This is a genomic window from Mycobacterium sp. Root265, assembly GCF_001428895.1.
Classification (GTDB): domain Bacteria; phylum Actinomycetota; class Actinomycetes; order Mycobacteriales; family Mycobacteriaceae; genus Mycobacterium.
The window spans coordinates 1-42,247 of record NZ_LMJA01000017.1 but is presented as its reverse complement, the minus strand read 5'-3'; the positions used below and the strand labels follow the sequence as shown (position 1 = coordinate 42,247).

39 protein-coding genes and 3 pseudogenes are annotated in these 42,247 nt (G+C 64.6%); 29 read left to right on the top strand and 13 right to left on the bottom strand.

The window, feature by feature from the left end; all coding sequences use genetic code 11:
- The 3 pseudogenes from ASE48_RS16010 to ASE48_RS33815 form a co-directional block, all read right to left on the bottom strand.
- Positions 1–642: pseudogene (locus ASE48_RS16010) on the bottom strand (2-keto-4-pentenoate hydratase); the annotation flags it as partial.
- Position 643: 1 nt separating this feature from the next.
- Positions 644–1,140: pseudogene (locus ASE48_RS33820) on the bottom strand (2-keto-4-pentenoate hydratase); the annotation flags it as partial.
- A gap of 99 nt (positions 1,141–1,239) precedes the next feature.
- Positions 1,240–1,344, bottom strand: a pseudogene (locus ASE48_RS33815) (2-keto-4-pentenoate hydratase); the annotation flags it as partial.
- A 187-nt stretch (positions 1,345–1,531) separates the two neighbouring features.
- Between ASE48_RS33815 and ASE48_RS16000 the strand changes: the two are divergent.
- Complete coding sequence (locus ASE48_RS16000; protein ID WP_057168100.1) at positions 1,532–2,392, top strand: alpha/beta fold hydrolase; 861 nt, start codon at positions 1,532–1,534, stop codon at positions 2,390–2,392.
- Here ASE48_RS16000 and ASE48_RS15995 read toward each other — a convergent pair.
- Positions 2,373–3,233: an SDR family oxidoreductase gene (locus ASE48_RS15995; protein ID WP_057168106.1), complete on the bottom strand. Its 861-nt coding sequence runs from the start codon at positions 3,231–3,233 to the stop codon at positions 2,373–2,375. The two genes, ASE48_RS16000 and ASE48_RS15995, sit on opposite strands and share 20 nt — an antisense overlap.
- A gap of 10 nt (positions 3,234–3,243) precedes the next feature.
- Positions 3,244–4,896 (bottom strand): flavin-containing monooxygenase, encoded by a 1,653-nt coding sequence (locus ASE48_RS15990; RefSeq protein ID WP_156409228.1) that lies wholly within the window; start codon positions 4,894–4,896, stop codon positions 3,244–3,246.
- A gap of 86 nt (positions 4,897–4,982) precedes the next feature.
- On the opposite strand from ASE48_RS15990, the gene ASE48_RS15985 reads away from it, so the two are divergent.
- The 6 genes from ASE48_RS15985 (at position 4,983) to ASE48_RS15960 (ending at position 11,686) form a co-directional block, all read left to right on the top strand.
- Positions 4,983–6,044, top strand: coding sequence for a ferredoxin--NADP reductase (locus ASE48_RS15985; protein ID WP_057168105.1), 1,062 nt, complete (start codon positions 4,983–4,985; stop codon positions 6,042–6,044).
- Positions 6,045–6,128: 84 nt separating this feature from the next.
- Positions 6,129–7,310 (top strand): acyl-CoA dehydrogenase family protein, encoded by a 1,182-nt coding sequence (locus tag ASE48_RS15980; protein ID WP_057168098.1) that lies wholly within the window; start codon positions 6,129–6,131, stop codon positions 7,308–7,310.
- Positions 7,311–7,322: 12 nt separating this feature from the next.
- Entirely contained in the window at positions 7,323–8,231 is a 909-nt protein-coding gene (gene bphC, locus ASE48_RS15975) for a biphenyl-2,3-diol 1,2-dioxygenase (RefSeq protein WP_057168097.1), read from the top strand.
- Positions 8,228–9,685: an FAD-dependent oxidoreductase gene (locus ASE48_RS15970; RefSeq protein WP_057168096.1), complete on the top strand. Its 1,458-nt coding sequence runs from the start codon at positions 8,228–8,230 to the stop codon at positions 9,683–9,685. The genes bphC and ASE48_RS15970 overlap by 4 nt, the downstream gene beginning before the upstream one ends.
- A 178-nt stretch (positions 9,686–9,863) precedes the next feature.
- Positions 9,864–10,742, top strand: coding sequence for an IclR family transcriptional regulator (locus ASE48_RS15965; RefSeq protein WP_057168095.1), 879 nt, complete (start codon positions 9,864–9,866; stop codon positions 10,740–10,742).
- Positions 10,739–11,686 (top strand): alpha/beta hydrolase, encoded by a 948-nt coding sequence (locus ASE48_RS15960; RefSeq protein WP_057168094.1) that lies wholly within the window; start codon positions 10,739–10,741, stop codon positions 11,684–11,686. Before ASE48_RS15965 ends, ASE48_RS15960 begins: the two co-directional genes overlap by 4 nt.
- On the opposite strand, the gene ASE48_RS15955 is transcribed toward ASE48_RS15960, so the two are convergent.
- Positions 11,676–12,911: an NADH:flavin oxidoreductase gene (locus ASE48_RS15955; protein ID WP_057168104.1), complete on the bottom strand. Its 1,236-nt coding sequence runs from the start codon at positions 12,909–12,911 to the stop codon at positions 11,676–11,678. The two genes, ASE48_RS15960 and ASE48_RS15955, sit on opposite strands and share 11 nt — an antisense overlap.
- Positions 12,912–13,012: 101 nt before the next feature.
- Between ASE48_RS15955 and ASE48_RS15950 the strand changes: the two genes are divergently transcribed.
- Both ASE48_RS15950 and ASE48_RS15945 read left to right on the top strand, forming a co-directional pair.
- Positions 13,013–13,360 carry a hypothetical protein gene (locus ASE48_RS15950; RefSeq protein ID WP_057168093.1) on the top strand — a complete coding sequence of 116 codons (348 nt, stop codon included), beginning with the start codon at positions 13,013–13,015 and terminating at the stop codon, positions 13,358–13,360.
- The gene (locus ASE48_RS15945; RefSeq protein WP_057168092.1) at positions 13,353–13,982 is read left to right on the top strand and encodes a Dabb family protein; all 630 of its coding nucleotides are present in this window, start codon (positions 13,353–13,355) and stop codon (positions 13,980–13,982) included. Before ASE48_RS15950 ends, ASE48_RS15945 begins: the two co-directional genes overlap by 8 nt.
- Positions 13,983–13,993: 11 nt before the next feature.
- On the opposite strand, the gene ASE48_RS15940 is transcribed toward ASE48_RS15945, so the two are convergent.
- Positions 13,994–14,881 (bottom strand): SDR family NAD(P)-dependent oxidoreductase, encoded by an 888-nt coding sequence (locus ASE48_RS15940; protein WP_057168091.1) that lies wholly within the window; start codon positions 14,879–14,881, stop codon positions 13,994–13,996.
- A complete protein-coding gene (locus tag ASE48_RS15935) occupies positions 14,878–16,797 on the bottom strand; it encodes a flavin-containing monooxygenase (RefSeq protein WP_057168090.1) in 1,920 nt (639 codons plus the stop codon). Before ASE48_RS15935 ends, ASE48_RS15940 begins: the two co-directional genes overlap by 4 nt.
- Positions 16,798–16,916: 119 nt before the next feature.
- On the opposite strand from ASE48_RS15935, the gene ASE48_RS15930 reads away from it, so the two are divergent.
- The 10 genes from ASE48_RS15930 (at position 16,917) to ASE48_RS15885 (ending at position 27,763) form a co-directional block, all read left to right on the top strand.
- The gene (locus ASE48_RS15930; RefSeq protein WP_057168089.1) at positions 16,917–18,485 is read left to right on the top strand and encodes an acyl-CoA synthetase; all 1,569 of its coding nucleotides are present in this window, start codon (positions 16,917–16,919) and stop codon (positions 18,483–18,485) included.
- A gap of 166 nt (positions 18,486–18,651) precedes the next feature.
- On the top strand, positions 18,652–19,770 hold the full coding sequence (locus ASE48_RS15925) for a zinc-binding dehydrogenase (RefSeq protein WP_057168088.1): 1,119 nt from the start codon (positions 18,652–18,654) through the stop codon (positions 19,768–19,770).
- A gap of 25 nt (positions 19,771–19,795) precedes the next feature.
- Positions 19,796–21,220: an aldehyde dehydrogenase family protein gene (locus tag ASE48_RS15920; RefSeq protein WP_057168087.1), complete on the top strand. Its 1,425-nt coding sequence runs from the start codon at positions 19,796–19,798 to the stop codon at positions 21,218–21,220.
- Complete coding sequence (locus ASE48_RS15915; RefSeq protein ID WP_057168086.1) at positions 21,217–21,993, top strand: crotonase/enoyl-CoA hydratase family protein; 777 nt, start codon at positions 21,217–21,219, stop codon at positions 21,991–21,993. The genes ASE48_RS15920 and ASE48_RS15915 overlap by 4 nt, the downstream gene beginning before the upstream one ends.
- A complete protein-coding gene (locus tag ASE48_RS15910; protein ID WP_235571236.1) occupies positions 21,978–23,144 on the top strand; it encodes an acyl-CoA dehydrogenase family protein in 1,167 nt (388 codons plus the stop codon). Before ASE48_RS15915 ends, ASE48_RS15910 begins: the two co-directional genes overlap by 16 nt.
- Positions 23,141–24,187, top strand: coding sequence for an acyl-CoA dehydrogenase family protein (locus ASE48_RS15905; RefSeq protein WP_057168085.1), 1,047 nt, complete (start codon positions 23,141–23,143; stop codon positions 24,185–24,187). The genes ASE48_RS15910 and ASE48_RS15905 overlap by 4 nt, the downstream gene beginning before the upstream one ends.
- A 66-nt stretch (positions 24,188–24,253) precedes the next feature.
- The gene (locus tag ASE48_RS15900) at positions 24,254–24,733 is read left to right on the top strand and encodes a nuclear transport factor 2 family protein (protein ID WP_057168084.1); all 480 of its coding nucleotides are present in this window, start codon (positions 24,254–24,256) and stop codon (positions 24,731–24,733) included.
- The gene (locus tag ASE48_RS15895) at positions 24,730–25,605 is read left to right on the top strand and encodes an SDR family NAD(P)-dependent oxidoreductase (RefSeq protein WP_057168083.1); all 876 of its coding nucleotides are present in this window, start codon (positions 24,730–24,732) and stop codon (positions 25,603–25,605) included. The genes ASE48_RS15900 and ASE48_RS15895 overlap by 4 nt, the downstream gene beginning before the upstream one ends.
- 5 nt (positions 25,606–25,610) lie before the next feature.
- Positions 25,611–26,567: an alpha/beta hydrolase fold domain-containing protein gene (locus ASE48_RS15890; RefSeq protein WP_057168082.1), complete on the top strand. Its 957-nt coding sequence runs from the start codon at positions 25,611–25,613 to the stop codon at positions 26,565–26,567.
- A 119-nt stretch (positions 26,568–26,686) separates the two neighbouring features.
- Positions 26,687–27,763: a hypothetical protein gene (locus ASE48_RS15885; RefSeq protein ID WP_057168081.1), complete on the top strand. Its 1,077-nt coding sequence runs from the start codon at positions 26,687–26,689 to the stop codon at positions 27,761–27,763.
- A 147-nt stretch (positions 27,764–27,910) separates the two neighbouring features.
- Here ASE48_RS15885 and ASE48_RS32215 read toward each other — a convergent pair whose 3' ends face one another.
- Complete coding sequence (locus tag ASE48_RS32215) at positions 27,911–28,828, bottom strand: helix-turn-helix domain-containing protein (RefSeq protein ID WP_082614223.1); 918 nt, start codon at positions 28,826–28,828, stop codon at positions 27,911–27,913.
- Positions 28,829–28,880: 52 nt separating this feature from the next.
- On the opposite strand from ASE48_RS32215, the gene ASE48_RS15875 reads away from it, so the two are divergent.
- The 5 genes from ASE48_RS15875 to ASE48_RS15855 are packed head-to-tail and all read left to right on the top strand — an operon-like array spanning position 28,881 to position 33,577.
- On the top strand, positions 28,881–30,134 hold the full coding sequence (locus ASE48_RS15875) for a sulfotransferase family protein (RefSeq protein ID WP_057168080.1): 1,254 nt from the start codon (positions 28,881–28,883) through the stop codon (positions 30,132–30,134).
- A complete protein-coding gene (locus ASE48_RS15870; RefSeq protein ID WP_057168079.1) occupies positions 30,131–31,375 on the top strand; it encodes an MBL fold metallo-hydrolase in 1,245 nt (414 codons plus the stop codon). Before ASE48_RS15875 ends, ASE48_RS15870 begins: the two co-directional genes overlap by 4 nt.
- Positions 31,372–32,121: an SDR family NAD(P)-dependent oxidoreductase gene (locus ASE48_RS15865; RefSeq protein ID WP_057168078.1), complete on the top strand. Its 750-nt coding sequence runs from the start codon at positions 31,372–31,374 to the stop codon at positions 32,119–32,121. Before ASE48_RS15870 ends, ASE48_RS15865 begins: the two co-directional genes overlap by 4 nt.
- A 46-nt stretch (positions 32,122–32,167) precedes the next feature.
- Entirely contained in the window at positions 32,168–33,178 is a 1,011-nt protein-coding gene (locus ASE48_RS15860; RefSeq protein WP_057168077.1) for a zinc-dependent alcohol dehydrogenase, read from the top strand.
- Positions 33,179–33,199: 21 nt separating this feature from the next.
- Positions 33,200–33,577 carry a nuclear transport factor 2 family protein gene (locus ASE48_RS15855; protein WP_057168076.1) on the top strand — a complete coding sequence of 126 codons (378 nt, stop codon included), beginning with the start codon at positions 33,200–33,202 and terminating at the stop codon, positions 33,575–33,577.
- 40 nt (positions 33,578–33,617) lie between these two features.
- Here the strand turns inward: ASE48_RS15855 and ASE48_RS15850 are convergent, their stop codons facing one another.
- Genes ASE48_RS15850 through ASE48_RS15840 form a run of 3 tightly spaced genes read right to left on the bottom strand, consistent with a single transcriptional unit; the run spans position 33,618 to position 36,731 of the window.
- Complete coding sequence (locus ASE48_RS15850) at positions 33,618–35,243, bottom strand: FAD-binding protein (protein WP_057168075.1); 1,626 nt, start codon at positions 35,241–35,243, stop codon at positions 33,618–33,620.
- Between the two features lie 55 nt (positions 35,244–35,298).
- Positions 35,299–35,577, bottom strand: coding sequence for a hypothetical protein (locus ASE48_RS15845; RefSeq protein WP_082614222.1), 279 nt, complete (start codon positions 35,575–35,577; stop codon positions 35,299–35,301).
- Positions 35,574–36,731 carry a Rieske 2Fe-2S domain-containing protein gene (locus ASE48_RS15840; protein WP_057168074.1) on the bottom strand — a complete coding sequence of 386 codons (1,158 nt, stop codon included), beginning with the start codon at positions 36,729–36,731 and terminating at the stop codon, positions 35,574–35,576. Before ASE48_RS15840 ends, ASE48_RS15845 begins: the two co-directional genes overlap by 4 nt.
- 132 nt (positions 36,732–36,863) lie before the next feature.
- Between ASE48_RS15840 and ASE48_RS15835 the strand changes: the two genes are divergently transcribed.
- On the top strand, positions 36,864–38,540 hold the full coding sequence (locus ASE48_RS15835; RefSeq protein WP_057168073.1) for a 3-ketosteroid-delta-1-dehydrogenase: 1,677 nt from the start codon (positions 36,864–36,866) through the stop codon (positions 38,538–38,540).
- 19 nt (positions 38,541–38,559) lie between these two features.
- Here ASE48_RS15835 and ASE48_RS15830 read toward each other — a convergent pair whose 3' ends face one another.
- Positions 38,560–39,255, bottom strand: coding sequence for a PadR family transcriptional regulator (locus ASE48_RS15830; protein ID WP_057168072.1), 696 nt, complete (start codon positions 39,253–39,255; stop codon positions 38,560–38,562).
- A gap of 123 nt (positions 39,256–39,378) precedes the next feature.
- Between ASE48_RS15830 and ASE48_RS15825 the strand changes: the two genes are divergently transcribed.
- The 4 genes from ASE48_RS15825 to ASE48_RS15815 all read left to right on the top strand — a co-directional run.
- Positions 39,379–39,906, top strand: coding sequence for a flavin reductase family protein (locus ASE48_RS15825; protein WP_057168071.1), 528 nt, complete (start codon positions 39,379–39,381; stop codon positions 39,904–39,906).
- Positions 39,899–41,446, top strand: coding sequence for an FAD-binding protein (locus tag ASE48_RS15820; protein ID WP_057168070.1), 1,548 nt, complete (start codon positions 39,899–39,901; stop codon positions 41,444–41,446). Before ASE48_RS15825 ends, ASE48_RS15820 begins: the two co-directional genes overlap by 8 nt.
- Complete coding sequence (locus tag ASE48_RS32210; RefSeq protein WP_082614221.1) at positions 41,443–42,054, top strand: PaaI family thioesterase; 612 nt, start codon at positions 41,443–41,445, stop codon at positions 42,052–42,054. The genes ASE48_RS15820 and ASE48_RS32210 overlap by 4 nt, the downstream gene beginning before the upstream one ends.
- The coding region (locus ASE48_RS15815; RefSeq protein ID WP_235571231.1) for a zinc ribbon domain-containing protein at positions 42,051–42,247 on the top strand (197 nt) is incomplete at its 3' end. The genes ASE48_RS32210 and ASE48_RS15815, both read left to right, overlap by 4 nt.

Below are 42,247 nucleotides of genomic sequence, written 5' to 3'. Positions count from 1 at the left end.
ATCTGCTACGAAATCGTCACCGGGACGAGCATCTATCGCACGCATGCACGCACCCGGCAACACGATGTCACCCGCACGAAGACGCACCCCGAACTGATCRACCTTGCGSGCCAACCACGCCACCGAGGTCACCGGATTGCCCAGCACAGCGTCACTGCGGCCCTCGGCCACCACCTCGCCGTTGCGTTTAAGCACGGCGCTGATGTTTTTGATGTCAATGTCCTTGGGCGACACCCGCTCCGGACCCAACACCCATCCCGCCGAGGACGCGTTATCGGCGATCGTGTCGCACAACTTGATCTTCCAGTCGGTGATCCGGGTGTCGATCAACTCGATCGACGGTGCGAACGCCGCCGTGGCCGCCAGCACGTCATCCTCGGTACACCCCGCCCCAGGCAGATCATCGGCCAAGATGAAACCCACCTCGACCTCCACCCGCGGATACAGAAACCGGCCCGCCGCAACCGGTTTGTCCTCAAAAACCTCCATATCGGCCAGCAGATGACCGTAATCAGGCTCATCGACGCCCATCATCTTCTGCATTGCCTCAGACGACAGCCCCACCTTGTGCCCGATCACCCGCGCACCCTCAGCCACCCGCTGCCGAATATTGATCAACTGAATCTCATAGGCATCGACCACNACAGCGTCACTGCGGCCCTCGGCCACCACCTCGCCGTTGCGTTTAAGCACGGCGCTGATGTTTTTGATGTCAATGTCCTTGGGCGACACCCGCTCCGGGCCCAACACCCAACCCGCCGACGAGGCGTTATCGGCGATCGTGTCGCACAACTTGATCTTCCAGTCCGTGATCCGGGTGTCGATCAGCTCAATCGACGGTGCGAACGCCGCCGTGGCCGCCAGCACGTCATCCTCGGTACACCCCGCCCCGGGCAGATCATCGGCCAGGATGAAACCCACCTCGACCTCCACCCGCGGATACAGAAACCGGCCCGCCGCAACCGGTTTGTCCTCGAAAACCTCCATATCGGCGAGCAGATGACCGTAATCAGGCTCATCGACGCCCATCATCTTCTGCATCGCCTCAGACGACAGCCCCACCTTGTGCCCGATCACCCGCGCACCCTCAGCCACCCGCTGCCGAATATTGATCAACTGAATCTCATAGGCATCGACCACNGCCTCAGACGACAGCCCCACCTTGTGCCCGATCACCCGCGCACCCTCAGCCACCCGCTGCCGAATATTGATCAACTGAATCTCATAGGCATCGACCACATCGATATCGCCATACCGATCCGTCAACGGAGTCGTCGGCACCCGRCTACGCTCGGCCTGAGCCAGGTCGGCAGCGAGCTCGTCACGGACCTGCACGGGTAACACGGCGCCACCTCTCCAAAACCGTTGCGCCAAACCAGTCGGGCCGGCGTTGGCACAATTGTGCCGCCGCCGACGGCAACATCCACTGCGGCGTCCACTCACCGGAAGTCTCGCAGTTCACATTGGCGGAAGCATCCCGCTCTCCGGCACCGGCGGTGGTGCTGTCGCCACGGTCGTGTGAAATGAAACTATGACTGTCGACTACCGAGAGACCCAGCGTGAAGTCAGCACACCATCCGGTGTCCTGCGTTACCACGAGACCGGCGACGGCCCTCCTCTGCTGCTGTTGCACGGCTCCGGTCCGGGCGTGACGGGCTGGCGAAACTATCGCGGCAACCTCGGGTTCTTCGCCGAGCATTTCCGCTGCCTGGTGCTGGAATTCCCCGGCTTCGGCGTCAGCGACGACTTCGGTGGCCACCCGATGCTGGACGCGCAGGGCGCTGCCGTGCAGTTCGTGGATGCGCTCGGCCTACAGAAAGTCGACGTGATCGGCAACTCCATGGGAGGCGGGGTCGGCATCAACTTCGCCACTCACCACCCCGACCGGGTCGGCAAGCTGGTCACCATCGGTGGCATCGGCACCAACATATTCAGCCCCGGGCCAAGTGAGGGAATCCGACTACTTCAGGAATTCACCGAGGAACCGACCCGGCAGAGGCTGATCGATTGGCTACGCTCCATGGTTTACAGCGAAGCGCTGGTGACCGAAGAACTGATCGCCGAACGCTGGGAGCTGGCCACCGACCCCGAAACACTCGCCGCGGCACGGCGCATGTACGGCAAGGCCGCCTTCGCGGCGATGATGGAAATGATGCGCAACGCCGACTTCCCGCTGCCATGGTCGACCATGCACAAAGTCGCTGCTCCGACGTTGTTGACGTGGGGACGCGATGATCGGGTGAGCCCGTTGGATATGGCGCTGATACCGATGCGGACCATCCCCAACGCCGAACTGCATGTGTTCCCGAATTGCGGGCACTGGGTGATGATCGAAGCCAAGGCGGCGTTCGAGCGGACTGTGCTCGCTTTCCTCACTGAGAGCGATGCATGAAACGTCGATAGCCCAGGAACCGCAGCGCGTACCGCGGCAGCATCCTGGCCGGCACCGAAGCGGGCCAGGATTCCGAGCGGAAGTACGCGTCTGAGCCACCATCGACGAACACCACGCTGCCGCAAAGGAAATCCGCGGCATCGGAAAGCATGAACACCATCCAGTCGGCGAGCTGACCGGCGTCTCCGTAGTCGCCGACCGGAACCGGGAAAGCGCCTATTGCCTTGGCCTCCGACGGATTGGCCAGTTGCTCGGCCAGCAGCGGCGTCATGACTGCCCCCGGCGCGAGCGCGTTGAGCCGGATGCCGGCACCCGCCCACTCCGGTGTGACCGCGTGCCGCCGCACCCAGCGGGATACCGCAATTTTCGACGCGGCGTAGATCATCGGCGACGATCGTTTGCCGAACCAGCGGACCGCCCGCAGCGCCCTTTCCGCATCACCGTCCAGCAGTGCCCGCACCGCGCGCCGTGGGACGGCAGGCGTGGTGGTCGTCGAGTTACTGGAAACCACCACAACCTTGGCCCGCCCGGATCGGGCTAAGGCGGGCTGTAGTGCGGTCAGCAGGGTGACAACCCCAAAGTAGTTGACCTGAACTATCAGTCGATCTCGGCCTGCAATCGGCCCCAAACCCGCGGCGAGCACCGCACCGTCCAAGACGCCTCCACACTGCTCGACCACGGCGGCGGCGGCAACGGCGCGTCCGGTGTCGGTGGACAGGTCGGCCACCACATCGGCGTCCTTGACGTCGACGCCGATCACGCGGTGGCCCGAACTGCGCAACCGCTCCGCCGCGGCCTGCCCCATGCCCGAAGCCGAACCCGTCACGAGAAAGGTAGCCACCATCCCTCCCTCACGAATTCTTGAGCAGGCTGAAGCCCTTGTATCCGGCGTCGGCGACCTCGGCGCAAATGTCGAGATAGACCGCGAAACCGCCGATGAACAACATGAAGACGCGCGGTTTACCGGGCACGTTCGCGCCCATGTACCACGAGTTCGCCTTGGGGAACAGCGTCCCGTCGGCCCGTCGGTTACATTCGGCGACCCAGTCGTCCACCGCATCGGTGGTCGCTTCGATAGCGCTCAGGCCGTGCTCATCGAGGTAGTCGATCGCATCGGAGATCCAATTGATGTGTGCCTCGGCGTGCAGCACCATGTTGGCCAACACCGCCGGCGCACCCGGGCCGGAAACCAGGAACAGGTTGGGGAATCCGTCGACTCCGAGCCCCAGGTAGGTCCGCGGGCCATCGGCCCAGTCGTCGATCAGCTTCCGCCCGTCACGGCCCACGATGTCGATCTTGGCCAGCGTCCCGGTCATGGCATCGAAACCGGTGGCCAGCACGATCGCGTCGACTGCGTAATGGTCTTCGGAGCTGTTGATCCCGGTCGCATCGATCGACTCGATCGGTGTTTTGCGTACACTCACCAGTTCTACGTTGTCGCGATTGTACGTCTCGAAGTAGTTGGTGTCGGTGCAGATCCGCTTGGTGCCGATCGGGTGATCGTTGGGGATCAGCAGGTCGGCGACGTCGGGATCGTCGATGACGGCGCGTACTTTTTCCTCGTAGAACTTGCGGGCTTCGTCATTGGCGTCCATGTCGATCATCTGATCGGCGAAGGTCTTCGAGAACAGCACACCGCCCAACTGCCAGCGCTTTTCGAATGCTGCGCGGCGTTCCTCCGGGCTGGCTTCCATCGTCATCTTGGGATGTGCCACGTGCGGTGACCCGCCGCCGCTGCGCCACGACATTCGTCGCCGCTCGGCGTAGGTGTCCTTCGCATGCTTGATTTCGTCGAGATCGAGCGTGCGGTTGCCTGCCGGCACGCTGTAGTTCGGGGTGCGCTGGAACACGTAGAGCCGTGCGGCCTGTTCGGCGATGATCGGGATCGATTGAATGCCTGAGGAACCGGTACCGATCACGGCCACCCGTTTACCGGTGAAGTCGACGCCCTCGTGCGGCCAGTGCGCGGTGTGGTACACCTCGCCACCAAAACTGTCGAGGCCGTTGATGTTCGGGGTCAACGGCGAAGACAGCGGCCCGGTGGCCATCACCACAAAACGCGACCGGACCGTCTCACCGCCCTCGGTGGTCACCGTCCACAACAGCGCGTCTTCATCGAAGACCGCCGACGAGACTCTCGTGTCAAAGGTGATTCCGCTGCGCAGATCCAGGCGGTCCGCGACCCACTTGATGTAGGAAAGTATTTCGGGTTGCGTGGCGTACTTCTCCGTCCACGTCCACTCCTGCTGGAGTTCGTCGGAGAACGAGTAGCAGTAGTCCAGGCTCTCCACATCGCATCGCGCGCCCGGGTACCGGTTGAAATACCAGGTTCCGCCCACCTCGGGTGCGGCTTCGAAGACCCGCACCGACCGTCCCTGATGGCGGAACTTGTGCAGGGCGTACAGGCCGCCGAAGCCGGCACCAACCACAACAACGTCGACAGTGTCCTGAGTCGCACTCACATCAGGAACGGTAGAAGCTGCGTACTCACCGGGCCCGTTCACATCCCGTTGACCGGTCACCGGAATTTCGTCCCGGCCACTGGCAGCGCAACTCCATAACCGTGCGGTGCTCGGCCAAACTGCAGTCCATGAGCGACGTCGACACCGGCAGCCGCCCCCCGGCTTCCCCCCGAGCAGTTCCTTTGACCGTCACTGAAGTGATCGAAGAAAGTCGAGACGCGAGATCACTTGTCTTCGCGGTGCCCGGCGAACACCAAGAGCATTTCGGGTATCGGCCCGGTCAGTTCCTGACCCTGCGCATCCCGAGCGACGAGACCGGATCGGTGGCGCGCTGCTACTCCCTGGCGAGCTCACCGCACACCAGCGATGCCCCAAAGGTCACCGTCAAGCGCACCGATGGCGGGTACGGGTCGAACTGGCTGTGCGACAACGTCTCCGTGGGTGACACGATCGAATCGTTGCCACCCTCGGGAGTGTTCACGCCACACGACCTGCACGGTGACTTCCTGCTGTGGGCCGCCGGGAGCGGCATCACACCCGTCATGTCGATTCTCAAGTCCGTGCTCGCGGTCGGGACCGGCCGGGTCGTGCTCTGTTACGCCAATCGCGACGAGGCATCGGTCATCTTCGCGGCCGAATTGCGTGAACTGGCGGCGCGTTATGCAGGCCGTCTCACCGTGCTGCATTGGCTGGAGTCGATCCAAGGTCTGCCCACCCTCGCGCAACTGAGCAATTTCGCCTTGCTGTACTCGGGCTACCACTCGTTCATCTGCGGGCCCGCACCGTTCATGTCAGTCGTCAAGGAAACACTGACTGCGGCCGGAATCCCGCGCGAACACATCCATCTGGAGGTGTTCCAGTCACTGGACGGCGATCCGTTCGCCGAAGTGGTGATCGAAGACCTGCCGTCCGACGGCCAAGCAGCCGACGCCGAGATCACCATCGACGGCGAAGTGCACCAACTGCGCTGGCCGGTAGGGCGCAACCTCGTCGATACGATGATGGCGGCCGGCATCGAGGTCCCCTACTCCTGCCGGGAAGGCAACTGCGGTTCGTGCGCGGCCACGGTGACGGCAGGCCAAGTCGATCTGGGTAACGCCGGGATCCTTGAAGAACAGGACATCGCCGAGGGGCTGTTCTTGGCCTGTCAGGCCTGCCCGCTGTCCGATACGGTTACCGTGGAGTTCTGATCTGGCCGGCCGCCGGAGCGAATCTCGTCCGCTCACCGGGACGGGACATGCAGGTCCACCGTGGGTGCCGCCACCATCGTAGACATGACACAACGGGTGATCGACAGTCTCGGCGAGGTCGCAGAGCAACTACGCGGACAGGCCGAGGAAGCCGAGAAGATCGGCAAGCTGACCGACAACACGGTCAAGACGATGAAGCAGCTCGGCAACATCCGCCTTCTACAGCCAAAGCTGCACGGTGGCATGGAGGTTCATCCCCGCGAGTTCGCCGAGACCGTGATGGCCACCGCGGCACTCGACCCGTCCGCGGGCTGGATCAACGGCGTGGTCGGAGTGCACCCCTATCAGCTCGCCTACGCCGATCCCCGAGTCGGTGCCGAGATCTGGGCCGACGATGTCGACACCTGGGTCGCCTCCCCCTATGCCCCGCAGGGTGTGGCCAGGCCCGTTGACGGCGGCTACATCTTCAACGGCCGTTGGCAGTTCAGCTCGGGCACCGACCACTGCGACTGGATCTTTCTCGGCGCCATGATCGGCGACGACGCAGGCGAGCCGCTGATGCCGCCGCAGATGTTGCACATGATCCTGCCGCGCTCGGACTACGAGATCGTGGAGGACTCGTGGGATGTCGTCGGCTTGCGCGGCACCGGATCCAAGGACGTCATCGTCAAGGATGCATTCGTGCCGTCCTACCGCACCATGGATGCGATGAAGGTGATGGACGGCACCGCCCAGCGCGAAGCCGGGATGACCGAAACCCTCTACCTGATGCCGTGGTCGACGATGTTTCCGCTCGGCATCTCGTCGGCCACCATCGGTATCGCCGAGGGCGCTCTCGCCGCTGCGCTGGATTACCAGCGCCAGCGCGTGAATTCCAGCGGAGTCGCCATCAAGGACGATCCGTATGTCATGTACGCCATCGGTGAGGCGGCTGCCGATATCAACGCCGCACGGCAGGAACTGCTGGCCAACGTCGACCGGATCTACGACATGGTCGATGCCGGCAAAGAGGTCTCCTTCGAAGACCGTGCCGCGGGGCGCCGTACCCAGGTCCGCGCGGTCTGGCGTGCGGTGTCCGCGGTCGACGAGATCTTCGCGCGCTGCGGTGGCAATGGCACGCGAATGGACAAGCCGCTGCAACGGTACTGGCGTGATGTCCACGTGGGTCAAGCACATGCGATCCACGTCCCGAGCACGGTGTATCACGCATCGGCACTCAGTTCACTCGGAGTGGACCCACAGGGTCCCCTTCGGGCGATGATCTAAGGAGGCCGACACATGGGACTGATCAAGAGCCTCGGCTACGTGACGGTACAGGCCACCGACATGCAGCGTTGGCACGAATTCGCCCTCGGCGCACTGGGTTTTGCCACCGGCACCGGGCCCGATCCCGAATCGCTGTATCTACGGATGGACGAGCGGGCCGCACGGATCATCATCTCCCCCGGCAACACCGACAAGATCGTCACGGTCGGCTGGGAGGTCCGCGACAGTGCCGATCTCGTTCAGGTCAAGCGCAAGTTGGAGGGCGCGGGCACGCCGTACAAAGAGTTGTCACTGGCCGAGGCCGACAGTCGCCGGGTGGAACAGGTCATCGCGTTCGAGGATCCGGCGGGGACATCGCTGGAGGTGTTCCACGGCGCCGTGCTCGACCACAGCCCCGTCGTCACACCGTTTGGTGCCAGGTTCGTGACCGGCGAGCAGGGCCTGGGACACGTGGTACTGCCCGCGCTCGATGTGCCGGGGATGTTCGACTTCTACACCGACGTGCTGGGATTCAAATCCCGCGGTGCGTTCCGTGTCCCGGTTCCGCCGGAGTTCGGCCCCGTCCGGGTGCGCTTCCTGGGCGTCAACCAGCGCCACCACAGCCTGGCGTTGTGCCCGTCCGCCACCCTGCGGGACCCAGGACTCATCCATCTGATGGTGGAGGTCGACACCCTCGATGCGGTCGGCCAAGCCCTCGACCGCATCAACACGGACGGGTTCCAGTTGTCCTCGACGCTGGGACGGCACACCAACGACAAGATGGTCTCGTTCTATGTCCGCGCCCCCGGCGACTGGGACATCGAGTTCGGCACCGAAGGCATGCGGGTCGACGAGAACTACTACACCGCCGAGGAGATCACCGCCGACAGCTACTGGGGACACCAGTGGGTCGACGACCTTCCCGCCGCGATGCGTCCGTGAGCACCGACCTGGTCCCGGTGCCGGAAGCAAAGATCTCGCACTGGGATCATGAAGCCGACGTCGTCATTGCCGGTTATGGCATCGCCGGGGCCGCCGCGGCAGTCGAAGCTGCGCGCGCCGGCGCCGATGTGCTCGTGCTGGAGCGCACCGGCTCCTGGGGCGGTGCCGCCGCCATGGCAGGTGGATTCATCTACCTCGGCGGTGGCACCGCACTCCAAACAGCATGCGGTTTCAGCGATTCGGTCGACAATATGGCCGCTTTCCTCAACGCGGCCATGGGGCCCGGCGCCGACGAAGCGCGGATCGCCGACTACTGCGCGGGTAGTGTCGCGCACTTCGATTGGCTTGTCGATTGCGGAGTGACGTTCAAGTCGGAGTTTTTCGGCGAGCCAGGCTGGGAGCCGATGGGCGATCAGGGATTGATGTACTCCGGCGGCGAGAACTCGTTCCCCTTCAACACGGTTGCCGCGCCGGCGCCGCGCGGCCACGTGCCGCAGATGTCGAACAAGAAGCAGGGCGAAGCCAGCGCCGGCTTCATGTTGATGAAACCGCTCGTCGATACCGCCGAGACGGCAGGCGCCCGGGCGCTGTACGACGTTCGCGTGCAACAACTCGTCGTGAACACCGGTGGCCGGGTCGTAGGTGTCATCGCCCGCCGGTACGGCAGCGAGCTGAACATCCGGGCCAGTCGCGGCGTGGTCCTGGCCACTGGCAGTTTCGCCTACAACGAGGCGATGGTGGCGCAGTACGCGCCGCGCATCGCAGGCCGCCCGGCCGCCTCGATCGAGCAACACGACGGCCGCGCCATCCAGATGGCTCAGGCGCTCGGGGCCGACCTCGCGCATATGGACGCCACCGAGGTCGCCATCTTTGCCGACCCGCAGCAACTGGTACGCGGCATCCTGGTCAACAGCCGCGGGCAACGCTACGTCGCCGAGGACACCTACCCGGGACGTATCGGCCAGCTGACGCTGTATCACCAGGACAACACGGCGTATCTGATCATCGATGGTGAAGCCCAGGACGAGGCGATGAACTCGCTGTCACCACAGTTGATGATGCGACCACCGACATGGGTCGCCGAGACCGTCGCCGAGTTGGAGAACGAGATCGGGTTGGCGCCGGGGTCCCTGCAAGCCACCGTCGCCGCCTACAACGAGGGTGCGGGGCGCGGCGAGGATCCGCTGCTGCACAAGAAGCCGCAGTGGCTCCGGCCGATCGGCTCCCCCGTCGGCGCGATCGACCTCAGGGAATCCACCGGCGGATTCACCCTCGGCGGCCTGGCCACCACCCTCGATGCCGAAGTTCTACATGTCAGTGGTGACCCGATTCCCGGGTTGTTCGCGGCCGGTCGGTCGGCCGCCGGGCTCGCCGCGTGGGGATATGCCAGCGGTGTCTCACTTGGTGACGGGAGCTTCTACGGTCGCCGCGCCGGCCGCGCAGCGTCGGTCTGACGCGCGTGCGCCCCACCGGGCCTCGGCGCAATGCGGGTAGCGGTGTCGCTACCCGCCATCGGCGCTCCCTACCAGCGAGCAGATCGGCGCGATTATGTGACAGCAGCCACACGGTTGTGGTACTCCTATATGAGCATTAGTCATATGCCTATTAGACATATAGCACCGGAGGATCACGATGACCGTGATGATCGATCGCCCGCCCGCGTCCGCCGGAAAGGCCGCTGCCGAAACCCCGAGCGCCGTCATCGACCGGGTATCCCTCGTACTCGACGCCTTCGACGGACCGGGGCGCCTCACGCTCGCGCAGATCGTTCGCCGCACCGGTCTGCCACGCTCATCGGCTCACCGGATGCTGGAGCGGCTGGTCCAGCTGCGCTGGCTCCGGCGCAGCGGCCGGGACTATGAGCTCGGAATGCGGCTCGTCGAGCTGGGCTCGCTGGCGGTGCACCAGGATCGGTTGCACAAGGCAGCCATCCCGATGCTGCACGAACTGCACGCCGCGACAGGATTGGTCGTGCATCTCGCGGTCCTCGAAGGATCCGACGTCGTGTACATGGAGAAGGTCGGCAACCGAATGACGGCAGCCATCCCAACGCGGGTCGGCGGTCGCCAGCCCGCACACTGCGCCGCGGTCGGCAAGGCGATGCTCGCCTTCAACGATGGCGACGACACCGGGATGCCCGACGCCGACGGCCTCGCCCGGCGCACCAAATACTCGATCTCGACGCCGGCTCAGTTGCGCAGCGAGCTGCTCAAGGTGCGATCGCACGGCATCGCCTTCGACCGCGAGGAGTCGGTGCCCGGCTTCGGATGTGTGGCGGCACCGATCGGCGACCCCGGTGAGGCGGTTGCTGCGGTGTCGGTGTGCGGGCCGATGAATCAGATGATGTTCGACCAGCGCATGGTCGCCCCTGTCCGGATGGCGGCACTGGGCATCTGGCGTGCCGTCGAGGGTGGCCCTCGGGTCGCGCCGACACTTCAGCAGATGCGTCCGCTGCGGGGCGGTCCGGTCGCACGCCCTGCCGTGCACGCCAACAGCTTGCGTCCCGCATGAACCTCGATCCACAGATCGCCGCGATCATCGAGACGCTGGACGCGGGTTTTCCGCCGGTGCACACGATGACCGGCGTGCAGGCCCGCGCCGCCATCAGTGCCCGTTTGGTCGCGCCGGCAATGCCGGAACCGGTCGCCTCGGTCGAGAATCTGGACATTCCGGGGCCCGACAGTCCGGTGAGCGTGCGGATCTACCATCCCGATGCCGCGACGCACACCACGGTTCCCACCCTCGTGTACGCCCACGGCGGGGGCTGGGTGTTCTGCGATCTGGACAGTCACGACGGGTTGTGCCGCGACTTCGCCAATCGCCTGTCAGCCGTGGTGGTGTCGGTGCATTACCGCCGCGCATCGGAGGAGGGCCAGTGGCCCGCAGCAGCCGAGGACATGTATGCCGCAACAGCTTGGGCGGCAGCGCACATCGACGATCTCGGCGGTGACCCGTCGGCACTGCTCGTCGGCGGCGACAGTGCGGGCGGTAATCTCGCCGCCGTCACGGCACTGATGGCACGGGACCGACTCGGGCCCCGACTCGCCGCCCAGATCCTTCTGTACCCGGTCATCGCCGCCGACTTCGACACTCCGTCGTACCGCGAGTTCGGCCGCGGTTACTACAACCCGCGGCCCGCTCTTCAGTGGTACTGGGATCAGTACGTACCCAGGACAGCCGACCGCACCCATCCGTACGCGTCACCGTTGTACGCCGCAGATCTTTCCGGATTGCCGACGACCATCGCCGTGGTGGCCGGTCATGACCCGTTGCGCGACGAGGGACTTGCCTACGTCAAGGCTCTCGAGGCGGCGGGCGTGCCGACCGTCTGTCGATTTTTCGAAGGCGGCGTCCACGGCTTTATGACGATGCCCGCCTTCGACATCTGCGATCGCGCGCGCGCCCAGGTGTGCGCAGACGTCGCCGAACTGGTCGGCCGCCCGATCAGGAAGTGACCGAGGGCATCTGGGGTGCCGCAACCGGTTCGGGCGCACCGTAGCGCTGGCCTGGGTCCAGCACGCAGTGTGTCCGGGCGAACACCGTGACCATGCATTTGTTGTTGTGGTTGCAGCGGCTGCGGACGGCAGGGTTGGTGTTCATCTTGTTGACCAGATCGGGTTCACGCAGCAGCGCTCGCCCCATCGCGACGAAGCCGAACCCTTCCCGCATACCAGTCTCGATATGCTCGCGATTGGTGATGCCACCGAGCAGGATCAGTTCGGTGTTGCGCATGATCGGCACGAACTGGCGTGCGGCGGAGAGCATGTAGAGATCCTCGTAGGCATAGGATCCCATCACGCCCTTGCCGAGGATACGTACCCCGGGGCGCAGCGCGGGCGGCATCACCCTGGCGAACTCGCGCACCGGCACATCGCCACGGAACAGATACATCGGCTTGTACACCGACGATCCCTGCGTCAACTCGATCGCGTCCAGGGTGGCATCGTTGTCGAGCAGCTGCACGGTCCGTAGCGCCTCATCGATCCAGATGCTGCCGGGCAGTCCGTCATCCATGTCGAGCTTCGCGATCACCGCGATACGGTCACCGACCACCTCCCGGACCCGGTGGGCAATCTCACGGACCAGCCGTGACCGGTTGTCGATATCGCCGCCGTATTCGTCCTTGCGCCGATTGATCAGTGGGCTGAGAAATGAGCTCGGCAGGTACAGGTGACCGAAATGCAGCTCCACGGCATCGAATCCGGCATCGACGGCCACCTGGGCCGCAGATCCGAACTGATCGACGACGGTGGCGATCTCGTCGCGCCGGATCTCACGACAATAAGCGAACGAGGTCGGATTGATGAAGCGGCTCGGCGCCACAGCGGTGACCCCGGTGAGTTTCTTCTGAGCCACCACGCCCGCGTGCCCGAGCTGTGCCGAAATGCCGGCGCCGGCTGCGTGTACGACGTCGGTCAATGTGCGCAGGCCGGGTAGCGCTGCGGCGTTCATGACGATCTGCCCCGGGGCGCTGGCGCCCTCGGGTGACACGCAGCAATAGGCGACGGTCGTCATGCCCACGCCACCCTCGGCAAAGCTGCGATGGAAATCGATGAGGTCGTCGGTGACGCGGCCGTTGGGCGAACGTCCCTCCGACGTAGCGGCTTTGATGATCCTGTTGCGCAGCCGAACGGGCCCGAGTTGGACGGGGGCGAACGGATCCGGGCTGAGGTCGGTCATCAGGGCACCGTCGCCGCTCTGTCGGCGTACGTCAATGGTGCTCTCCCGATGGTCGGGATTGGCAAACTTCCACACCGCGATCACTGCCTAGACTTGGCCCCATGGCAGGCGGTGAGGTCTTTGTCATCGACAGAGTAGTGACGCGTCCCGGACGCGCCCGCGAGTTCGTCGATACCTATCTGGCCGGATACGCCCCGGAAGCCCGAAAGCGGGGGATGACGCTGTGCACCGTGCTGGTGTCCCCGCCGATCTGGTACAACTCTCAACCCAACACCGTGACCATCACCTGGACACTGCCCAGCGCGCAGGCGTGGTGGGAGATGACCTGGAAGGGGCGCCCCGATCCCGAGGTGGGCGCCTGGTGGGACGGTGTGGCAGAGCTGATCGTCGAACGTGATCGCACTGCCGCCGCTGCATACGATGACGTCGAGAAGCTTTGCGATGTATAACGTCACGCGCCTCATCGATGTCGACGAGGCCCACCGCGAGCGCTTGTGCGACAGCCTGCAACACCTCGCGCACCGCAGCGGAGCACACCGACACCTTGTCGCCCCTACCCTGCCGGGCAGCCGAAACGGTGGCGACCTGCTGCTGCATCTGCGCTTCACCGATATCGCGCAGTGGGCCGGGACGGCCGCAGAGTTCGGCGCCGCCCTTGCTGATCCGGCGATCACCCGTGTCAACGGGGCGGGGTATCCCGGCTCCCCCACGGCCATCGCCGACCGCTCGGCCGGCACCGTCTACCGTGCACTGTTGCTGCGAGTGCAGCCAGACTGCAACCCGGAGCACCTGTCCCGGTTCGAGGAGGACCTGAAAAGACTGCCCGGCTACGTGTCCACGATCAGCGCGTGGCAGTTGAGCCGGCCCAACCACACCGTGGGGTCGACGGGATGGACGCACGTGTTCGAACAGGAGTTCAGCGATGCCGACGGCATCATGGGCGCGTACTTGATGCATCCCATTCACTGGGCTGTGGTCGACCGCTGGTTCGATCCGGAGTGCCCCGATGCCATTGTGCGCGAACGTGTCTGCCATAGCTTCTGCCTGGACACCGGGCAGGTGCTGCGCTGACGCAGCACCCTCTACAAGCCCAGCGGCAGAATATTCGGATTCGCATTTGGCGGGGGCTCCAGCGGCGGCAAGACGGTCTTCCCGTCCAGGCCGTGCACCGTCAGCTTCTGTGACCACGGGTAGTGCAGACTGAAGGCGACCAAACCCGTGCGTTCGGCGGCGGGCAGATGGCACATCGCGAGCACGGTCTCGGCGAGGTATTCCACCGGCTCTGTCGGGAAGGTGTCGGGAATCAGACTCGATGCGCCGGGTGTGCGGATGGCGCTGGACGGGCCGACGACATTGACGGCGATGTTCGCATCGAGCAGTTCGGCGGCGACGCCCTGGGTGAAGCGGTGCAGCGCAGCCTTCATGGATGCGTAGACGACGTCACCGGACGTCTTGTTGTACTCCCGGTAGGGCCGTGCCGGCGACAGCCCGGTCACCGAACCGATGTTGACGATCCAACCCGCCTCCTGGCGTTTCATGTGCGGGACTGCGCTCTGGGTCAACACGAACGGCGTGCGGATGTAATGCTCGATGGTGCGGTCGAAGGTGTCCATCTGCATGTCTTCGATCACCGAGTAATCGGCATAACCGGCGTTGTTCACCAGAATGTCGAGCCGCCCCGTCCGCTCGACAACCTGATCGACGAGGCGCGCCCGCTGCGTGGCGTCTTCCAGGTCGCAGGCGACCCCGAACGCCGAACCGCCCGCCGACTCGATCAATTCGATCGTCTCCCCGATCGTGCCCGGCAACTCCGACGCCGTACCGGCCCGCGTGGACACCGAAGGCAGATACGACCGTGCCGTCACAGCAACTGTGGCACCTTCGGCGGCCAGCCGCTGGGCGACGGCGCGACCGATTCCGCGACTGCTGCCGGTCACCAAAGCTGTTCTCCCACTGAGAATTCCGCTCACCGGACGACGAGATCCTCGGACTTTGGCGCTCGATGGCTCTGCCACACGTCGACCAGACGGAACGGGAAGGCGGTGACGATGCGGCCACCGGAGCGGTAATAGGTATGCGCAGTGGGCGTATGGCACCACACGGTCTGCGCCATCGCCTCGTCGATCTGTCGTACATAGTCTTCGAAGGCCTCGGGCGTCACCTCCAGCATCTCCGCCTGACGCTCCGCCATCAACTGCAGGCATTCCATCACGTAATGCACCATCACCTCGACACCGAAATTGTGTCCGGCGCCGTGCCCCGGGCTGTAGTTGGGGGCAGAAGAAATGAACATGTTCGGGAAGCCCGGAACCAGACCGCCTCGGTAGGCACTTGGGCTCTCGCCCCACACATCCGTGAGCTTGAGACCGTCGCGGCCGCGGACATCAACCGTCGAAAGGAAGTCCAGGTAATACCCGGTGGCGTAGATGATCACGTCGAGGTCGATCTGTCGGCCGTCCTGGGTGACGATGCCGCGTTCGTTCACCCGGGCGGGTTCGCTGGCCTCGACGTCGACATGCTCTCGGGCCAACGCCGCGTAGTAACCACCGGGGTCGCGGATGATGCGCTTACCGTACGGCGCGAAGTCGGGGGTGACCTTTTTCGCCAGTTCCGACCCTGCCCCGAAAACGCGGTCGATGTACTGCAGGCACATCTGCAGCAGCACGTCGTTGGGCCGCGAGATCGACAGATGTTCTGCCGCCCACTCCGGGTCCCGCATGATCACGGGATGGTTGTTGTCGGCGGTACCCCAGAAGGATTTCAGCCGAGTCCAGTTGGCGTAGTAGGGCACATGTGCGTTGAGCCACCGGCGGTGCTCGGGCACGTCATCGGTCAGTCGTTTGCGCGGTGCCACCCAGTGCGGCTGGCGTTGGAACACCGTCAAATGAGCAACCTCGTCGACCGAGGCGTCCACGATCTGGACTGCGGTGCATCCGGCACCGATGATGGCCACTCGTTTCCCGCGCAGCGACAGCTCGGGATTCCACTCGGCGGTATGGACGCTCACGCCGCCGAACGTCTCCTTCCCTGCGAGCTCAGGCCAGCGCGGGCGATTGAGGTAACCGGCCGCGGGCACCACAACATTGGCGTAGAACACCTCGCGGGCGCCGTCGGCCGTGACGGTGCGCACCTCCCACATCTTTCGTTCCTCGTCCCACCACAGCGCTTCGACGCTGGTGTTGAACCTGGTGTGACCGCGCAACGCGTTCTTGTCCGCCACCGATTGCAGGTAACGCTGGTACTCCGCGCCCTGTGGGTAATAGCTGCTCCAGTCGCCGTTGATATCGCGGGACAGCGAGTAGTAGGCCGACGGTGTGTCGACACCGATGCCCGGGTAGCGGGTCGTCAACCACGTGCCCCCCACCTCGGGGTTGCGGTCGATGATCTCGTACGCGACGCCCGCTGCGCCGCACTCCAGCGCCATGGCCATCCCGGCGATGCCGGCGCCCACGATTACGACCTTGAAATCTGACGGCAGCGTCGCGGTTCTCGGCAGCACCGGCTGAGGTGGATGGAATCCACCCTGCTCCAACAACAGGCCGATGTACTCCTCGCCGACCTCGCTGCCGAACGCCAACGGGGCGACGCGTGCGAACAGGCCGGGGTCATCGGAAGGCAGCGCACCAGCCGGGCGCGGTGCTTCAAGCGCGGCCATCACTGCCTCGACCAGCGCCGCCTGGGTGTCCGGATCGGTTGTGCCCACCTGTTCGGGTGGATCGGGGGTGAATGAAATCTTGCCGACGTACCGGTCCGCGACGGCGTCGTCACCGGTCAGCTGGGCCAGCACCGCCACCAGGATGCCGGCGTCGGCTTGGCGCAGGTTCGCACGCAGTTCCTCTGGGTCCAGCGATTTCTCGCCGGCGGCCACGGTCACAGCGATCGTCATCGATCCTCCTTGCTCGTCGGGCTGAGTATGTGACTACTCGGTCGGCGCCGGTGGACCGTCTTCTACTGAGCGGGACGTCAGGTGATTCCACCGACGATCCCGGACATACAGTCCGGCTCATGAATGATCTGAAGGCCGTGCTTGCGTCGGCTCGCGGCCACGCGCTCGGCGACGTTCCGCGCCGCCCGGCGCGCAAACACCCGCACAAAATCGCGATCATCGACGGTGATGTGAGCTTGACGTTCGCCGAGTTCGAACGCCTGGTGGACCGCGCGGCCGCCGCGTTGACCGACAATGGATTCGGGGTGGGCGACCGGATGGCCGTGCTGGCGCACAATTGCTGGCAGTATGCGGTGCTGGTGTTCGCGACCGCCCGCTCCGGGGTGGTGCTCGTCCCGGTCAACTTCATGCTCACCGCCGAGGAAATCGCCTTCATCCTCGGGCACAGCCGGGCGACGGGGTTCGTGGTCGAAGCCGGTCTGATCCCGGTGGCCGAGGCGGCGATGCAGCGCGGAGGAGGCGTCACGACGACGGCCACGCTCGTGTTGCCCGGCCAGACCGTTCCGGCGGGGTGGCCGGATTTCGACGACTGGTTGCGCACAGAATCGGTGGCGCCCAATCCGCTCATCGACGACGACCAACTCATCCGGCTGATGTACACCAGCGGCACCGAGTCGTATCCCAAGGGCGCCATGCACTCCACCAGGAGTCTGATGGGCAATTACATAAGCTCCATCATCGCCGGCTCGATGGAGGGAAGCGATGTCGAAATCCATTCGCTGCCGCTCTACCACTGCGCTCAACTCGACAACTTCCTGATCACCGATATTTATCTGGGCGCCACCAGCATCATCGTGCCGAGAGCCGACCCTGAGTTGGTGTTGCGCACCATCGAGAAGTATCGCGTCACCAATTATTTTGGCCCGCCGACGGTGTGGATCTCGCTGCTGCGCTCACCGATCTTCGATGACGTCGACCTGTCCAGCTTGCGTAAGGGTTATTACGGCGCGTCCGCCATGCCCGTCGAGATCCTGGCCGAGATGCGAGAGCGACTTCCCCATCTGCGGTTGTGGAACTTCTACGGCCAGACGGAGATGGCGCCGCTGGCATCGGCATTGGGCCCGGAGGACCAGGATGCTCATGCCGGATCCGCGGGACGGCCCGTGATCAACGTGGAGACCGCAATTCTCGACGAGGACGACACACCGGTCGCGCCGGGCATCGTCGGCGAGGTCGCCCATCGGAGTCCGCACCTGATGCTCGGCTATCTGGACGATGACGCCAAGACCGCCGAGTCCTTCCGCGGTGGCTGGTTTCACTCCGGCGACCTGGGCTACTACGACGAGTACGGCCTGCTGTACATCGTGGACCGCAAGAAGGACATGATCAAGACCGGTGGCGAGAACGTCGCCAGCCGAGAGGTCGAGGAAGTGATCTACCGGCACGCCGGTGTCGAAGAGGTGGCGGTGTTCGGCCTTCCCCATCCGGTGTGGGTGGAGGCGGTGGTCGCCGCCGTGGTTCCACGCGAGGGGACGCAGATCACCGAGGACCAGCTGATGACCCATTGCAGAACGCATCTGGCCGGATTCAAGACACCCAAGCAGGTGTTCTTCGTCGATACGCTACCCAAGAATCCCAGCGGCAAGCTGCTCAAACGCCTCCTGCGGGATCAGTTCAGCGATCACTGATCCGCGCCGAGGACTGTGATCGGGCCCGCATCCGGCAGTGACCGCTGGGCGGGACACCCGAATCCTCCCGGACAGCCACGGCGTTAGCGTTCGCAGCGATGTCGGCGGTGCGTGCCACTCTTCGGACACGCTCGGAACCGTCTACGAGCGAGAGGTTTTCAGCACCGTGAGTCAAGCCCCGATCAAGGGTCGCATTGCCCGCTTCGACGAGCCGGGCAAGCCGTTCGAGATCGAGTCGATCACCCTACCCGGTATCGGGCCAGGTGAAATCCTCATCAAGGTCACCAGGGCCAATATCTGCGGCTCCGATGTGCATGCCTGGCACGGCACGTTCGCCACGCGTGGCTTGGGCGGGCAATTACCGACCGTGCTGGGCCACGAGATGGTCGGTGTGATCGCCGCCATGGATGACGGTGTCGGTTCAGACTCCAACGGCAAACCGCTGCACATCGGGACACGCGTGGTCTTCCCGTACTTCTTCTGCTGTCATACCTGCCGAAACTGTTTGGCGGGCAGAAGGAATGCCTGCCTGAACCTGAAGATGGCAATGCTGGGGCGCGCCGACGAACCCCCGTACTTCGTCGGCGGCTACGCAGATTACTTCGTGTTGCCTGCGGGCGCTGTGCTTTACACGGTCCCCGATGCCGTGCCCGACGATATTGCCGCCGGCGCGAATTGTGCTCTATCTCAGGTGATGTACGGGCTGGAACGGGTGAACCAGCAGCTCGGCGAATACGTGGTGGTGCAGGGCGCGGGCGCGCTGGGCCTGTATGCGGTGGCAGTGGCCAAAGCACGCGGCGCGGCCAAGGTCATCGCGATCGACGGTGTGCAGGAACGCCTCGAACTGGCCACCGCGTTCGGGGCCGACGCCGTCATCGACATCACCGAGGTCACCACCGAGAAGGAGCGCGCGAAGATCGTCCGCAAGCTCACCGACGGCCTGGGCGCCGACGTTGTGGTCGAAGTCGTCGGGCACCCGTCGGCGATCGACGAAGGCCTCAAACTGCTCGGCCAGTTCGGCCGGTACGTCGAGATCGGCAACATCAATGTCGGGAAGACTTTCGAGTTCGACCCGTCACGGTTCGTGTTCTCCAACAAGACAATGGTCGGGGTCTCCCTTTACGACCCCTCGGTGCTGTCGCGCGCCCTGGATTTCCTTGCCGCTTACCAGGACAGGCTGCCTTTCGAGCGTCTGGCATCGGCCTGCTACTCCCTCGACGACATCAACGAGGCGTTCGCTGCCGCCGAAGACAAGCGTGACGTCCGCGCCAGCATCGTGCCCTGAATCCCTGTAACCCGGAGACCGATTGATGAGTAACCACAACTACGACCGCACCGAGCTCTACATCGACGGTGAGTGGGTCCCCCCCAGCGGCACCGATGTCATCGACGTGATCAATCCCGCCACCGAACAGGTACTGGGCACCGTACCCGGCGGCAACGTTGCGGACGTCGATGCCGCGGTGGCCGCGGCCCGCAAGGCGTTCGACCCGATGATCGGCGTTGCGGACCGACGCGAGCGCCTAGAGGCGGTGATCACCGCCATGGAGAAGCGACTGCCCGATATCGCCGAGACGATCACCGGTGAAATGGGTGCCCCGATACGTATCTCGCAGTCCGTCCAGACCCAGGTGCCGCTCGCAGTGGCACGCGGATTCACCGACGCCTTGGCGACTTTCGAGTTCGAGGAGCGGATCGGCAATTCGCTGGTGACCCGCGAACCCTACGGTGTGGTCGCGGCGATCACCCCGTGGAACTACCCGCTCTACCAAGTCGTGGCGAAGGTCATCCCGGCGATCGCGGCGGGCTGCACGGTGGTGCTCAAGCCCAGCAACGAGGCACCGCTGTCGGTGTTCGAGTTCGTCGAGGCGCTCGAGGACGCCGGTCTGCCTCCCGGTGTCATCAACCTGGTGTCCGGTCCGGGCCGCGTCATCGGGGAGCGGTTGGCCGAACATCCGGACGTCGATTTCGTTTCATTCACCGGATCCACCGGCGTCGGCAGCCGCGTCGGGGAATTGGCCGGCAGGACCATCAAGAAGGTGGCGCTCGAGCTCGGCGGGAAATCCGCCAACGTCATCCTCGAGGGCGCCGACCTCGCCACCGCGGTCAAGGTCGGCGTCGCCAACGCGTTCCTCAACGGCGGCCAAACCTGCATGGCCTGGACCCGGATGCTGGTCCCAAAGTCCCGCTACGGCGAGGCGTTGGACCTCATCGAGGAGGCGGTGACCAAGTACACCGTGGGCGATCCATGGGATCCAGCCACCCGCATCGGACCATCCGCATCCGCATCGCAACAGCAGACGGTGCTCGGATTCATCGAGCGTGCGCCGGGCGAAGGCGCCCGGCTGCTGACCGGCGGTGCGCAGAGGGTTTGCGACGTCGGCTACTACGTCGCCCCGACGGTGTTCGCCGACGTCGACCCCGATTCCGAGCTCGGCCAGGAAGAGGTCTTCGGCCCCGTCCTCGCCGTCATCCCGTTCAGCGATACCGACGACGCATTGCGGATCGCCAATGGAACCCCGTACGGCCTTTCCGGCGCGGTCTGGGCCGCCGACGATGACACCGCCATCGCATTTGCGCGGCAGGTACACACGGGCCAGGTCGACATCAACGGCGGCCGGTACAACCCGGCGGCGCCGTTCGGCGGGTACAAGAAGTCCGGGATCGGGCGCGAACTCGGCCGTATCGGCTTCGAAGAGTACCTCCAGGTCAAGTCGTTGCAGCTGCCCTCATGAGCGCACCGCTGAACATCGAGACGTCCGGTGCCACCCAGGTTTGGACCATCGACCTGCCCGAGGTGGGTAACGCGATCACCGACATCGGCTTCATCGGTGCGCTGGAGTCCGCTGTGGAAACCGTCAACTCCGACAGCATGATCCGCGCGGTCATCCTCACCGGAGCCGGCAAGATATTCTCTGCCGGCGGCAATGTCAAGGAGATGGCCGACCGGCAGGGCATGTTCGGTCTGGACGCGATCGACCAGCGCTACGCTTACGTCGACGGCATCCAGCGCATCCCACGGGCGCTTGCCCGCCTCGAAGTACCACTGATCGCTGCGGTCAACGGACCCGCCATCGGCGCAGGCTGTGATCTGGCGACCATGTGCGATCTGCGGATCGCCTCCGAACGCGCCTCCTTCGCGGAGAGCTTCGTGCAGATCGGCCTGGTCCCCGGCGACGGTGGCACCTGGTTTCTGCAACGCGCCATCGGCTATGAACGCGCCGCCGAGATGACCCTGACGGGTGATCGTATCGACGCCGCGACCGCACTGGCCTGGGGACTGGTGAGCCGGGTCGTTCCGCACGACGAACTGCTGACCGCAGCAGGGGAACTCGCCGAGCGGATCACCAAGAATCCGCCGCACGCGTTGCGGATGGCCAAACGCCTCCTGCAGGAATCCCGCACCGGCATGCTCGAATCGACCCTGGGCATGGCCGCCGCCATGCAACCGCTGGCACACCGTGACGCCGAGCATGAACGACGTGTCGCGAAGTGGCGGAGCCAGTGACCGCACTGTCCCGGCTGGTGCCCCCAGCCACCACCGACGCCGCGGAGACGGCCGGATTGCGCGGTGAGGTTCGCCAGTTCGTCGCCGAACAGCTCGCAGCCGGAGCTTTCACCCCCTCGGTGGACGCCTGGCTGTCGGGCTGGGACGAAGACTTCACCGCCGCACTGGCCCGACGGGGCTGGCTGGGCATGACAGTGCCGACCGAGTACGGCGGACATGGCATGACATTCGTCGAACGGTTCGTCGTCGCCGAGGAACTGCTGGCGGCCGGCGCACCGGTGGCGGCACATTGGATCGCCGACCGGCAGATCGTGCCCTCGCTGCTCAAATACGGTACTGAGGGCCAGAAGTCGGAGTTCCTGCCGGCGATCGTGCGCGGCGAATGTTTCTTCGGTATCGGGATGAGCGAACCGGACTCCGGATCGGACCTGGCCAGCGTTCGCACCAAGGCGGTTCGGTCCGACGGCGGCTGGTCGGTCACCGGCACCAAGGTCTGGACGTCGGGGGCTCATCGCGCGCACGCCTTCATCGTGCTGGCTCGCACGGCCCCGGTGGACTCTGCACACCGCCACGCCGGCCTGAGCCAGTTCATCGTCGCACTCGACTCCCCCGGCGTCGACGTCCGTCCCATCGTGTCCATGAACGGTGCGCACCATTTCAACGAGGTGATCCTCGACGACGTGTTCGTGCCGGATGCCATGGTCTTCGGCGAGATCGGTAATGGCTGGCGGCAGGTGACCTCGGAGCTGGCCTTCGAACGCAGCGGGCCTGAGCGGTTCCTCTCCTCGTTCGTGGTACTGGCTGCCAGCACCGAAGGTATGGCTGCACAACAGATCTCCCACGATCCCGGCCTGGGCCGACTGGTTGCTCGGGTCGCCGGCCTGCACCAGATGTCCACCGCGGTTGCCGGAGCGCTACAACGCCACGAACCCGCCGATGTCCCGGCCGCGGTGGTCAAGGTGCTGGGCACCACCACCGAGGGTGACGTGGTGGACTTCGCCGATCTGCACCTCGGCGACGTCAATGCCCTCGACCCGGCCCTGTCGGGACTGATGGCGACAGCGGTGGATCAACGACCGGGTTTCACGCTGCGCGGCGGGACAAACGAGGTGCTGCGCGGAGTGATCGCGCGCGGATTGGGAATGCGATGACGGCCACCGGAACCACGTCGGCAACGGGCGTCGACCCCGATCTGACCGCGATGATGGACGCGGTGTTCGCCGATTACCGGCAGAACCACCCGCCGGGCGAGCGGGTCGAACTCGATGCCGGGTTGTGGCGCAACCTGGAGGATCTCGGCCTGGTGCGCCTCACCGGTGCCGAATCATCCGGTGGCAGCGGCGCCGGATGGCCCGAGGCGGTCGCGTTGCTCTCCGCCGCGGTACACCACGGCGTGCGGATCCCGCTGGCCGAGCATGATCTGCTGGCCTGCTGGCTGCTGGAGGCGGTCGGCTTGCCCGTCGACGACGGGGTGCGCACCGTCGCCGTCCTCGACCCGCAGGGGCGAGCTCGGGCGGTTCCCTGGGCGTCCGGCGCGCAGCGCATCGTCGCGGTGTGGCCGACCACCGACGGTCATGCCGTCGGCGACCTGGACGCAACGGCCACCGCTCTGCGAATCATACCGGGCGCCAATATGATCGGCGAGCCCCGCGACGCGGTGAAGGCAGAAATCGCTGTGCTGGAAGGCGTACCCGTGACCGCCGGGCAACTCGAAACCCTGGCGCTGAAATCGGCGCTCATCCGCGCGATTCAGGTGTGCGCCGCACTGGATCGCGTCTTGGCGATGTCAATCGAGCACACCACCTCGCGGGTCCAGTTCGGTCGGTCGTTGTCGAAGTTCCAGGCGATCCAGAACCTGATCTCGGATATCGCCGCCGAGGCTGCGCTGGCCAGGACGGCGACCGAAGCCGCCGTGACGGTCGCCATCGGTCACGACTGGTCAAGCCCCAACCTGCGTTTCCTGACCGCGGTGGCGCGCTCGTGCACGGGCCACGCGGTGTCGGTGGTGGTCCGCAATGCCCATCAGGTGCACGGCGCCATCGGCACCACCCGCGAGCACCGACTGCACGAGTTCACCCGGCCCGCGCTGACCTGGCGATCGGAATTCGGCTCGGTCCGGTCCTGGGACGAGCAGATCACCGATTCCGCACTGCGGGCCGGCGGTTCCGGCCTGTGGGCCTTGATCACCGGTTGAGGCAGTGTTCCACTGAACGGGCCACGCGGCTGTCGGGAGCCGCCGGGCCGCGGTTGACTCGATGTCATGAGCAACGACATCACGCTGTCCGAACTGCAGGAGTTTCTCGCCGGGTTCTGGTACGACTACGACGAGGCCAACTACGATGCGATGGCCGCGGCGCATTCCGAGGACGTCCACTACCGGACCCGAAGCGACTCGGGCGCCAGCCCGTTCGAAGAACTGATGTCTCCCGAGCTGCACGGCCGCGAGGCGGTCATCGAGTGGCTGTCCGATCACCGTAGGCAGAGCCCGTACCCACTGCGCCACCATGCCACCAATATCCACCGCACCGGTACCGACGGTGACGGCGTCCGGGTGCGGTTTTACATCTTCGTCAACCAGATCGCGAACTTCGTCCCGTTCGCCGTGTCCAGCGGCATCGGTAACGTCACCGTCCGTCGCGGCGCCACTGGTCTGGAGTTCACCGACGTCGACATGGTCCTGGACACCACGAATTCAGTGCTGCTGTCCGAGTTGACCGCTGACATCGCCGCTGGTTCGTGAGCGCCCGGGACCTCTTTTCCGGCGGCGTCGCGGTCATCACCGGCGCCGGTGCCGGCATCGGCGCCGGCCTGGCCCGGCACGCCGCCGCTCTCGGCATGACGGTCGTGGCGGCCGACATCGACCTTGAGTCAGCCGAACGTCTTGTCGACGAACTCAACGCAGGCGGCGGCGCTGCCCTCGCAGTCGCCTGCGATGTGCGGGACGCCCAGGCGGTCCAGGATCTCGCCGACTTCACCTACCGCGAGATCGGCCCGGTGCGCCTACTGGTCAACAACGCCGGTATCGAACAGTTCGGGTATCTGTGGGACACGCCGGTGGCGAACTGGCAGCGGGTGATGGACATCAATGTCAGTGGCGTGTTCCACGGGGTACGGGCGTTCTTGCCCAAGATGATCGCCGCCGCCACCCCTGCCTGGGTGTGGAATCTGTCGTCGATCGGCGGGGTCGCCGCAGTGCCATTGCAGGCGCCTTATATCGTCAGCAAGCACGCGGTGCTGGCGCTCACCGAGTGCTTGCGTCTTGAGGTGGAACTCGCCGGACACGCCGACTTCATTCGGGTGCAGGCCGTTCTCCCCGGTGCGGTGAAGTCGAACATCTTCGAGGCGGCCGGCGGCGTCGACTCCGCCGCTGCAGGCACCGATGTCGCAGCGGCCGAGAACCAACGGGCGGCGATGCTCGACATCAAAGCTGCGGCAATGAATCCCGACGCCGCGGCCGAGGTGGTATTCGAACAATCCGCCCAGGATGCGTTCTACCTGTTGACGCAGCCGGAATACGTGGGTTCGGCAATGGCCGAGCGCGCCGAGATCTTGAGCAACCTCACCGCTCCGCGGCTACGCACCGAGCGCCGCTTCGACCCGGCCGAACACTGAAAGCCATGAGCGGCAACAATCGTCCGGGACTCGACCCCGACGCTGCGCAACGCGTTGTCGCCTTCGGTCCGCCGACACCCATGCGTGAACGCGGGCTGCAAGCAGTTCGCGACAGCATCGAAACAGCACCACTCCCCGTCGATATGCCCGCCATGGCGGACATCAGTGACACGATGGTCGACGGGCCCGGGGGCGCAATCCCGGTACGCATCTACCGCCCGAACAACACCGACGAGCCGGCACCCGTGATCGTGCACCTGCACGGCGGCGGGCTCGTGATGGGCTCCAACCATTCGTTCGAGCCGATGGCACGGGCACTCGCCGCGGCCAGCGATGCCGTGGTGGTGGCCGTCGACTACCGGCTCGCGCCGGAGAACCCCCCGCCCGCCCAGTTCGACGATGCACTCGCCGTCACCAATTGGGTTGGCGCCGAATCAGACACGTTGAGAATCGACCGTGAGAGGGTCGCCATCTGCGGGGACAGCGCCGGCGGTGGCATCGCTGCCGCGGTGGCCTTGGCCGCGCGCGAGGCCGGTGCACCCCGCTTGTTCGCGCAGGTGCTGCTGTATCCGGGCGTCGACCGAGACATGGGCGCGCCGTCAATCGTCACCCAACCCGACGCGCCCCTGCTCATCCACGACGACATCGTCTTTCTGCACGAACTCGCGGATCAGGGAGCGGGTTCCTCGCATGACATCCGGCGGGTTCCGGCCTATGCCAGCGATCTCAGCGCGCTACCCCAGGCCATTGTGGTGACCGCAGAATTGGATCCCATTTCTGACTGGGGTGAGCGCTACGCGGCACGTCTACGTGACGCCGGCGTGCAGACCACCGTCACCCGATATCCCGGGATCTATCACGGGTTCCTCATGCGTTCGGAAACGACAGCCCGCGGGCGCCTGGCCATGGCCGAGGTCGGCGCACTGCTCCGGGCGAAGTTCGCTCACCCCTTGCCGTTCTGACGCGACGACCGACGTCCCGATAGCCGGGCATCGATGGTCGCCGCAGCGTTGAATCCGCCCACAATCAAACATACCCATGGCGTCCGACAACGCCGGTACCAAGAAAAGGAGTCCCCGTGATGCTCACCGATGATCGAAGGATGGAGCTGTCCGACATCCTTCGCCCCGTTTCACCACCACGCGAGATCGACAACGTCTACACCGACGATCAGCGTGATCGCCTGCTCGAGGTCGTTCGCAAGGATGCCCCATGGCGGCTGATCATCGCTCAGCACTTCGCCTCACCCGAGGAACTGATGGCCACGATGAGCGGCAAGTTCCCGGAGGGCTTCACTCCCACCCTGGACCTGTTCCTCACGCCGACTTTCCGCGGCTTCCTCGCCAATCACGGCACGGTGCTATACCCAGAACTGCATGACTGCTTCTACAACGCGGATTTCCTCACGCAGGCGAAGTCGTACTGGGGCGCTGAGTACGCGAAGCCTGAGATGATGCTGTTCAACATCAACGGGCCATGCGCCAACCGCGATCCCGGCCATCTGGATTCTCCCAGCTTCCGTGGCGTCCGATACGAAAACGCTCCCACCTGGCTGACCAGTGTGATGGGCAAGTCCGGCCTGTTCCAGGACTACCTGATCAAGATGGCCCAAGTCATCACCTGGTTCTCCCACGATGCCGGCAGCGGGTTCACCTACTGGCCTGAAGGCCCACTCAAGGCTCCCCAACGTTTGATGCCGCCGGTGTACAACCGCGGCGTCGTCGTGCAGAACGAGATGCTGATGCACCGCGGTGAAGCCAATGGCCCCCTGGATCAACAGGTTCCGGCCGGCCTGGAGTTCGACACCGTCTTCGCCGGCGATCCCGCTTCCCGTGACCACTGGGTGCTCAAGAACGGTGAGAACGTGATCGCCCGTCATCACACCGACGACCTTCGGTTCCTGGTGCACTGGTCGGCCGAAGTGTTTGAAGACTCCGACGAGTTGAAGAAGAACATGGATCATTCAGACGACATCACCATCGAGAAGGCGATCGACATGATGGTCGACGATCTCAACAAGAAGGGCCTCAAGCTCGACATCCCCAGCGCCCCGCTGCATGACGCTGCCTTCATCGGCGCGTTGAACGCCGGCTATGACCTCGGAGGACCCGCGACCTATCCAGAAGAGGCTCCGTTGAGCGCGTTCCAGTTCGCCTGAATTGGCGTCGAATGCTCGGTGGCCCCGCGCAGCCCCTGTGAACGCGGGGCCACGTCGCTGTTGCTGCGCGACGCCAGTCATCCTGCCGGCCAAGGGTTGGCGACCAGTAGGGACTCGAGCGTCTTGCCAACGGCGCTAGGCAGCGGCTCAATGATCGCCGGCGGTGAGCGCACCCGCCATGAGTGAATGTGCATGCCCGGCGAACTCGCGGACCCGATCGCCGATCCAGCGCACCTTGTCCACCGTGAGGTGCGTGTAGGGCTGCGCCGACACGGTCATGACGACTTCACCACGAGCGTCGAAGATCGGCGCCGAGATCGTTGCGAGCGAACACTCTGCGACATCGGCCAGCTCACCCGGCAGGAAGTCGACGATCGTCAGATCGGCGACGGCGCCGGCCAGCCGCACCGCTACGGGATCGGGCTCTTCGCCGCTGTCCAGCGCCAAGAGTGCCGAATATACCCGCAGGAGAGGATCACTGAGCCGCTCGATGCCATATCCGCGCCGCTGAATTTCGTCCAGCACATGGGGCATACGGACGCGGAACACATCGTTGACCGGTCCGGCAGATTCCAGCCACTCATCGCGTGTCGCCGCGGACGCCCACGCGACGAATTCGCGCCCGAAGGGCGCAACGAAGGGCAGCCGCTGACCGGCCGCCACGCGCGCAGGCGCGGTGTCCGGAGCCGCCGACTCGACGACTGCGATGTGGCCGGCCTGTACTTCCGAAACGCACACGGCCATATCTATTGCGGCGCTCAATCGGGCCAAGGGTTCGCGTAGCTTCCTCGTCACCGGCATGCTCGTCGGCTGCGGCCGGGGAAAATTGCCGCCGAGCGAGTATGTCCCACTGAGTGGGTCGCGCGAAACCCAGTCGGCCGCGGCCAGTGTGGCCAGAATGGCATGCCCGGTTGATCGACTTATCCGCAGCTGACGGCATATTTGGGCGAGCGTCAACGGCGGCCCGAGAGTATCGGCCAGCAGCTCGATGACGTCTATGACACGTCGGGTAGGCGGAGATGGGTCTTGACCGTGCCGCTGAGCCGGATCTAGGTTGGCGTTCATATATTCGGATATTACAACGAATATTCGACACCTGGCGCGCGGAGGTCCCTGAATGCAGACAAGCACGCTGACGATCGACGATCTGACAAAGCCGGTTCTGGCCCCGGCCCAGCAAGAGATACTCGGCCACTTCGCCGGGTTGCCGATCGAGCTCCACCCGGACGTGCTCATCGAAGAGGCGATGAAGCACACCGGATTGGACGATTTCGGGCCGGTAGACTTCCGCAGCCGACTCGGCGTATACGCGGATGCCGCCGACTCCGACGGCGGCAACACGAATCTGAACCGCTTCATCCTGCGGAACCGCATCGTGCGCCTGCTGTCTCAGCGTCTGCTGCTGACCGACCTGCTGCGCCGGCATCCTGAGATTCACGATATCGACATCGAGAAGCCGATCATCGTCGTTGGTCTACCTCGTTCGGGAACAACACATTTGGTCAATCTGATTGCGGCAGACTCCAGGCGCCGAGCACTGCCCTACTGGGAAAGCCAGGAACCATTCCCGCTACGCGGCGAAGGACCGGATGCCGACGGCGTCGATCCGCGGTTCGCCCGCAGCACTGCCGAGCATGAAGCAGCGATGACGATGACTCCGCTCGTGCAGGCCATGCACGACCGCTTTCCCCAGGCGATCGAGGAAGAGGTCGAACTTCTCGACCTGGACTTCGCCAGCTACGTATTGGAGTGGCATGCCCGAGTACCGAAGTGGCGAGACTTCTATCTCGCGCTCGACCAGGACGTCCACTACGCATACTTGCGGACAACTCTGCAGGCGCTGACTTTTCTGCGAGGTCCACGACGGTGGGTGCTGAAGTCACCGCAGCACTGTGAACAACTCGGTCCGCTGATCCGTACCTTCCCCGATGCCACCGTTGCGTTTACCCACCGCGATCCGGTGGCGGTGATCCAGTCGGCGGTCACCATGCTGGCATACGGAGATCGCATCCGCCGCAAGGAAATTGATCCGTCCGGTCTCGTCGACTACTGGATCGACCGTATCGAGCGGTTGCTGCGCGCCTGTGTACGGGACCGCGAACTGATTCCTGCCGAACAGAGCACGGACATCTCCTTTCACCACCTCAACGGCAATGAGATGGAGATCTTGGGCAGGCTGTACGCCACCAGCGGCACCGAGATGACCGCAGATGCGCAGGCCGCGTTCCGCCACTACCTCGATGACAACCCCCGGGGCAAGCACGGCAGCCTGCGCTACGACCTGCAAGGGCACTTCGGCCGGACACCATCAGAGGTCCGCTCGCGTTTCGCGTTCTATTTCGACCGCTTCGACGTCCGGGAGGAAGTGTGAGCACCTATCGGCCGCTCTATCTCGATCGACCGGGTGCCGAGGACATCGTCGGCGCCGGTGCACCCGCCCGGGAGGTGGGCCCCGGCATCTGGATGTCGCCTGGTTTGTCCAATTCGTTCATGCTGGCCACCGATGACGGCCGGATCGTTCTCAATACCGGTATGGGCTTCGAAGGGCCCGTGCATCGCGCCAACTACGACGCTATCGACCCAGCACCGATTCGCTACGTCATCCTGACGCAGGGACACGTCGACCACGTCGGGGGCCTCGGTTCCGTGAGCGACCCGGACAGTCAGATCGTCGCACAAGCGAATTGGAAGACCTGGCGTCGCGACAATGATCTGTTGGCGGCTTTTCGCGCGCAGAACTCGTCCTTCGCTTGGCTCGACAAGGTGATGGCGACGATAGAGAACACCTCATCACGATTCGGATCGGTCCCATCACAGAGTGTCCCGACCCCGACGATCACCTTCGAGGACAGCTTCGGTATCAGCTTGGGCAACCGCGTGCTCGAGTTGTATGCCACACCCGGCGGTGAAACCACCGACAGCCTGGTGGCTTGGCTCCCCGACGACGGTGTCTGCTTGTGCGGCAATGTTTTCGGGGCGCTGTTCGGTCACATTCCCAATCTCGTCACGATGCGTGGCGACCGCTACCGCGATGCGCTGACGGTCGTGGAATCCATTGATCGGGTGCGCGCCCTGGGCGCAGAGATGTTGCTCACCGGGCACTTCGGACCGATCACCGGAAAGGACCGCATCGAGTGGGAGTTGACCAGGCTGCGTGATGCTGTGACCTACATCCATGACCGCACCGTCGAGGGTATGAACGCCGGCAAGGACGTTCACACCCTCATGCGTGAGGTGGCGCTGCCGCCGGATCTGCAGGTGGGCGAGGGCTACGGCATGGTCCGCTGGAACATCCGCGCAATCTGGGAGAACTATGCGGGCTGGTTTCACCATCAGTCCACAGCGGAGCTGTATGCCGAATCTCCGGGCCGCACCGAATCTGACTTGCTGGACATCGCCGGCACGACAGCAATTCTCGAACGCGCCCGATTGCTGCTGGACACGGGCGAACCCGTACGGGCGATTCGACTCGCCGACTTGGTGAACCACGCCGAAGCCGACAATGTGGAGGCCACACAGGTGTTGATCACCGCACACGAGATGCTGCTGCGAGACAGCGCCAACTTCTGGGAAGCCGCATGGCTGCGCAAACGAATTGAGGAACTGTCGTGACCAACCGCGTCCATTTCGACTTCACCGGTGCGACGGCGCTGGTCACCGGCGGCACAAGCGGCATCGGTCATGCGACGGCGTCGCTACTCCGCGACAGCGGGGCGCACGTCACGATCACCGGAACCAGAGCGAAACCCGAGGACTACGACGTCGACCTGTCGGGACTGGAGTACCGCCAACTGTCTCTCACCGACCCCGCCGGTATAGAGGCACTCGCCGACTCGGTCACTGTGTTGGACATCCTGATCAACAATGCAGGCGCCAATTTTCCCGGCGGAGTCGATGAATCCACCGCGGCGGGATTCACCGCATCGGTCGAAGTCAATCTGCTCGCGCCCTTCCGGCTGAGCGAAGGTCTGCATGGTGCGCTCAAGACGTCAGAATCCGACGGCGGCGCGAGCGTTGTCATGCTCGCCTCGATGGCGGCGATCCGTGCGGTACCGGTTGTTCCCGGCTACGGATCGGGCAAGGCCGGTGTGCTCGCGCTGACCCGCAACCTCGCCGCGAAGTGGGCCGTCGACGGCATCCGGGTCAATGCTGTCGTTCCGGGACTGGTCACCACCCGGATGACCGCACCCATGGACTACGTGCCCGACGTCAAGCAAGACCAGATCGATCACACCCCGCTCGGCCGATTCGCCACACCTGTAGAGATCGCCAATCCGATCCTGTATTTGTGTAGCGCCAATGCGTCGTACAGCACCGGATCGGCGCTCGTCGTCGACGGCGGCTACAGCGTGTTATGAGCTGCCCGACCCACCCCACCCGCCTAGCCACTCAAGGAAGATCATTGTGAGAGCTGCCATCATCACTGCGCCAGGCAAGACCGAGATCGTGGAGGTGCCCAAGCCGACAGCCGGTCCTGATGACGTGCTGGTCAAGATCCGCGCGTGCGGCATCTGCGGTTCGGACAGCCTCTACATCTCCATCGGTGGGCTGCCGCCACATCAGGGCAGCATGCCGATCGGGCACGAACCGGCCGGCGAGGTCATTGAGGTCGGCCAGAACGTGCGGGACATCGCCGTCGGTGACCGGGTGGTGATCAATCCGATGGCCGTACCCGAAGACATCATCGGCAATGGTGGTACCACCGGGGCCCTGGCCGATTACCTCCTCATCAAAGACGCGGTGCGCGGCCGAAGTATCGAAGTCATCCCCGGTCACGTTCCCTTCGAGGTCGCCGCACTCAACGAGCCGATGGCGGTGGCACGGCACGCGGTGAACCAGGTTGCTCCCCGGTCCACCGACCAGGTGCTGGTCTTCGGCGCCGGCCCCATCGGTCTGGGCATCGTGATTTCGTTGAAATCGGCTGGCGTCAAACATGTCGTGGTCGCCGACGTCTTGCCCGACCGGTTGGACAAGGCGCTGCGGGTAGGCGCTGACGCTGTCATCAACTCCCAAGAGGAGGACCTGACCGCTCGTCTGATCGAGTTACACGGAACGGGCGATTCGATGTGGCCCGACAGGGCCGGCACGAACATCTATCTTGATGCCGCCGGGGTACCGACGGTCATCGACACGGCCTTCGGCCTCGCTCAGCGCGGCGCCAAACTCGGCGTTGTCGCCGTTCACAAGGAACCGGTAACCCTCGACCTCATGAACGTGATGAGCAACGAACTGACGGTTATCGGATCGATGGGCTACCCGACCGAGATCTTCGAAGTGACCGAGGACATCGTCGATAACTGGGAGAAGTACCGGCTCATCATCAGCCACACCTTCGGATTCGACGAGCTCGATGAGGCATTGCGCTGTGTTTCGACGCCGGGCGCAGCCGACAAGGTCATCATCACGCTCGGTTGATCAGGCGGTCGAGGAGGAACATTGTCGAAGCACACGGCCGATGCGGCAGCTGAGACCGTCAGAAGGTACGTCGAGCTGCTCCAGTCTGGCAGTGCCGATGAACTGGTCGCGCTGTTCGCCGAGAATGCCACGGTAGAAGATCCGGTCGGAAGGGACGTTCGCTCCGGCCGGAATGCCATCCGAGAATTCTTCAGCACGTTGGAGAGCCTCGATCGCCGAACGGAGTTGACCCTCCTCCGGATCGCAGGCGCCGAGGCGGCCTTCGTCTTCACGATCACGTTCACCGTCGGTGACACTCCGATGCGCCTGCAACCGATCGACACCGTGGTGTTCGACGACAGCGGCGCCATCACGTCCCTGCGCAGCTATTTCGCGGCGTCGGATGTGATCGCCGGCTGAACGCCGACTGCGGCAGTGTGAGTTCCAAACCCGGCGGTCGTCAGGGCGATCGTCGGGAATCTGAATCTGCTCCGGCCCCTGTGCTGATCGCGGCGTCCGCTCCCGCGCGGCGCCCGCTGAAGATGCAATCTGCGATCGACAGACCACTGACGTAACTGTTGGAGCAGACGCCGACCGCGTTGCGGCCGACGGCATACAGGCCGGGCACGGTGCCGCCGCCACGGTTTACGACTGCGCCCGTGCTCTCGTCGACAACCAGACCTCCGAGTGTCAACCCGGGGATGGGGTAGAACATCGACGAATCGGCCGAGATGTCGATCGAGTAGAACGGCCCTCGCTCCAACAGCGGGCACAATGCCGGGTCTTTGCGAGCTGGATCGCCTGCACCGCTGCGGATTCCGTCGTTGTAGGCGTCGACGGTGCGGCGCAGAGCGGCGGCGTCGATGCCGTTCTTGGCGGCGATACCGTCGATCGTCGCGGCCTTCTTGTGTCCGATGGTCAGTAGATATACCAGTTGCAGGCGTTGGAAGAGCTGGGTCTGATCCGCGATCTGGGTTCGGATTTTCCGCCAGGTCGCGGCGTCGTAGATCGCCCACCCCGTGCCGTCGAAGTCGCGCATCAGCGAATTGCCGTGGGTGGCCCCGTAGAGATCTTCATTGGCGATGCGTCGACCGTTCGCACCGACGGTGATGCCTTCCAGGAATGCGCTCGGCGGGGCCAGGAATCGCCACGCGGTGATGTTGCCCATCTTGTCGGTCATCCCGCCGGCATCCAACCCGAGCTTGATGCCCGCGCCGTCGTCTCCGACGGTTCCCAGCGGCGAGATTCTGCGGAACTTCGGGGCGAATTCGTTCATCCACTGACGATTGTGGACGAAGCCGCCGGCGGCCAGGATCACCGCGCCGGCCCCAACCTGCGCGTCCGTACTGGCCCGAGCACGCAACCGCTCGGCGCGGGTGGCGGCGCCTTCGACCACGCCCGGCATCCAAGTGCCCAGTTTTCCAGTGGCTTTGGCGATCATCCGGTGTTGCCGCGCGCTCCTGTGGGCGGGGTCCAGTACTTGGTAACGAACTCCGGTGATGCGCCCATCGCCAGCCTGAAGCAGTTGGAGCACCTGCGCCAACGGGATGAACTCGACGCCCTTGGCCAACGCCGAATCTCGCAGGCGATCGAACAGGACTCTGCCCGAGCTCATCCCGGGCGCCAGCACCCGATGACCCCGTGGAGCGGGCTGAGCGTGGGTCATGTACGGAAAGGCCTTCTCGTTGCCCGAGTAATAGAGGTAGTGATCATCAGTGGGATAGGACGTCTTGTACGACGACACCCGACCGCCGCTGAACTCAACGCCCTGCACTTTGAGCCAATCGATCATCGCTGGACTCTGCTCGCAGAACCTTCTCAAAGTGCCCGCAGACACCGCGCCCGCCACTTCCTCGGTGAGATAAGCCAGCATGTTTGCGACGCTGTCCTCATAGCCGCCGGCCCATTGTTCGGCGGTTCCGCCGCCGGCGTACACGATCCCGCCGGAAAATGCAGTGGCACCGCCGCCGTAGCCGCGGTCCAAGACCAGTACCCGCGCACCGCGATCGGCGGCCTCGATCGCCGCGGCTGCGCCCGCGGCACCGAATCCGACCACGATGACGTCATACTCGCGATCTCTAGGCATCTTTGCTCCCATGTTTGGAACCGCTGCTGCGCCGAACTCGCACGCAGGGAACGGATTACTCGTCGAGAACCGGTAATGCGCCGCGGCGCACCGCAGCCTCGATGGAATCGCGCAGATCCAGACACAGCGAAACGGGCACGTCCCGCGACGTCGTCACTCCGGTTCCGTGCGGTGACATGCGGCGTCGAGCACAGCTCGCGACCGAGTCCGCATCCCACTGCACGCTGGTCTGCTCCCAGCTGCTCTTGCGGGCGTGCACCCGAGCCCCACAAGACCCGCAGGTGACCGGCGTCATCGGTGCGTCGCGCAGCCGGTTGTCCGGGCGGACACTCACTTGGTCACACCCACCAGCCTCGGCAGCCGGTTGGCGGCAAGGTTGGCCTCGACCTCTTTCATCCAGGCCTCACGTGGGCGGGTGGTGTCGATTTCGAATTCGAAGCGGTCCACCATGTCCGGCGTCACATCGGCAACGTCGACGTAGAATTGCTCGTACCAACGACGCAGCTGGTAGACGGGGCCATCTTCTTCGCAGAGTAGCGGATTGTCGATGCGTGCCTTCCGCCGCCAGATGTGCACGTCCTGTTCGAAGCCCATCTTCACGAAGTCGCCCAACGCGATACCCATCTGCACCGCGACATCCTCGGGCACGTCCTCAGATTTCTCGACAGTGATTCCGTACTGCAGCACAAACGAATTCGCGTCGATCGGGTAGTGACAGTTCAGCAGCACCGTGCGCTGATCGCCGTGCTCATAGTGGTACGTGAGGTCATCGATCATGAAAGACGGGCCGTGGTAGGAGGCCACCGAGGTGGTGCCGGAGATCTTGGCGCCCTCGCCGGAGCCAAGGTCGGGCCGGCCGACACTCTCGTAGTACTGCGTGGCGGTGTGCCCCTCGAAGATGTTCTTGAACCCGGTCGGCAAGCCGCCATGGATGTAGAAGAAGTGCGCCATGTCCACGACGTTGTCTATGATCTCGCGGCAGTTCGTGTCGACGATCGTGGTGTACCAGTGCCAGTCGGTCCATCCATCGCCACCGACCCCTTCGATGCGCGGGATGGTCACATCGGCGGGCGGGGGCTTCTTCTCGGGGTCATTCCAGACGAAGAGCATGCCGTCCTGCTCCATGGCCGGCCAGGTCGCGGTGCGCGCGAGCTTGGGCACCCGGCGGCTGTAGGGGATCTGCTTGCAACGGCCATCGCCGCCCCAGCGCCAGTCGTGGAACGGGCAGGCGATCTCGCTGCCCTTGACCTCACCGTCGGAAAGGTCACCACCCATGTGCCGGCAGTAGGCGTCAAGAACGTTGATCGCGCCGTCTTCACCGCGGAAGACCACCAACTTGCCGCCGAACGCGTTGATGGCATGCGGTTTTCCGTCGCCGAGATCGCGGGTGAGACCCAGGCAGTGCCAACCACGGGCGAACCTCGTGGGTGCCGACTGCGCCTCGATCTGACGAACGTCTCCGGCACCGTCGGGCTGCAACGATGTCATGGTCAACCTCGCTCTTGATTGCTTCCAGGGATCAACCCGTTCTAGCACCGGCACTCCCAGCTGATAGGTGAGGCGTTCCACTGACCGGGCATCGGTGATCGAAATCCGCTGAGCCGATCCCAGAATCGTCGGGTGACTGATCTGCAGAACATCACCGTCGATCTTCTCGTCGTCGGTTCAGGTACCGGAATGGCCGCGGCGCTCGCCGCACACGAGTTGGGGTTGTCCACCCTGATTGTGGAGAAGACTGCCTATGTGGGAGGTTCGACCGCTCGTTCCGGTGGCGCGTTCTGGATGCCGGGAAATCCTGTCCTCACCGAGAGCGGATCTTCGGACAGCGTGGACAAGGGGCGGACCTACCTGAAAACCCTGGTGGGCCAGGACGCTGCACTGGACCGCGTAGACGCGTTTGTGGATTTCGGCTCGGCCACCATCGACATGCTGCGGCGTACCACCCCGATGAAATTTCAGTGGGCCAAGGGCTATTCGGATTACCACCCGGAGCAACCCGGCGGCAGTGCCGTAGGGCGCACCTGCGAGTGCCGGCCATTCAACACCGCGAAGCTCGGGACTGAATTGGCCCGCCTCCGCCCCGGTGTGATGAAGTCTTCGTTTCCGATGCCGGTCACCGGTGCCGACTACCGCTGGTTGAACCTGATGGCACGCACTCCCCGCAAATCGTGGCCGCGCATCCTGCTGCGCGCCGCGCAGGGCATCGGTGGTCTGGCGCTGCGTCGTCGCTACGCTGCCGGCGGCCAGGCACTGGCCGCGGGTATGTTCGCCGGCGTCGTCCAGGCGGGCATCCCGATCTGGACCGATACACCTCTCCTGGAACTGGTCGAAGATGGCGATCGGGTGACCGGTGCGGTCGTAGGCCGGAACGGCACCAGAGTGACGGTGACCGCGCGCCGCGGTGTCGTGCTCGCCACCGGCGGTTTCGATCACCTGATGAGTTGGCGGCACAAGTTCCAGTCGGAACGCTTGGGAGACAACGCCAGCCTGGGCGCTGAAGGCAACACCGGCGACGGTATCCGCCTGGCTCAGGACCTGGGCGCCGACACCGCACTGATGGATCAGGCGTGGTGGTTCCCCGCCTTTGCCCCGCTACCCGGTGGCGAATCCACGGTCATGCTCGCCGAACGCTCGCTGCCGGGGTGCCTACTCGTCGATCAGAACGGTGAACGCTTCATCAATGAGGCAACGGACTACATGTCCTTCGGCCAGGAACTGTTGCGTCGCGAGCAGTCGGGCGTGCCGGTGGAGGAGATGTGGATGATCTTCGACCAGCGGTACCGGAACAGCTATCTACTTGCCGCCGAACTCTTCCCACGCATGCCGATCCCCCAGGCTTGGTATGACGCCGGGATAGCCCACCGCAGTGACGATCTCGGGTCCCTCGCCGCCCAGATCGGCATTGAGGCGGCGACTTTCACCGCCACGATGGACCGCTTCAACGGCTTGGCGGATGCCGGCGTCGACTCCGACTTCCACCGAGGCGCCAGCGCCTATGACCGTTACTACGGCGATCCGACCGTCGCCCCGAATCCCAACCTGCGTCCACTGAACTCCGGACCGTTCTACGCGGTCAAGGTGGTCTTGAGCGACCTGGGCACCTGCGGTGGTGTGCGCGCCGATACCCGAGGTCGGGTACTGAAAGAAGACGGATCCACGATCAACGGTCTGTACGCACTCGGCAACGTCTCTGCGAACACGTTTGGGAAGACCTATCCCGGTGCCGGTGCCACCATCGGGCAAGGATTGGTGTTCGGCTACGTCATAGCGCAACACGCGGCCGGGCGCCTCGTCTGAGTCACCACCGGCAATACGCTCAGTCCGGCGGATCGCCTCCGTCGGACGTGTCGCCGGCATTCTCGGCGGCGATCCGGCGCTCGACTTCGTACCAGTATTCCCGCACGGGAAACTCAACGCCCTGGGGACCGGATTCGCCGAACGTCTCTTCGGCGGCGTCCAGGTCCTTGATGATCTGCATGGCCAGTTCGCGTTCGGCGGCGTAGTACTGTTCCGACCATTTCAACGCCAGCCTGGCATACGACCAAGCCGGTTGCTCACTGGTCCAGCGCACTTCAACGGCCGCGGCCTGCTGCAATTGCTCGGCGTACTCGGCGTGTGCGATGAGAATTTCTCTGAGCCGGCCCGGATTGAGCAGATGTCCGAGCATGACTCGCAGCATCGGGTTGTGTTTGAGGGTCGGAGGTTCGACCGTATCTTCGTTTGCCCAGCGCGAGACTGCCGCCAGCCCGTCATCGGTGATCTTGTACATGCGGCGGCTGCGGATTCCGGCTTCGACCCGCGAGCTCAAGAGACCCAGCTTCTCCAGTCGCTTCAGCTCTGAATAGATCTGGCTGTAGGCCGGACTCGAGTAAAAGAAGCGGATGGCCCAGTTGATCCATTTCTTGATGTCGTAGCCCGACAATTCCGCGCCGCCGGAAAGCATCCCGAGCAACGCCCACCCGGTGGGCGACACATTCAACCCACCAGATCCAGTCGCGGCTTCATCCGTCACCCGCCAAGGCTAGCAATGGTGACATCCGGGGAGCGCGCTACTACCGCTGACCGGGAGGACGCGTTGCATACCGAGAAGGAAAGGCGAGAAGGTGGCGGCGAGTCCCATTTTCGAAGGAGGGGTATGACCGAGGAGTTGACCGCGGCTCGAGGCAGTGGCTTGATCACGCCGGCGGCACCCGAGATGCGGCGCGTGCTGGGCCACTTCTGCACCGGTATCGCCGTGGTCACCGCTCACGACGACACCCGTCCGATCGGGTTCACCTGTCAATCGGTCACCTCGGTGTCGCTGGATCCGCCCTACATCTCCTTCTGCCCGTCGAACTCATCGACGAGCTGGCCGCTGATCCGCGCCGTCGGGGCGCTGTGTGTCAACGTCCTCGCCGCTGATCAGCACGATGTGTGCGCACAATTCGCAACACGCGGCGAGGACAAGTTCGCCGGGATCGAATGGCGCCGCGGCGCCAATGGTGCCCCAACACTGCACGGGACGCTGGCATCGATCGAAGCCGAGCTTGAGTTCGAACACGGGGCCGGCGACCACTCGATCGTCGTTGCCCGCGTGTCGGGCCTGTGGGCACACGAAGAACGGGGACCACTGTTGTTCTACCGCGGCGGGTACGGCGCATTCGACGGAGCGGCCCATGCCTGACTTCGATGTCGAGGTCGACGTAGTCGTCGCCGGTTCCGGAGGCGGTATCACCGGCGCGTACACCGCTGGGCGCGAGGGCCTTTCGGTACTTCTCGCCGAAGCCACCGACAAGTTCGGCGGCACCACGGCGTACTCGGGAGGCGGCGGGATGTGGTACCCGTGCAACCCCGTCGTAGAGCGGGCCGGCACCGACGACACCATGGATGCCGCACTCGCCTATTTTCACGCCGTTGTCGGCGACCGGACGCCGAGAGCCCTGCAGGAAACCTATGTGCGCGGTGGCGCCTCACTCATCGCGTATTTGGAGCAGGATCCCGCATTCGAGTTCACCGTGCTGCCGTGGCCGGACTACTACGGCTCGGTGCCCGACGCCCGCAACGACGGCTTCCGTCACATCATCCCGCTGCCGCTGCCCGACAGCGAACTGGGCCGCTACGCCGGGCTGGTGCGAGGACCGCTGGACGTCGAGCGACTCGGCACTGCTGCGCCGGACCTGCTCACCGGCGGTCGCGCGCTGATCGGCCGATTCCTTGCCGCACTGAACGCAATGCCCGATGTCTCCTGCTGGCGCAACGCAGCACTGACGGAGCTGATCACCGATAACGGCCACGTCCTCGGCGCGCTTATCCAACAGAACGGGATCCCGGTGCGGGTGCGGACACGTCGCGGGGTACTGCTCGCCAGCGGCGGCTTCGAACAGAACGAAACCATGCGCGCGCAGTACGGCGTACCCGGAAGCGCGATCGACACCATGGGCGGTCCCGGCAGCACCGGCGCCGCGCACCGGGCCGCAATCGCCGCGGGCGCTGATGTCGACCTGATGGATCAGGCCTGGTGGTCGCCTGGGATGACCCATCCCGATGGACGATCCGCGTTCGCGCTGTGGTTCACCGGAGGCATCTTCGTCAATCAGAACGGTCAGCGTTTCGTCAACGAATCCGCGCCGTACGACCGCATTGGCCGTGAGGTGATACGCCAACTCGACGACGGCTCGACCGCCCTGCCGTTCTGGATGATCTATGACGACCGGGAAGGTGAGGTTCCACCGGTGAAGGCCACCAACGTGTCGATGGTCGACACCGCGCACTACCGCGAAGCAGGCCTATGGCACTCCGCCGACACCTTGGCGGAGCTTGCCGAATCCATCGGCGTACCCGCCACCGAACTGGAGGCCACGGTGCAGCGGTACAACAAGCTGGCCGCAACCGGAGTCGACGACGATTTCAACCGCGGCGGCGAAGCTTATGACCGGGCTTTCACGAGTGGCGAGTCACCCCTGGTCCCGATCGACCAACCGCCCTATCATGCTGCCGCATTCGGCCTTTCCGACCTCGGGACCAAAGGCGGGCTTCGCACTGACGCACACGCCCGCGTGCTGAGCGCAGAGGGGACACCGATTCCTGGCCTCTATGCGGCGGGCAACACCATGGCAGCGGTCTCGGGTGAGACCTACCCAGGTGGCGGCAACCCCATCGGTGCCTCCATGCTGTTCAGCCACTTGGCAGCACGACACATGGCCGGCACGGACTCCGCCGGGTGAGCACGCCGATCAGCGCCGAGCAGGCTCGGCATGCGGACGGACTCTACGGTCCGCTCACCCAGTCACTGCGGGCCCTCATTGACGTCGTGATCCGCAGCGAGGCTGCCGACGACGATGTAACACAAGCGCACGCCCTGATCGAACAAGCCGCGGCACTGTTGAGTTCACGTCTGGATCCCGAACCCTTCGGAGTGCGCACCACCACCGAGGGCGGCATTCTCACCTGGGGCAATGTGGCGATAGGGATGCGAAATGCCATCGCACCCCCGCTGAACGTCGTTCATGGCGAAAATGGCTGTACATCAGCGGATTTGACGCTCCGCGCTCCTTATGAAGGCCCGCCCGGCCACGTTCACGGCGGGGTATGCGCACTCATACTGGACCATGTTCTCGGGGCAACCGCACACCGCCCAGGAAAGCCCGCCTTCACCGGCACGCTGAATCTGCGCTACGTCGCCCCTACTCGTCTCGGCACGATTCGGGTCGAGGCTTGGATCGAAAGCGAGACCGATTCGAAAACGATTGCTGTAGGCCGTATCACGGATACGAACGGCGTTGTGACCGTGCAAGCAGAAGGCACCTTCATCAGACCGAAAGCGAAATCATGAAAGTCGACTTCCACACAGAGCCCGCGTTCGGAGGGTGGTTCGCCACCGATGACGACGGTGACACCCATCTGATCGGCGGCAAATGCACCGCGTGTGCGACCTATGTGTTCCCGCCGCGGGAGAACAACTGCCCCAACCCGGCCTGTGACAGCGACACCCTGGCGTTGGTCCCGCTGTCGCGGCGCGGCACCGT

Bases quoted from the DNA above. Each gene is read 5' to 3' on its own strand.
- ASE48_RS16000 (WP_057168100.1), top strand. From the start codon at position 1,532: ATGACTGTCGACTACCGAGAGACCCAGCGTGAAGTCAGCACACCATCC.
- ASE48_RS15985 (WP_057168105.1), top strand. From the start codon at position 4,983: ATGAGCGACGTCGACACCGGCAGCCGCCCCCCGGCTTCCCCCCGAGCA.
- ASE48_RS15980 (WP_057168098.1), top strand. From the start codon at position 6,129: ATGACACAACGGGTGATCGACAGTCTCGGCGAGGTCGCAGAGCAACTA.
- bphC (WP_057168097.1), top strand. From the start codon at position 7,323: ATGGGACTGATCAAGAGCCTCGGCTACGTGACGGTACAGGCCACCGAC.
- ASE48_RS15965 (WP_057168095.1), top strand. From the start codon at position 9,864: ATGACCGTGATGATCGATCGCCCGCCCGCGTCCGCCGGAAAGGCCGCT.
- ASE48_RS15960 (WP_057168094.1), top strand. From the start codon at position 10,739: ATGAACCTCGATCCACAGATCGCCGCGATCATCGAGACGCTGGACGCG.
- ASE48_RS15955 (WP_057168104.1), bottom strand. From the start codon at position 12,911: ATGACCGACCTCAGCCCGGATCCGTTCGCCCCCGTCCAACTCGGGCCC.
- ASE48_RS15950 (WP_057168093.1), top strand. From the start codon at position 13,013: ATGGCAGGCGGTGAGGTCTTTGTCATCGACAGAGTAGTGACGCGTCCC.
- ASE48_RS15945 (WP_057168092.1), top strand. From the start codon at position 13,353: ATGTATAACGTCACGCGCCTCATCGATGTCGACGAGGCCCACCGCGAG.
- ASE48_RS15935 (WP_057168090.1), bottom strand. From the start codon at position 16,797: ATGACGATCGCTGTGACCGTGGCCGCCGGCGAGAAATCGCTGGACCCA.
- ASE48_RS15930 (WP_057168089.1), top strand. From the start codon at position 16,917: ATGAATGATCTGAAGGCCGTGCTTGCGTCGGCTCGCGGCCACGCGCTC.
- ASE48_RS15920 (WP_057168087.1), top strand. From the start codon at position 19,796: ATGAGTAACCACAACTACGACCGCACCGAGCTCTACATCGACGGTGAG.
- ASE48_RS15915 (WP_057168086.1), top strand. From the start codon at position 21,217: ATGAGCGCACCGCTGAACATCGAGACGTCCGGTGCCACCCAGGTTTGG.
- ASE48_RS15905 (WP_057168085.1), top strand. From the start codon at position 23,141: ATGACGGCCACCGGAACCACGTCGGCAACGGGCGTCGACCCCGATCTG.
- ASE48_RS15900 (WP_057168084.1), top strand. From the start codon at position 24,254: ATGAGCAACGACATCACGCTGTCCGAACTGCAGGAGTTTCTCGCCGGG.
- ASE48_RS15890 (WP_057168082.1), top strand. From the start codon at position 25,611: ATGAGCGGCAACAATCGTCCGGGACTCGACCCCGACGCTGCGCAACGC.
- ASE48_RS15885 (WP_057168081.1), top strand. From the start codon at position 26,687: ATGCTCACCGATGATCGAAGGATGGAGCTGTCCGACATCCTTCGCCCC.
- ASE48_RS32215 (WP_082614223.1), bottom strand. From the start codon at position 28,828: ATGAACGCCAACCTAGATCCGGCTCAGCGGCACGGTCAAGACCCATCT.
- ASE48_RS15875 (WP_057168080.1), top strand. From the start codon at position 28,881: ATGCAGACAAGCACGCTGACGATCGACGATCTGACAAAGCCGGTTCTG.
- ASE48_RS15850 (WP_057168075.1), bottom strand. From the start codon at position 35,243: ATGCCTAGAGATCGCGAGTATGACGTCATCGTGGTCGGATTCGGTGCC.
- ASE48_RS15840 (WP_057168074.1), bottom strand. From the start codon at position 36,731: ATGACATCGTTGCAGCCCGACGGTGCCGGAGACGTTCGTCAGATCGAG.
- ASE48_RS15825 (WP_057168071.1), top strand. From the start codon at position 39,379: ATGACCGAGGAGTTGACCGCGGCTCGAGGCAGTGGCTTGATCACGCCG.
- ASE48_RS15820 (WP_057168070.1), top strand. From the start codon at position 39,899: ATGCCTGACTTCGATGTCGAGGTCGACGTAGTCGTCGCCGGTTCCGGA.